The sequence below is a fragment of the Streptomyces sp. NPDC028928 genome, assembly GCF_055564915.1.
Map to the genome: position 1 here is coordinate 94,948 of NZ_JBVHVI010000008.1, position 56,649 is coordinate 151,596.

48 protein-coding genes and 3 tRNA genes (1 of these 51 only partly in view) are annotated in these 56,649 nt (G+C 72.4%); 26 read left to right on the plus strand and 25 right to left on the minus strand.

The window, feature by feature from the left end:
- Nucleotides 1–171: 171 nt before the first annotated feature.
- On the plus strand, nt 172–993 hold the full coding sequence (locus tag ACZ4U1_RS20260) for a YceI family protein (protein ID WP_467904851.1): 822 nt from the start codon (nt 172–174) through the stop codon (nt 991–993).
- Between the two features lie 49 nt (nt 994–1,042).
- Nucleotides 1,043–1,513: a PPOX class F420-dependent oxidoreductase gene (locus tag ACZ4U1_RS20265; RefSeq protein ID WP_467904852.1), complete on the plus strand. Its 471-nt coding sequence runs from the start codon at nt 1,043–1,045 to the stop codon at nt 1,511–1,513.
- Here ACZ4U1_RS20265 and ACZ4U1_RS20270 read toward each other — a convergent pair whose 3' ends face one another.
- From ACZ4U1_RS20270 to ACZ4U1_RS20310, 9 genes are all read right to left on the minus strand, one after another.
- Nucleotides 1,514–2,272: a TetR/AcrR family transcriptional regulator gene (locus tag ACZ4U1_RS20270; protein WP_467904854.1), complete on the minus strand. Its 759-nt coding sequence runs from the start codon at nt 2,270–2,272 to the stop codon at nt 1,514–1,516. It lies immediately after the preceding gene.
- Nucleotides 2,273–2,318: 46 nt separating this feature from the next.
- The gene (locus ACZ4U1_RS20275) at nt 2,319–3,710 is read right to left on the minus strand and encodes an MFS transporter (protein ID WP_467904856.1); all 1,392 of its coding nucleotides are present in this window, start codon (nt 3,708–3,710) and stop codon (nt 2,319–2,321) included.
- 49 nt (nt 3,711–3,759) lie between these two features.
- Nucleotides 3,760–5,943: an ArnT family glycosyltransferase gene (locus ACZ4U1_RS20280; RefSeq protein WP_467904857.1), complete on the minus strand. Its 2,184-nt coding sequence runs from the start codon at nt 5,941–5,943 to the stop codon at nt 3,760–3,762.
- On the minus strand, nt 5,940–7,442 hold the full coding sequence (locus ACZ4U1_RS20285; RefSeq protein ID WP_467904858.1) for a bifunctional glycosyltransferase family 2/GtrA family protein: 1,503 nt from the start codon (nt 7,440–7,442) through the stop codon (nt 5,940–5,942). The genes ACZ4U1_RS20280 and ACZ4U1_RS20285 overlap by 4 nt, the downstream gene beginning before the upstream one ends.
- 14 nt (nt 7,443–7,456) lie before the next feature.
- Complete coding sequence (locus tag ACZ4U1_RS20290) at nt 7,457–9,121, minus strand: sensor histidine kinase (protein ID WP_467904860.1); 1,665 nt, start codon at nt 9,119–9,121, stop codon at nt 7,457–7,459.
- The gene (locus ACZ4U1_RS20295; RefSeq protein ID WP_467904862.1) at nt 9,118–9,858 is read right to left on the minus strand and encodes a response regulator transcription factor; all 741 of its coding nucleotides are present in this window, start codon (nt 9,856–9,858) and stop codon (nt 9,118–9,120) included. The genes ACZ4U1_RS20290 and ACZ4U1_RS20295 overlap by 4 nt, the downstream gene beginning before the upstream one ends.
- A gap of 94 nt (nt 9,859–9,952) precedes the next feature.
- Nucleotides 9,953–10,828, minus strand: coding sequence for a DUF2797 domain-containing protein (locus ACZ4U1_RS20300; protein WP_467904863.1), 876 nt, complete (start codon nt 10,826–10,828; stop codon nt 9,953–9,955).
- A gap of 124 nt (nt 10,829–10,952) precedes the next feature.
- Nucleotides 10,953–11,981 carry a BRO-N domain-containing protein gene (locus ACZ4U1_RS20305; protein ID WP_467904864.1) on the minus strand — a complete coding sequence of 343 codons (1,029 nt, stop codon included), beginning with the start codon at nt 11,979–11,981 and terminating at the stop codon, nt 10,953–10,955.
- Between the two features lie 66 nt (nt 11,982–12,047).
- Nucleotides 12,048–12,413: an HGxxPAAW family protein gene (locus tag ACZ4U1_RS20310; protein ID WP_467904866.1), complete on the minus strand. Its 366-nt coding sequence runs from the start codon at nt 12,411–12,413 to the stop codon at nt 12,048–12,050.
- A gap of 88 nt (nt 12,414–12,501) precedes the next feature.
- On the opposite strand from ACZ4U1_RS20310, the gene ACZ4U1_RS20315 reads away from it, so the two are divergent.
- On the plus strand, nt 12,502–12,993 hold the full coding sequence (locus ACZ4U1_RS20315; protein ID WP_467904868.1) for a MarR family winged helix-turn-helix transcriptional regulator: 492 nt from the start codon (nt 12,502–12,504) through the stop codon (nt 12,991–12,993).
- Between the two features lie 54 nt (nt 12,994–13,047).
- Here ACZ4U1_RS20315 and ACZ4U1_RS20320 read toward each other — a convergent pair.
- Nucleotides 13,048–13,120: transfer RNA gene (locus tag ACZ4U1_RS20320), tRNA-Arg, on the minus strand.
- A 203-nt stretch (nt 13,121–13,323) separates the two neighbouring features.
- A tRNA-Ser gene (locus ACZ4U1_RS20325) sits at nt 13,324–13,414 on the minus strand.
- A 242-nt stretch (nt 13,415–13,656) separates the two neighbouring features.
- Between ACZ4U1_RS20325 and ACZ4U1_RS20330 the strand changes: the two genes are divergently transcribed.
- Together ACZ4U1_RS20330 and ACZ4U1_RS20335 are read left to right on the plus strand one after the other, a co-directional pair.
- Nucleotides 13,657–14,193 carry an SSI family serine proteinase inhibitor gene (locus ACZ4U1_RS20330; RefSeq protein ID WP_467904869.1) on the plus strand — a complete coding sequence of 179 codons (537 nt, stop codon included), beginning with the start codon at nt 13,657–13,659 and terminating at the stop codon, nt 14,191–14,193.
- A 195-nt stretch (nt 14,194–14,388) separates the two neighbouring features.
- Complete coding sequence (locus ACZ4U1_RS20335) at nt 14,389–19,194, plus strand: PAS domain-containing protein (RefSeq protein ID WP_467904870.1); 4,806 nt, start codon at nt 14,389–14,391, stop codon at nt 19,192–19,194.
- Here ACZ4U1_RS20335 and ACZ4U1_RS20340 read toward each other — a convergent pair.
- Nucleotides 19,191–19,775 carry a TetR family transcriptional regulator gene (locus tag ACZ4U1_RS20340; RefSeq protein ID WP_467904871.1) on the minus strand — a complete coding sequence of 195 codons (585 nt, stop codon included), beginning with the start codon at nt 19,773–19,775 and terminating at the stop codon, nt 19,191–19,193. The two genes, ACZ4U1_RS20335 and ACZ4U1_RS20340, sit on opposite strands and share 4 nt — an antisense overlap.
- 134 nt (nt 19,776–19,909) lie before the next feature.
- Here ACZ4U1_RS20340 and ACZ4U1_RS20345 point away from each other — a divergent pair, with 134 nt between their 5' ends.
- Nucleotides 19,910–21,121, plus strand: coding sequence for an MFS transporter (locus ACZ4U1_RS20345; protein WP_467904872.1), 1,212 nt, complete (start codon nt 19,910–19,912; stop codon nt 21,119–21,121).
- 12 nt (nt 21,122–21,133) lie between these two features.
- Here the strand turns inward: ACZ4U1_RS20345 and ACZ4U1_RS20350 are convergent, their stop codons facing one another.
- The 6 genes from ACZ4U1_RS20350 to ACZ4U1_RS20375 form a co-directional block, all read right to left on the minus strand.
- A complete protein-coding gene (locus tag ACZ4U1_RS20350; protein WP_467904873.1) occupies nt 21,134–22,789 on the minus strand; it encodes a long-chain fatty acid--CoA ligase in 1,656 nt (551 codons plus the stop codon).
- A gap of 125 nt (nt 22,790–22,914) precedes the next feature.
- Entirely contained in the window at nt 22,915–23,475 is a 561-nt protein-coding gene (locus tag ACZ4U1_RS20355; protein WP_467904874.1) for a SigE family RNA polymerase sigma factor, read from the minus strand.
- A 230-nt stretch (nt 23,476–23,705) separates the two neighbouring features.
- Nucleotides 23,706–24,872, minus strand: coding sequence for a lipid-transfer protein (locus ACZ4U1_RS20360; RefSeq protein ID WP_467904876.1), 1,167 nt, complete (start codon nt 24,870–24,872; stop codon nt 23,706–23,708).
- On the minus strand, nt 24,869–25,261 hold the full coding sequence (locus tag ACZ4U1_RS20365; protein WP_467904878.1) for a MaoC/PaaZ C-terminal domain-containing protein: 393 nt from the start codon (nt 25,259–25,261) through the stop codon (nt 24,869–24,871). Before ACZ4U1_RS20365 ends, ACZ4U1_RS20360 begins: the two co-directional genes overlap by 4 nt.
- A complete protein-coding gene (locus ACZ4U1_RS20370) occupies nt 25,258–26,163 on the minus strand; it encodes a bifunctional MaoC family dehydratase N-terminal/OB-fold nucleic acid binding domain-containing protein (protein WP_467904880.1) in 906 nt (301 codons plus the stop codon). The genes ACZ4U1_RS20365 and ACZ4U1_RS20370 overlap by 4 nt, the downstream gene beginning before the upstream one ends.
- A 193-nt stretch (nt 26,164–26,356) precedes the next feature.
- Nucleotides 26,357–26,668, minus strand: coding sequence for a hypothetical protein (locus tag ACZ4U1_RS20375; protein ID WP_467904881.1), 312 nt, complete (start codon nt 26,666–26,668; stop codon nt 26,357–26,359).
- A 368-nt stretch (nt 26,669–27,036) separates the two neighbouring features.
- Here ACZ4U1_RS20375 and ACZ4U1_RS20380 point away from each other — a divergent pair, with 368 nt between their 5' ends.
- A complete protein-coding gene (locus ACZ4U1_RS20380; RefSeq protein WP_467904883.1) occupies nt 27,037–27,909 on the plus strand; it encodes a bifunctional DNA primase/polymerase in 873 nt (290 codons plus the stop codon).
- Between the two features lie 59 nt (nt 27,910–27,968).
- Here ACZ4U1_RS20380 and ACZ4U1_RS20385 read toward each other — a convergent pair whose 3' ends face one another.
- Nucleotides 27,969–29,057: a hypothetical protein gene (locus tag ACZ4U1_RS20385; RefSeq protein WP_467904885.1), complete on the minus strand. Its 1,089-nt coding sequence runs from the start codon at nt 29,055–29,057 to the stop codon at nt 27,969–27,971.
- A 216-nt stretch (nt 29,058–29,273) separates the two neighbouring features.
- Nucleotides 29,274–29,358, minus strand: a tRNA-Ser gene (locus ACZ4U1_RS20390).
- Nucleotides 29,359–29,829: 471 nt separating this feature from the next.
- On the opposite strand from ACZ4U1_RS20390, the gene ACZ4U1_RS20395 reads away from it, so the two are divergent.
- The 4 genes from ACZ4U1_RS20395 to ACZ4U1_RS20410 all read left to right on the plus strand — a co-directional run bounded on the left by ACZ4U1_RS20395 (nt 29,830) and on the right by ACZ4U1_RS20410 (nt 33,743).
- Nucleotides 29,830–30,363, plus strand: a complete 534-nt coding sequence (locus ACZ4U1_RS20395) for a hypothetical protein (protein ID WP_467904886.1) — start codon at nt 29,830–29,832, stop codon at nt 30,361–30,363.
- A gap of 28 nt (nt 30,364–30,391) precedes the next feature.
- Complete coding sequence (locus tag ACZ4U1_RS20400; RefSeq protein WP_467904887.1) at nt 30,392–31,405, plus strand: hypothetical protein; 1,014 nt, start codon at nt 30,392–30,394, stop codon at nt 31,403–31,405.
- 20 nt (nt 31,406–31,425) lie between these two features.
- On the plus strand, nt 31,426–32,760 hold the full coding sequence (locus ACZ4U1_RS20405) for a Dyp-type peroxidase (RefSeq protein WP_467904889.1): 1,335 nt from the start codon (nt 31,426–31,428) through the stop codon (nt 32,758–32,760).
- Between the two features lie 80 nt (nt 32,761–32,840).
- The gene (locus tag ACZ4U1_RS20410) at nt 32,841–33,743 is read left to right on the plus strand and encodes a bile acid:sodium symporter family protein (RefSeq protein WP_467904890.1); all 903 of its coding nucleotides are present in this window, start codon (nt 32,841–32,843) and stop codon (nt 33,741–33,743) included.
- Nucleotides 33,744–33,771: 28 nt separating this feature from the next.
- On the opposite strand, the gene ACZ4U1_RS20415 is transcribed toward ACZ4U1_RS20410, so the two are convergent.
- Nucleotides 33,772–35,148, minus strand: a complete 1,377-nt coding sequence (locus ACZ4U1_RS20415; RefSeq protein WP_467904892.1) for a S1C family serine protease — start codon at nt 35,146–35,148, stop codon at nt 33,772–33,774.
- A 224-nt stretch (nt 35,149–35,372) separates the two neighbouring features.
- Between ACZ4U1_RS20415 and ACZ4U1_RS20420 the strand changes: the two genes are divergently transcribed.
- The 3 genes from ACZ4U1_RS20420 to ACZ4U1_RS20430 all read left to right on the plus strand — a co-directional run bounded on the left by ACZ4U1_RS20420 (nt 35,373) and on the right by ACZ4U1_RS20430 (nt 38,165).
- A complete protein-coding gene (locus tag ACZ4U1_RS20420; RefSeq protein WP_467904893.1) occupies nt 35,373–36,200 on the plus strand; it encodes a glycerophosphodiester phosphodiesterase in 828 nt (275 codons plus the stop codon).
- Between the two features lie 107 nt (nt 36,201–36,307).
- The gene (locus ACZ4U1_RS20425; RefSeq protein WP_467904894.1) at nt 36,308–37,033 is read left to right on the plus strand and encodes an ATP-binding protein; all 726 of its coding nucleotides are present in this window, start codon (nt 36,308–36,310) and stop codon (nt 37,031–37,033) included.
- A gap of 169 nt (nt 37,034–37,202) precedes the next feature.
- Nucleotides 37,203–38,165: a DUF5926 family protein gene (locus ACZ4U1_RS20430; RefSeq protein WP_467904896.1), complete on the plus strand. Its 963-nt coding sequence runs from the start codon at nt 37,203–37,205 to the stop codon at nt 38,163–38,165.
- A gap of 584 nt (nt 38,166–38,749) precedes the next feature.
- Here ACZ4U1_RS20430 and ACZ4U1_RS20435 read toward each other — a convergent pair.
- Together ACZ4U1_RS20435 and ACZ4U1_RS20440 are read right to left on the minus strand one after the other, a co-directional pair.
- Nucleotides 38,750–39,241 (minus strand): hypothetical protein, encoded by a 492-nt coding sequence (locus ACZ4U1_RS20435; RefSeq protein WP_467904898.1) that lies wholly within the window; start codon nt 39,239–39,241, stop codon nt 38,750–38,752.
- A gap of 196 nt (nt 39,242–39,437) precedes the next feature.
- The gene (locus ACZ4U1_RS20440; RefSeq protein ID WP_467904900.1) at nt 39,438–40,103 is read right to left on the minus strand and encodes a bifunctional DNA primase/polymerase; all 666 of its coding nucleotides are present in this window, start codon (nt 40,101–40,103) and stop codon (nt 39,438–39,440) included.
- A gap of 605 nt (nt 40,104–40,708) precedes the next feature.
- On the opposite strand from ACZ4U1_RS20440, the gene ACZ4U1_RS20445 reads away from it, so the two are divergent.
- From ACZ4U1_RS20445 to pdxR, 3 genes are all read left to right on the plus strand, one after another.
- A complete protein-coding gene (locus ACZ4U1_RS20445) occupies nt 40,709–42,088 on the plus strand; it encodes a PP2C family protein-serine/threonine phosphatase (RefSeq protein WP_467904902.1) in 1,380 nt (459 codons plus the stop codon).
- Between the two features lie 158 nt (nt 42,089–42,246).
- A complete protein-coding gene (locus ACZ4U1_RS20450) occupies nt 42,247–43,731 on the plus strand; it encodes an aminopeptidase P family protein (RefSeq protein WP_467904904.1) in 1,485 nt (494 codons plus the stop codon).
- 59 nt (nt 43,732–43,790) lie between these two features.
- Complete coding sequence (gene pdxR, locus ACZ4U1_RS20455; RefSeq protein WP_467904905.1) at nt 43,791–45,185, plus strand: MocR-like pyridoxine biosynthesis transcription factor PdxR; 1,395 nt, start codon at nt 43,791–43,793, stop codon at nt 45,183–45,185.
- Here the strand turns inward: pdxR and ACZ4U1_RS20460 are convergent.
- Nucleotides 45,175–45,618, minus strand: coding sequence for an ATP-binding protein (locus ACZ4U1_RS20460; RefSeq protein ID WP_467904907.1), 444 nt, complete (start codon nt 45,616–45,618; stop codon nt 45,175–45,177). The genes pdxR and ACZ4U1_RS20460 overlap by 11 nt on opposite strands.
- Before the next feature lie 199 nt (nt 45,619–45,817).
- Here ACZ4U1_RS20460 and ACZ4U1_RS20465 point away from each other — a divergent pair, with 199 nt between their 5' ends.
- The 9 genes from ACZ4U1_RS20465 to ACZ4U1_RS20505 all read left to right on the plus strand — a co-directional run bounded on the left by ACZ4U1_RS20465 (nt 45,818) and on the right by ACZ4U1_RS20505 (nt 55,611).
- Nucleotides 45,818–46,669, plus strand: a complete 852-nt coding sequence (locus tag ACZ4U1_RS20465) for a hypothetical protein (RefSeq protein ID WP_467904909.1) — start codon at nt 45,818–45,820, stop codon at nt 46,667–46,669.
- Between the two features lie 131 nt (nt 46,670–46,800).
- Nucleotides 46,801–47,517, plus strand: a complete 717-nt coding sequence (locus ACZ4U1_RS20470; RefSeq protein WP_467904911.1) for a YcnI family copper-binding membrane protein — start codon at nt 46,801–46,803, stop codon at nt 47,515–47,517.
- 104 nt (nt 47,518–47,621) lie between these two features.
- A complete protein-coding gene (locus tag ACZ4U1_RS20475; protein WP_467904913.1) occupies nt 47,622–48,275 on the plus strand; it encodes an SCO family protein in 654 nt (217 codons plus the stop codon).
- A complete protein-coding gene (locus ACZ4U1_RS20480) occupies nt 48,272–48,736 on the plus strand; it encodes a copper chaperone PCu(A)C (RefSeq protein ID WP_467904915.1) in 465 nt (154 codons plus the stop codon). The genes ACZ4U1_RS20475 and ACZ4U1_RS20480 overlap by 4 nt, the downstream gene beginning before the upstream one ends.
- Before the next feature lie 13 nt (nt 48,737–48,749).
- Nucleotides 48,750–50,663 (plus strand): copper resistance CopC/CopD family protein, encoded by a 1,914-nt coding sequence (locus ACZ4U1_RS20485; protein ID WP_467904917.1) that lies wholly within the window; start codon nt 48,750–48,752, stop codon nt 50,661–50,663.
- Nucleotides 50,664–50,671: 8 nt separating this feature from the next.
- Entirely contained in the window at nt 50,672–51,952 is a 1,281-nt protein-coding gene (gene efeB, locus ACZ4U1_RS20490) for an iron uptake transporter deferrochelatase/peroxidase subunit (RefSeq protein ID WP_467904919.1), read from the plus strand.
- A gap of 100 nt (nt 51,953–52,052) precedes the next feature.
- Complete coding sequence (gene pheA, locus ACZ4U1_RS20495; protein WP_467904921.1) at nt 52,053–52,985, plus strand: prephenate dehydratase; 933 nt, start codon at nt 52,053–52,055, stop codon at nt 52,983–52,985.
- Between the two features lie 554 nt (nt 52,986–53,539).
- Nucleotides 53,540–54,817, plus strand: a complete 1,278-nt coding sequence (serS, locus tag ACZ4U1_RS20500) for a serine--tRNA ligase (protein ID WP_467904923.1) — start codon at nt 53,540–53,542, stop codon at nt 54,815–54,817.
- Nucleotides 54,814–55,611, plus strand: a complete 798-nt coding sequence (locus ACZ4U1_RS20505; RefSeq protein WP_467904925.1) for an HAD family hydrolase — start codon at nt 54,814–54,816, stop codon at nt 55,609–55,611. The genes serS and ACZ4U1_RS20505 overlap by 4 nt, the downstream gene beginning before the upstream one ends.
- Before the next feature lie 41 nt (nt 55,612–55,652).
- Here ACZ4U1_RS20505 and ACZ4U1_RS20510 read toward each other — a convergent pair whose 3' ends face one another.
- Nucleotides 55,653–56,649: the 3' portion of a delta-60 repeat domain-containing protein gene (locus ACZ4U1_RS20510; protein WP_467904927.1), read on the minus strand. The gene runs 350 nt beyond the window's last position; the window shows 997 of its 1,347 coding nt (coding positions 351–1,347); its start codon lies off the right edge, out of view; it ends in the stop codon at nt 55,653–55,655.

Sequence of the window (56,649 nt, forward strand, 5' to 3'; positions counted from 1 at the left end):
GACCTACACCCACACCCCCCCCCCCTGTCCGCCCGCCTGTACGAGGCCCCTCCCCCCTCCCCCCCCCCCCCTCCCCCCCCCCCTTCCCCCCCCCCCCCCCCCCCCCCCCCCCCCCCCCCCCGGGCCGGTCTCATACGACCACTTTGTCAGACTTTGCAGGGAGAAAACGGGATGGGACTGACCGCGAAGATCCGTACGCGGGACGGGTGGGCCGTGTCGCACGCGGTCGTCACGGTGACCGACATGACCGGGACGCAGGTGCTGCGGGCCGAGGCGGACACCGAGGGAGCCGTACGGGACACCACCGCGCTGGCGCCGGGCGCGTACACCGTGATCGTGACCGCCGTCGGCTACGCGCCGGCCGCGTCCAGCGCCATCGTCACCGCGAGCGGCCGGGCCGAGGTCGGCACGGTGACGCTGGCCCGGCAGGGCGGCACCGAGCTGCCGCCGCCCGGGCCCTGGACCATCGACCCGGTGCACTCCTCCGTCGCCGCGGTCGCCCAGCACCTCGGGATCTCCAGCGTGCACGGCCGGTTCACGGAGTTCGGCGGCACGATCGAGATCGCACCGGACGACGTCACCAAGTCCCGGGTGGAGGCGGTGATCAAGGCCGCGTCCGTCGACACGGGCAACGGCATGCGCGACACGCACCTGAAGTCCGGGGACTTCCTCGACGTGGAGCGCCACCCGGAGATCACCTACCGCTCGACGGGCGTGACAGCGGCCGGCTCGGACCGCTGGACGGTCCACGGCGAGCTGTCCATGCACGGGGTCGTACGACCGGTGGACCTCGACCTGGCCTACCTCGGCACCGGCGCCGACCCCTGGGGCGGCACGCGCGCCGCGTTCCGGGCCACCGCCGAACTGCACCGCGAGGACTTCGCGATGAACTACAACCAGGTCCTCCAGGCGGGCATCGCGGCCATCGGCACCACGCTGAAGGTGGAGCTGGACATCCAGGCGGTCCAGGGCGACTCGCTCCCCCAGGCGTAGGCACAGCAGGGTCACCCACAGGGGCACCCGCTGCCCCTAGGGTGCTGCCATGGCACCGAACATCGCTACCAACACCCGTGTATCGCTGGACGAGCTGCTGGACTTCGTACGACCCCGCCACCGCGCCCTGCTGATCACCCGCCGGGCCGACGGCTCCCCGCAGGCGTCCCCGCTGACCTGCGGGGTGGACGACTCCGGCCGGATCGTCGTCTCCACCTACCCGGAGCGGGCCAAGACCCGCAACGCCAAGCGGGACCCCCGGGTCAGCCTGGTCGTCCTGAGCGACGACTGGAACGGCCCCTGGGTCCAGATCGACGGCACGGCCGAGGTCGTCGACCCACCCCACTCCGTGGAACCCCTGGTCGAGTACTACCGCAACATCGCCGGCGAACACCCCGACTGGGACGAGTACCGCCAGGCGATGCTGAAGCAGGGCAAGTCCATCATCCGGGTGACACCGCAGCGGTGGGGGCCGGTGGCCACCGGGGGGTTTCCGGCGCGGCTGGTCGCGGGGGAGTAGTCAGCCGCGGGCGACCATCGCCTCGATGCCGGCGATCAGCAGGTCCAGGGCGAACGTGAAGTCGCGGTCCAGCATCTCGGCCACCGTGTCGCCGCCGCGCGCCGCCATCAGGTCCTTGGACTCCTTCATGACGTCGGCGGTCCCGGGCACCTCGTCCACCACGGACATGGCCTGCTCGAAGTACTCGTCGGGGCTCAGCCCGGTGTCCGCGATCCGGGCGAAGAAGTGCCCCTCGATCGTCCCGAAGCCGTACACGAACTGGAAGACGGCCGAGATCGCCCCGGTCACCCCGTGCACCGGCAGCCCCGCCCGCCGGACGACCTGCTGGACCACCCGGGAGAACGCCAGCGCGTTCGGACCGACGTTGAGGAAGCGGCCGGCCAGCGGGGACAGCCAGGAGTGCCGGGCCAGCAGCTCCCGGTACGCCGTGGCCAGCGCCCGCAGCTGCTCCCGCCAGTCCTCGTCCGCGTTCTCCGGGTCGGGCAGCCGCAGCTCGGCGAAGGCCGCGTCCAGGGCGAGTTCGAGCAGGTCGTCCTTGGTGTCGACGTACCAGTACAGGGACATCGCGGTGACGTCCAGCTCCGCCGCCAGCCGCCGCATGGAGAACTTGGCGAGCCCCTCGGCGTCCAGCAGCCGCACGGACGCCTCGGTGATCCGCTCCCGGTCCAGCCCGGACGGCTGCCCACTGCGCCCGCCACGGCGGGGCCTGCCCTCCCGCCACACGCTGTCCCGCGCCGACCGCCCTGCCTGCTTCGTCACCGGCGCACCTTTCTCGATACCGGCCACTGTCCCCACCTTAGGGCCGTCAGGCGGACGCCCGTTCCGCCCGCCGCAACAGACCCGCTGCCACGAACCCGCCCAGCAGAACCGCGACGGCCCCTACCAACTGCCCGGTCCCCAGCCCATGGGCCAGCGACTGCCCGGACGCCAGGGAAGAGCTGAGCACAGCACCCAGAACGGCCACACCGAGCCCGTTGCCGAACTCGGCCAGTGTGCCGTTGATCCCGGCCCCCACGCCCGCCTTCTCCGGGGGAATCGCGCTCATGATGGCGTGCGCCATCGCCGGGTTCGCCACCGCGCACCCCGCGCCGATCAGCAGCAGCCCGAGCAGTGTCCCCGCATAGCCCCCGTTGTCCACCTCCGCGATGGACACCAGCCCACCGGCCATACAGACCATCCCCAGCGCGATCGACACCGGCGTGCCCAGCCGCGCCGACCACTTCGCCGACAGCCCGCTGAAGTTGAGCACGACCACCGTCAGCGCCAGCGGAGCGGTCCGCAGACCGGCCTCCAGCGGCTCGTAGCCGAGCACGAACTGCAGGTGCTGCGTCAGCAGGAACAGCGCGCCGCCCATGCCGAACACGATGAGCACGGCCCCGGCGACCGCACCCGTGAAGCGCCGGTCCCGGAAGAAGTGGATGTCGAGCATCGGCTCGTCGGCCCTGCTCTCCCACCAGGCGAAGGCGCCCAGCACCAGCACGGCCACGGCGGCCGTGCCCAGCACCCGCCCCGAGGTCCAGCCGTGCCCCGGCCCGGAGATGATCGCGTAGACGAGCGAGGCCATGCCGATGGTGGACAGCACCGCGCCCGGCAGGTCCGGCCGGTCGCCGCGCGGGTTCTTGGACTCGGGCACGAGGATGACCACCGCGACCAGGCCCAGCGCCGCGACCGGCAGGTTGATCAGGAAGATCGCACCCCACCAGAAGTGGTCGAGGACGAAACCGCCGATCAGCGGCCCGCCGGCGAAGCCGAGCGCGTTGACCGCGCTCCAGATGCCGATCGCCTTCGGCTGCTCCTCGGAGGCGAAGATCTGCATCGCCACGGCCAGCGTGGTGGTCATCAGCAGCGCGCCGCCGATGCCCATGCCGGCCCGCGCGGCGATCAGCTGGCCGGTGCTGCCGGCGAGTCCGGCCACGAGCGAACCGACGCCGAACAGGGCGAGCCCGGTGATCAGCATCTTCTTGCGGCCGTAGCGGTCGGCGGCGCTGCCCGCGGTGAGCAGCAGGCCGGACTGCACCAGGGAGTACGCGTTGATCATCCACTGGATGTCGGAGGTCTTCGCGTGCAGCTCGCGGGTGAGCGAGGGGATGGCCACGTTCAGGACGGTGTTGTCGAGCAGCACGGTGAGCTGCGCGAGACATATGACGCCGAGTATCAGCCAGCGCTGGGGATGGCCGTGGGAAGCGGGTGCGGACATGCCGTACACCGTATAGCTGTCGCTATACGGTGTACAACGCGTTTTCCGGTCAGGCCTTCCGCGTGAGGTCGTAGAAGGTCGCCGACCCCACCGTCACCTTCTTGAAGGTGCTCTGGACCCACGAGCTGATCTGGGAGGCGGTCCCGCTGTCGCCGCCGCCCATGCCGCCGCCGGCGATGAAGTAGTGGATCTTCCCTTCCTCGACGTACTTCTTGAACTGGGCCGGCGTCGGGGACGGGTCGGTGCCGTTGAAGCCGCCGATCGCCATGACCGGTTCACCCGTGGCGAGCTGGTAGCCGGCCGCGTTCTGGGAGCCGACGGACGCGGCGGCCCAGGTGTACTTCCCGGCGTCCTGCTCCAGCAGCTTCTTCGCCTCGGACGACACGCTCGCGCCGTTCAGCAGGCCGCCGACGCCACCGGCGCCACCGCCCATGGCGCCCTCGCCCGTACGACCGCCACCCGGGAAGCCGAAGCCGTTGCCGTTCTGCTGACCCTGCTGACCTTGCCGGCCCTGCTGGCCCTGCCCGCCGTTCTGCCCCGGCATCCCGCCACCGAAGCCACCGGCGCCCGGGAAACCGTTGCCCTGCTGAGTCTGCCCACCCTGCTGGTTCTGCTGCCCCTGCTGCCCGGGCATCCCGCCACCGAAGCCGCCCCGCATCGCGCCGGCGCCACCGCCGCCGGGACCTCCGCCCCGGCCGCCCATCATGCTCGCGCCCGCCGGGCCGGCCGTGACGATCGAGCCGGTGTGGCCCTCCTGGAGGGTGCTCAGGGTGTACGCCGTGGGTCCGGCCAGCGCGGCCACGAGACCGGCCGCCGCCGCCCCGAGGGCGAGCTGCCGGGAGAGCCGGCCGGCGAAGACCAAGCCGAGCGCGGCGGTCATGCCGCCGATCAGGACCAGCCACTTCAGCCAGGGCAGGTAGTCGGAGGTGCGGTTGAGCAGGACGTACCCCCAGGCCGCCGCCGCGACCACGGACGCGGCGAGCGTGATCGACGCCCACAGCTCCCGCCGCCTCTCCCACAGCAGTCCGGCCCCCATGCCGACGACGGCGGCGAGGTAGGGGGCGAGGGCCACGGTGTAGTACTGGTGGAAGATGCCCGCCATGTAGCTGAAGACCGCCATGGTCGTCAGCAGCGAGCCGCCCCAGACCAGGAACGAGGCGCGCGTGACGGACGTACGGCGGAGCCTCCGCGTGGCGACCAGGCCGGCGGCGAGCAGGATCAGGGCGGCGGGCAGCAGCCAGGAGATCTGGCCGCCGACCTCGGAGTCGAACATCCGGTCCCAGCCGGTCTCGCCCCACATGCCGGTGCCGCCCCCGCCACCGCCGCCGCCCACGCTGCCGGTCTCCTCGCCGTTGAGCCGGCCGAGTCCGTTGTAACCGAAGGTCAGCTCCAGGAAGCTGTTGTTCTGCGAGCCGCCGATGTACGGGCGGGACGAGGCCGGCCACAGCTCGACGACCGCCACCCACCAGCCACCGGAGACGACCAGCGCGAGCGTCGCCGCGGCCAGCTGCGCGAACCGCTTCTTCAGCGGCACCGGGGCGCACACCGCGTACACGACCGTCAGCGGCGGCAGGATCAGGAACGCCTGGAGCGTCTTGGCGAGGAACGCGAAACCGATCGCGACCCCGGCCCACACCAGCCACTTCGTACGGCCGTCCGCCACCGCCCGGACGACGAGGTAGCAGGCCACGGACATCAGCAGGGCCAGCATGGCGTCCGGGTTGTTGAACCGGAACATCAGCGCCGCCACGGGCGTGAGCGCGAGCACCGCGCCCGCGATCAGACCGGCCACCGGGCTGAACCGGCGGCGCACGGCCGCGTACACGACGGCGACGGTCGCCACGCCCATCAGCACCTCGGGCGCCAGGATCGACCAGGAGTGGAGGCCGAAGATCCGCACCGACAGCTCCATCGGCCACAGCGAGGCCGGGGGCTTGTCGACGGTGATGGCGTTGCCCGCGTCCAGCGAGCCGAAGAAGAACGCCTTCCAGGACGTGCTGCCCGCCTGGACGGCCGCCGAGTAGAAGGAGTTGGCGTAGCCGGAGGCGCTGAGGTTGTACAGGTAGAGCAGGAGGGTGACGGCCAGCAGGCCGAGGAGGGCCGGGCGGGCCCAGCGGGGGTCCTCGGGCCGGCCGCGCCACAGTCCGCGCACCAACGGCTGCCTGGGCTGATCGGCCCCGGGGGCCTGCGGTGGTGCGGCCGGGGGCGGTCCCCAGACGGTCGTACTGGTCATCGGGCGTCCTCCGGGTCGGTGTCGTGAGGGCGTACCGGCTGCAACCGCATGGTCGCGTCGCCGGCCCCCGGCCGGCTGCCGCTCTCGTACGCCTGCCGCTCGTACGACCGCGGGTACGGCTGCTGCTCGTACGACTGCTGGTACGGCACCGGGCGCTGCGGCAGCGGTGTGTACGGATCCGGTGTGCGGTACGCCGGCGCGGGCGGGGTGTGCGCGGCGACGACCGTGAACGGGGCGGGCGGTGCGGCGGGGCCGGTCTCGCCGCGGTCCGGGAAGACCCAGGCGCGGAAGAGCAGGAACCGCAGCACGGTCGCCGCGAGGTTGGCCGCGATGAGCACCGCCAGCTCGGTCGAGTGCGCCGGGCTGTCGGTGGCCGCGCCCAGGGCGGCGAGGGAGCCGCTGGTCAGCGCGAGGCCGATACCGAAGACGACCAGGCCCTGCGCCTGGTGCCGTACCGCGCCGCCCCGGCCGCGCACGCCGAAGGTGAGCCGGCGGTTGGCGGCCGTGTTGGCGACGGCGGAGACCAGCAGCGCGAGCGCGTTGGCGAGCTGCGAGCCGGAGAACTGCCGGAAGACGCTGTACAGCAGCAGGTAGAACAGCGTGGACAGCACGCCGACCACGCAGAAGCCGACCAGCTGGCGGGCCAGTCCCTTGGGCACGTCGGTCAGTTCGCGGTCGCGCGGGTCGTCGCCGAAGGGCCGGGTCAGCCGGTCCAGCGGCAGCGAACCGGTGGCCAGGGCCCTGCCGACCCGCCACACGCCCTTGAGGTCGTCGGTGGCCGTCTTCACGATGTGCACGGTGGAGTCCGGGTCGTCGACCCAGTCGACCGGCACCTCGTGGATCCGCAGGCCCGCCCGCTCGGCCAGCACCAGCATCTCGGTGTCGAAGAACCAGCCGGTGTCCTCGACCAGCGGCAGCAGCACCTGGGCCACATCGCGCCGGATCGCCTTGAAGCCGCACTGCGCGTCCGAGAAGCGGGCCTGGAGCGAACCGCGCAGGATCAGGTTGTAGGCCCGGCTGATGAACTCCCGCTTGGGGCCGCGTACGACCCGGGAGGAGCGGGCGAGCCGGGAGCCGATCGCCAGGTCGGAATGACCGGAGATCAGCGGCGCCACCAGCGGCAGCAGGGCGTTGAGGTCGGTGGACAGGTCGACGTCCATGTAGGCGAGGATCGGCGCCTCGGACGCGGACCACACGGTCCTCAGGGCCCGTCCCCGGCCCTTCTGCTCCAGGCGGAAGTTGGTGACCTCGGGGATCTCCGCCTCCAGCCGCGCCGCCACCAGCGGAGTGGTGTCCGTGGACGCGTTGTCCGCGATCGTGATGCGGAACGCGTACGGGAAGGTGCGCGCGAGGTGCTCGTGCAGTCTGCGGACGCACGGCTGGAGGTCCTTCTCCTCGTTGTAGACGGGGATCACTACGTCCAGGACAGGCGTACCGGCGTCTCCGGCCGGGAGGTGCTCCCGCGCCGGCAGGGTGCCGGGAGAAGAGTCGGTTCGCATGGGACCGACTCTCGTCAGGCGCCCTGTCGCACCCATGTGGTGGCACTGTGCTGTGCCTGTGAGTGCGATTGCCAGTTCATTTCGGGCTCCGGCCGGGGAACGGCCGGGCCGAGCGCGGGCAGGTGCACGGTGAACACCGTCCGCCCCGGCACGCTGTCCACGGTCACGGCACCGCCGTGCGCGGCGGCCACGGCCTGCACGATGGCGAGCCCGAGCCCCGTGGACCCGGTGGCCCGGGACCGCGCGGAGTCACCCCGGGCGAACCGCTCGAAGACGTGCGGCAGCAGCTCCGCCGGAATCCCCGGCCCGTTGTCCTCCACGTCGACGCACATCCACGTCCCGCGCCGCTGCACGCGCGCGGTGACCGTCGTACCGGGCGGTGTGTGGTTGCGGGCGTTGCCCAGCAGGTTGACCAGCACCTGCTGGAGGCGGGCCGCGTCCGCCGACACCAGGGCCGGTTCGTCGGGCAGGTCGAGCCGCCAGGTGTGGTCCATGCCGGCCGCGCGGGCGTCGCTGATGGTGTCCACGACGAGCGGGATGAGATCGGTCTGCTCGAACTGCAGCGGCCGCCCCGCGTCCAGCCGGGCGAGCAGCAGCAGATCCTCGACCAGCAGGGTCATCCGTCCCGCCTCGGACTCGATCCGGCCGAGCGCGTGCCGGGTGTCGGGCCCGACCTGCTCCCGTCCCCGCCGGGTGAGTTCCGCGTAGCCCCGGATGGAGGCGAGCGGTGTGCGCAGCTCGTGGCTGGCGTCGGCGACGAACTGCCGTACCCGTGTCTCGCTCTGCTGCCGGGCGTGCAGGGCGCCGTGGACGTGGTCCAGCATGCGGTTGAGCGCGGCGCCGACCCGGCCGACCTCGGTGTGCGGGTCGCACTCCGACTCCGGCACCCGCTCGCTGAGCTGCACCTCGCCGGTGTGCAGCGGCAGCTCGGAGACCCGGGTCGCGGTGGCGGCGACCCTGCGCAGCGGGCGGGTGGCGACGCCGACGAGCACGTACCCGGCGATACCGGCGGCGACGAGACCGGCGGCGGTGACACTGACCTCGACCAGGATCAGGGTGTTGATGTTGTCGTCGGTGTCCTTGGTGGGCAGGCCGACGTAGAAGGCGTCGCTGCTGTCCCGGCTCGCGATGTACTTGACGAGGTAGTTCCCGAGCCCGGGGATCTCCACGGTGTGCGCGCCGCCGTCCTTGGGCACCGTGTTGAGCGCCGTCTTCTGCGCGGTGTTCAGGCTGTCGGCACGGGACTGCTTGAAGAAGCCGTTGTCGTCGTTCTGCTGCCGGGCGACGGCCGCGCTGGTGATCGAGGAGTCCTGCACATAGCCGGCGATGGCACCGAACGGGGTCGGCCCCTTCGTCAGCAGGTTCTCCACCTTGCTGCTCGGGGTGGTGGTGAGCGGCACGCGGGGCGCATCCGGGTCGTCACCGCCGCCCGGCGCCTGCATGTGCCCGACCGCGCGCATGGCGACCTCGGTGACCTTGCCCTCCAACTGGTCGTAGAGATGCGTGCGCAGGGCGAGGGTGGTCACCGTGCCGATCACCGCGCAGACCACGGCGATCAGCGTCACGGACGCGACGACGAGCCGGGTCCGCAGGGTGCGCGGCTGTCCCGCGCGTCGCTTCTGCCGCTTCTGTCCTTGCTGCGGACGCCTCTGCGGACCCGGCCGTCGCCGCCCGCTCATGACGCGGCGGGCTTGATCAGGTAGCCGGCCCCACGCCGCGTGTGGATCATCGGCTCACGACCCGCGTCGATCTTCCGCCGCAGGTAGGAGATGTACAGCTCCACCACGTTGGCCTGCCCGCCGAAGTCGTACGACCACACCCGGTCCAGGATCTGCGCCTTGCTCAGCACCCGCCGGGGGTTGCGCATGAGAAAGCGCAGCAGCTCGAACTCGGTGGCGGTGAGGTGGATGGACTGCCCGGCCCGCGACACCTCGTGGCTGTCCTCGTCCAGGGTCAGGTCGCCGACGACGAGCACAGAGTCGGACCGCCGGTCGGCGGCCCCGGACCTGCGGATCAGCCCGCGCAGCCGCGCCACGACCTCCTCCAGGCTGAACGGCTTGGTGACGTAGTCGTCGCCACCCGCGGTGAGCCCGGCGATACGGTCCTCCACCGCGTCCTTGGCGGTGAGGAAGAGGACCGGCACGTCCGGCAGCTCGCGCCGCAGCCGGCCGAGGACGGTCAGCCCGTCCATGTCCGGCAGCATCATGTCGAGCACGACGGCGTCGGGCCGGAACTCACGGGCCGTCTGGATGGCTCCCTGCCCGTCCCCCGCACTCCTGATCTGCCAGCCCTCGTAACGAAGAGCCATGCTCAGCAGTTCGGTGATCGACAGCTCGTCGTCCACCACAAGCACTCGGACGGGGCTCCCGTCCGGCCTCAGCAGTTCGGTGCGCCCCTGGGGCGAGGTCGTGGTCATGGTGGACACCTTGTCGGGGCCCTCTGAGAAGACGCTTTCTGCAGTCTGTGATTTCCCTGAGAAACACACAGGCATCTCTCAGGCGACACCCACGTCAGAACAACCCGTCCGGCTCCCTCCTGAACTCCCGTACGGGAAAGGTGCATCCACCGGCCGCCGGCCCCGGCGCCACCAGCTCCCAGCCGGCCATCAGCCGGGTGTCCAGGACGACGGCCCCGCGCCCGCCGACCGCCAGATGGAGATCGGGCCCGGCGACGGCGAGCAGCTCACCACCGACACCCCCGCCCGGAACAAGCTCCACCACCTCACCGAACACCTCCAACCCCCCTCCGATCCCGAAATCCCCCACATGGTCGACGACTTGGCAGGGCTCGGGCCGCAGGGACTCCGGCCACCCGGGGAGGGCGACGGCCCGCCCGTGCAGCTCCCGCACCTCGGCGGCGCGCTCCTCCTCCGTCGCGGGCAGCGCCGACCGCACCGCCCGCTTCGCGGTGTACGGAATCCGGTCCGGCACCCGCAGCGCGGCCCGCAGCAGCTCCTCGGCGCGCCGCGCGGCCATCAGCGGACCGGTGCCGAGCCAGCTGAAACAGACGGCACCCTGCTCCAGCAGCCGGGCCGACCCGCGCTCCTCAGCGGTGATCCCGACCTTCACCATCCCCGGCCCGAACCACGCCAGATACACCCGGTACGGCCGTGGATCGTCGGCGAGCGTGTCGGCGGCCACGGAGTGCGCCCGGTCCAGCCGCGCGCACTCCTCGCACCGGGCCCCCGTACTCCGGCCCGGCACGACCGCCCGCACCGCACAGGCATGCCCCCGCGCCCCCACACACCTGCGCACGCCCCCCTCCGGCACGGCGAAGGCGACCCGCTTCCCCCGGGGCAGCGCACTACGCCGCCCACCGTCCCACTCCAGCACCGGACCGCCATCGGCCGACCAGCGCAGCCCGGAGCATTTCCACACCTGTGCCATCACTCGTGAGGGTAGAGGGTGGGTCTGACAACGGCCGGGGCGGCGGAGGCAGGGTACGGTGAGGGAAGGCCCGAAGCCGCAATTTCGGTTTGCGACTTCGGGCCTTCTTGCGGTCCTGCTGGGCCTACATCAGCACGAACACCGGCACGCCGCCCGCCCCGAGTCCCGTCTGCCGCATGCAGCCCCGCTTGATCAGCATGCGCACGCAGTCATGGACCCGGTCGAGCGTGAGCCCCGTGCGGTCCGCGACCTCCTCCATCCGGCAGTGCACCGGCCCGCGCACCAGCGCCGGGGCGAGGTAGGCGGCCACGGCGTGCACGTCGTCGGTGACGACGAGGTTCTTCGCCCGCCAGGTCGCGAGGAGTTGCCGGGGGGTCATCGTGGGTTGCGCGGTGCCCGGCGGCCGCAGCCGGTCGGCGATGAGATCGAGCGAGTCGGCGATCCGGCCGAGCACGTCGTGCACACCGCCGACGCGTTCGGTGAGGCTGCCGAGGCGGTCGTCGATCCGGCCGAGGCGGTCATTGGTCCGGCCCAGATGCTCGTTGGTCCGGCCCAGATGCTCGTTGGTCCGGCGCATCTGCTCGATGCGCTCGATCTGCGCGACCGCCAGTTCCTCGTCCGCCCGGATGTTCCGCTCCTCCAGCCGGACGATCGCGTCGGCGACCTGTCGGGGCATGAGGTAGGCGGTGGTGCCGTCCGGGGCGGGTTGTACGGGGGCGGGATCGAGGCTGTAGGAACCGTCGCGGTGGATGGTCTCGATGACCTCGCCGACCCAGGCCTTGAAGGGTGCGCACTCGGGCTTGGTGCAGGCGTTGACGAGTTGGATGAGCCCTTTCAGGTTCACCATCTTCATCGATCGTTGAAGCCTGTGACCTGCAAGTTTGCTCAAGGTGTCTGCTGTACAGACGCCTTGTGCAATCTCACGCAGGGTGCTCTGCCAGTTTGCAGAGACGTGCATACTCAGGGCCTGCCGCGTGTTTGCGTACCCCAGGTTGCTCGCCACGTCCGCCGCCGGAAACCAGTGCTCCCCGTCCGGCAGCGTCAGCCTCCGTACCCGCGCCCCCGTGGCCGCGAACACGAAGTCGTTGATGTCGATCGCGTCCTGCTTGCGTCCCGTCGGCTGTTCCGGCGGGGTGTCGTTCTGCTCGTTCATCGAGCATCACCTCCACGCCGGAAGCTAGGGTCAGCGGGGCGCAACTGCCGTTCGAAGAAAGCTCGTTCACTCGATAGGGGACAGAGGGATCGATTCGGCAGGAATCACCCCCGGCGTCGAGGCCGGCACCTCGGCCCGCCGCCCCCGCCCCGCGAGCCGGCAGCTGACGCATCCCGCGTGCCCCTCACGTGCCTGCGGGTCCCGGACGCGCATCCCCCACTGCCCGCGCGGCCGTACCCCGGGCGGCTTGCCCCAGCCGGACAGGTGCAGGGCCCAGGTGACCAGAACGCTCACGGCGGCAATGGCCAGTCCGCCGGCGACCAGCGGCAGCGAGGCCGCGCACACCCCCCATCCGACCACAGCACTGCCCACGGTCGCGATACCGAAGCCGGTCCAGCCGGCGATCGTGTGACCCTCGTCGTACAGACTCATGGAGCCGCCTCCAGGGACGAAACCAGTTCTCTCACAGGCTAAGAAATTTACGACCCCGAATATCTCACGAGCTAAGGGATTACGAAAGATGCACGGCACGCCGCGCCCGCCCGCCACCCCGGCCCAGGCGCTGTCGGCGATGGACCACCTCATCGCCGCCCACCTCATCGGACAGCAGGAGCTGGCCCGGCGGCTGGGACTGAACGTCACCGACCTGACCTGTTTCGGCTTCGTGCTGGAGGCCGGCGACGACCTGCTGACGGCGGGCGACCTCGCGGCCCGCGCCCACGTCACCACGGGGGCGGTGACCGGCATCCTCAACCGCCTCGAACGCGCCGGCTACGTCACCCGCCGCCCCGACCCCACGGACCGCCGCCGGGTCCGTGTGGCCGCCGTCCCGGACGCCGTCACCCGCGTCGAGGCGGTGTTCGCCGGCCACTACAAGCGCCTGACGGCCCTGTTCTCCGACTACTCCCCGGAGGAACTGGCGATCATCACCGACTGGTTCACCCGCGCCACGGCCCTGGCCCACGAATACCTGGAGAAGCTGAACCGGAACGACCCGGACGAGGAGTGCTGAGCCACTCCGGAAAACGCCGAAGGCCCCGGAGTGATCCGGGGCCTTCGTTCTGTGCGCACTCGGCAGGATTCGAACCTGCAACCTTCTGATCCGTAGTCAGATGCTCTATCCGTTAAGCTACGAGTGCTTGTTCTTTTGTTTCGCCCCCGCTCCCGGTCCTTTCGGCCCGCTCGCGGCGACAGGAAGAACATTACATGACTGCCGCCGTCATGTGAAATCCGATCCGCACACCCCTTGTGACCTGCGAAAACACCCAGAGCATCGAGGAGCGGGGGGGAGCCGGGGAACGCCGAAGCCCCGGTCCTGGGGACCGGGGCTTCGGGATCGGGGCGGAGGCGGAGGGATTTGAACCCTCGATGGGCTTTAAGGCCCAAACCGCATTAGCAGTGCGGCGCCATAGACCGGACTAGGCGACGCCTCCAGCACAACCGCTCACGCGAGCGCGCGAGTGGTGCGTGCAGATGATGACACAGTCGAGCACCGCGTCACCAATCGCCCCCCACGGTACTAGGCAGTCGGGCCACAGGGCAAAGGGCTTCGCCCGGCGGGGCGGAAGAGACGGGAGGGGAACGGGAGGGAGGGGAACGGGGGGCGACGAGAGGGGGAGGGGGCCGAGGGAGGGCATGGGCGCAACGTCTCTGCGGGATCGGCGTTGGACCGGGCATGGTCTCTGTGCTGCCGCGCGCCGGACGGCGCCTCCTGCTGGCGTCCCTGTCCGCCGTCGCGTCCCTCGCCCCGCTCACCGCCGTACCCGCCGCCGCGGCCGGTGCCCTGCCGCCGCCCGTGCGGCCCGAGGACCGGGGTGATCACCTCACCGTCGTGGTCCGGCACGCCGGAGCGGGCCGGGACGGGACGTACCAGGTGTACTGCCACCCCAGCTCCGGCCGGCACCCGGATGCCGACGGGGCCTGCCGGGCGCTCGACGCGAACACGCGGTGGGGCCGGGATCCCTTCGCGCCGGTGGCCCCCGGCACCGCCTGCACCATGCTCTACGGCGGCCCGGCCACCGCCCGGGTGACCGGGACCTGGGCCGGACGCCCGGTCGACGCCTCGTACGACCGCGGCAACGGGTGCGAGATCGGACGGTGGGACCGGATGGTGCCGCTGCTGCCGAAGATGGGCCCCTCGGCCGCGTCGGCCGCGTCGCCCGCGTCCGCTCAGGGCGCTGCGGGAACCTGGGCGGACGCATTGGTTCCGTAAAGGTCCCGGGGAGGTCTCGGGGATCCGGAGCATACGGTCATGCGTTCGCCGTCACTTCGTCGTGGGACCTCCCCCTCATCCGGCGCCGCGAGCACAACCCGTGCCCTTAGACTCCCTCGCGTGACACGTCGCGGGCCGGTTGGCAAGATGGCCCGAGCGGTCGGCAAGGTGCGGTAACAGGGAGGAAGGCGTCTCGTGAGCAGCAGGCCATCCCGAGGCGCTGCTCGCCTCGCAGCCATACTCGACGCGCTGCCGGACGCGTTGGTCCTGGTCAACGCCAACGGAACCGTCGTCAACGCCAACACCATCGCGCTGGAGGCCTTCGAGGCGCCTGGTACGGCTCTCGTGGGGCGCGGGCTGCTCGATCTGCTGCCCGAGTTCGACTCCCGGCTGATCCCCGGGTCCATGCGGCGGCCCGATCACATGGATCCCACGGGACGGACCAAGCCGACCCGGATGGTCGCCCGGCGGACCGACGGGAGCGAGTTCCCGGTCGAGGTCACCAGCGCGAACCTGGAGAACGGGCAGCAGGCGTACGACGGTTACGGCTACACCGGCGACGAGCTGCTGATGATCGTGGTCCGGGACCTGTCCGGGACCGTCGACACCGAGGCGGAGCTGGCCCGCTCGCAGCGGCAGACCGAGATGATCCTGCGGGCGGCAGCGGAAGGTGTCGTGGGCACCGACACCGACGGGCGGATCGTGCTCGTCAATCCGGCCGCCGCCCAGATACTGGGGTACCGGGCCGGTGAGCTGGGGGGCAAGGAGCTGCACACCCTGGTGCTGCACTCCCGCGCCGACGGCTCGCCCTTCCCGTACGAGGAGTCGCCGCTCGCCGACACCCTGCGCTCCGGACGCAAGCACCGGGTGCGCGGGCAGGTGCTGTGGTCCAAGGGCGACAAGAAGGTGCCGGTCGACCTGACCACCGCGCCGGTGCGCGACGGGGACCAGCTCGTCGGCGCCGTGATGACCTTCACCGACCGGCGGCCGTACGACGCCCTGGTCGAGGAGAAGGCCGCGCTGGAGCAGGCGCACGCCGACGAGCTGGAGCGGCTCTCCGAGGAGCACGCCTCCGACCTGACCGCGCTGCGCCAGCAGCACGTCACCGAGGTCGAGGAGCTGCGCGAGAAGCACGCGGAGGAGCTGGCGGCCGGCGAGGAGCGGTACGCCGCGCTGGCCGAGCGGGAGAAGGACCGGTACGAGGCCCTCGCCGGGCGGCACGAGCAGCTGCTCACGCTGCTCGGCCGGTCGCTGCGCGGGCCGCTGGACGAGCTGCGCCGCGAGCTGTCCGCCCTCGCCGCCGACGACGCGGGGCAGCTGTGGCCCGAGGCCAACCAGGTGCTCCACCACCTCTCGGCCGGCTACTCCCGCATCACGACCCTGATCGACAACGTCCTCGGGTACCAGCGGCTGGACGCGGGCAGCGAGGACATCACCCGTACGAAGGTGATGCTGGACGCCGTCGTCGCCGCCGGTGTGGACGGCGCCGTCGAGCTGGTCGGGCCGGGGCGCCTGCAGTTCGCCGTCCACGCGCCGCCCATCGAGGCCGAGGTCGACCCGCAGCGGCTGGCCACCGCGCTCGCACATCTCGTGGCCGACGTCGCCGGGGTCGACGCGACCGGCAACACGCCCGTGTCGGCGGGCGGTTACCTGGACAACACCGTCGTCGTGGCCGCGGCGCAGCGTGGTGAGGTCGCGCGCATCGAGGTGCGCGGGCCGTACGCCGGCGGCGACCCGGTGCACGAGCCGATCGTGCGCGGGATCGTCCGCGCCCACGGCGGTGTGCTGCAGACGCACGAGGTGCCGGGCATGAGCGGCAGCGCGTACGTCCTCGAAGTGCCGCTCGGCGGCGGGGCGGGCGCGGTCGCCGCCGGTGCCCCGGCCGGTGCCGCGGCGCAGGCTCCCGACTCCGGTGAGGCCGCCGCGGACGACTCCGGTACGGCCGGGCAGAGTGGCGGCCGACGGCGGAGCCGGCGGGCCTCGACGGACGCCTTCCTGGAGAGTGACGTGGCCGGCGCGGGTGACGCCGGTGAGGCGGAGGCGCCCGTACCGACCGGGCGGCGCCGTCGGCGTGCCGCGGCGCCCGCCGAGGAGGCCGCCGTGGCCGTGGCCGAGGCCGCGGAGACCGCGTCCGGCGGGACCGGACGGCGCCGCGGACGGCCCGCCGACGGCGCCGGTACGGGCGAGGGTGTGGCCGAGGGTGCCGTGGTGACCTCGGCCGAGCAGGGCGTGGCGGCCGCCGCCTCGAACACGGGGCTCGGTGGCACGGTGCCGCCGCAGGGCGTGCCCGCGCCGACCGGCCGGCGTGCCCGCCGCGACTCCGACGCCCCGCAGGCCGCCCTGCCACCGGCACGTCCGGCGGCCGGCGGGGAGCCGGCCGCGGGGGTGCAGGCCGTTCCGGGTGCGCAGGCCACACCCGCGATTGCCGGTGCGCAGGCCGTTCCGGCCGAGGGTGCCTCGGTGGTTCCCGCGCAGGGTGGCGAGGCGGCTCAGGGCGCCCAGCCGACCGGACGGCGCCGGCGGGCGCTGGCCGCCGCGGCCGAGCGGGCCGCGGCCCAGGAGGCGAGCGGCGCGCGTACGGTCTTCGCCCTGCCGCCGGCCGAGGCGGACCGGTCCCCGGACCCTACGGCTCCGCCGAACGGCGTGGCCCCCGCCATGGGTGCGGCCGTGCCGGTGCCGCCGGGTGCGGCCGTGCCGGTGCCGCCGGGTGCGAGTGCGCCCGTGGCGCCGGGTGCCGGGGCCCCCCTGGCGCCGGATGCCGGAGTCCCCCTGGCGCCGGATGCCGGGGCCCCCGTGGCTCCGGATGCCGGAAACCCGGCCGTTCCCAACGCCCAGCCTCAGGCAGGTGCCGCCCCGGTGCCCGCCCAGGTGCAGGTGCCCGCCCAGATGCCGGTGTCCGTGGAGGCCGTCCCGGGTGACGACGGCCGGCACGACGCCGTACCGCTCGACCAGGCCGAGGACCACACCCCGCCGCAGCCGCATCCGACCAGTGCCCCGACCGGCCGCCGGCGCCGGGCCGTGGCCCAGCCGGTGGCGCCGGGGACCGCGCCCGTGCAGACCCCGCCGCAGCCCCTTCCGGCACCGGCCGCTCCTGGCCAGGCCCCGCAGGCCACGGCCGTACCGCCGGCTCCCGCCCAGACGCCGCACGGCGTTCCGGCGCAGGGCACGGCCGGGCAGGGCGTCCCCGTCCAGGCCGCTCCCGTCCAGGCCGGTCCCGTACCGTCGGCGGGGCAGCCGTCCGCACCGGCCCAGCCGACGGTTCCCGGTGCCCGGCCCCGTGCCGCGGACCAGCAGGCCTCGGTGGCCCGTCCCGCCGTTCCCGCCCAGGCCGCACCCGCCCCGGTGGCGCCCTCCCCGGCCGCCCCTGCCCAGGGCACGCCCGCACAGACCACGCCCGCGCACGGCACGGTGGCGCAGCCCGCGCCCCCCGCGCCGGCCCAGCAGCCCTCGGCCGTACCCGCCCAGGCGTCGCAGCCCCCGGCCGCCGCCCAGCCGGGTACTCCGCCGACCGGTACTCCGCCGACCGGTACTCCGCTGCCGCCCCCCGGTGCGCTCCCGCTGCCGGCCGAGGCCGGAACCGGGCAGGTGCCCCCCGGCGGCGGTCCGGCGGCCGGTGTCCCGCAGCAGTGGCCCGGTGCCGGTGAGACCGCCGGTGCCGCGACGCCGACCCCGGCTGCCGGCACTCCCGCGCCCGGCACCCCGGCCCATGGCACTCCCGCGCCCGGCACCCCGCTGCGGGCCGCGCAGCCGTTGCCCGCGGAGGCCGCGGGCGGTGTGCCGGTCGACCCGGACTCGACGCAGGGGCGGGCGATCAGCGTCCGTACGCTCGGGCAGGGCGTGCCGTTCGCGCGGCAGGCCGCCCAGGTGCAGCAGCCGACGGCGACTCCGCCGCCGCACGCGCCGGGCGGTTCGGGTCGGCGGCGCAAGCTGGGCACGCCCCCCGACCCGGCCACCCGCCCGGAGCCGCAGCCGGACCAGGCGGCCCGGCCGCACCCGCCGGCCGAACCGGCGCCCGCGCAGCCGTCGCCCGCGGGACAGCCGTCCGTACCGCAGACCACCCCGGCACCCGGCCCGGCGCCCATGCCGCAGCCCTCGCTCGGCGGGCAGTCCTCGCTCGGCGGGCAGTCCCGGCCGGCCGCCGGTACCGAGGGGGCCGGGCGGTCGTACGCCATAGGCGCCCCGGAGCCCGACGCCGCCGAGGGGCCGGAGCCGCTGGACGGTCCGGGTGGGGCCGTCGAGGTGGCGGACACCCCGCGTCCGCAGCCGCTGGACGACGAGCTGCCCCCGGAGCCGCTGGACAACCCGCGCCGGCTGCTGGTGTGGCCCGCGCCGGACGTGACGACCCAGCAGGCGCTCAGCGACCGTGGCTACCGGCCGGTGATCGTGCACTCGCGTGAGGAGGTCGACGCGCAGATCGCGGCCTTCCCCGCCGCGCTGTTCGTGGACCCGCTGACCGGGCCGATCACGCGGACGGCACTGCAGTCGCTGCGCCAGGCCGCGGTGGCCGCCGAGGTGCCGGTGCTGGTCACGGCCGGGCTGGGGCAGGCGACGCGCGAGGCGGCGTACGGCGCCGATCCCGCCGTACTGCTGAAGGCGCTGGCTCCCCGGGACAGTGAGCAGCATCCGCCGCGGGTGCTGCTCATCGAGGAGCACGCGGAGATCGCGCTGGCGCTGACCTCGACGCTGGAGCGGCGCGGGATGCAGGTGGCGCGGGCCGCGAACGACAACGACGCGGTGACGCTGGCGGGGCAGTTCCGGCCGAACCTGGTGGTGATGGACCTGATGCAGGTGCACCGCCGACGGGCCGGCATCGTGGACTGGCTGCGCGCGAACGGGCAGCTCAACCGCACCCCGCTGGTCGTCTACACGGCCGCCGTCGACCAGGCCGACCTGCCGCGGCTGGCCTCGGGCGAGACGGTGCTGTTCCTCGCCGAGCGGTCCACCAGCGCCGAGGTGCAGAGCAGGATCGTGGATCTGCTGGCCAGGATCGGCACGAACTAGCGGGCGACCAGCCTGCGCGCCGCCTCCTTCACCGAGGCGCGCAGGCGGTCGCGGTCGGCGGGCTCCGCGCCCACCAGGATGCGCTTCATCTGCGGGAGGACCGCCGCCCAGTTGGCCACGGCGATCAGCAGGAACAGCAGGTCGCGGGCCGGGAGGGCGTCGGTGACGACACCGCGGTCCTGACCGTCCTGGAGGGTGGCGACCTTCCGGCGGTAGTGCTCCTGGCGTTCGGCCTCGTCGGGCAGCTCGGTGGTGGCGCCGTACTCCAGGCCCTCCCAGAAGAGCAGGCGCAGCACCTCGGGGTGGGCCTCGTGGTAGTCCATGAGGCGGTCGATCCAGCCCTCGATGTCGTCGGGGTCGACGGGGACGGCGGCGGCCAGGTCGAGCATGACCTTGCCCAGGACCTTGCCGAACAGCTCCGCCTTGTTGCCGAAGTACGCGTAGATCAGCTGCTTGTTGGCCTTGGCCGCGGCGGCGATGCGGTCGATGCGGGCGCCCGCGATGCCGTGCCGGGCGAACTCGGCGACCGCCGCCTCGAAGATGCGGGCCTTGGTGGCCTCGGGGTCCCTCACTGCTGCCATGGGGACAGGGTAGGGCGCGCGGGACCGGTAACCAACTGTTTGGTTGACGGGGAATGCGGCGGCGGTGCACGCTGTTGACCGCTTACAACCAACCAGTTAGTTGTGTGAGTCGGCTCTAAGGAGTACCTCCGCTCATGCCGTCAGCCACCACCACCCGCCAGGCACCCGGAGTCCGCGCCCCCGCCCCCGAGCGGTCCGCCTCCGGCTCCCTGTTCCTCCTGCTCATCGCCGTCTGCACCGCAGTCACGGCCGCCAACATCTATCTCGCGGCCCCGCTGCTGCCCCTGATCGCCCACGACTTCGGCACCGTCCCCTCGGCCGTGGCCTGGATCGCCTCGGTCGCCCAGCTCGGCTATGCGGCCGGCCTGCTCTTCTTCGCCCCGCTCGGCGACCGCGTCGACCGCCGCCGGCTCGTCGGCCGGCTCTCCGTGGCCACCGCGGCGGCGCTGCTCCTCGCGGCCGTCGCCCCGAACACCGCGGCCCTGGCCGCCGCCGTGTTCGCCGCCGCCGCGGCCACCGTCGTACCGCAGCTGCTCGTCCCGCTGGTCGCCGCGCGCGCCCCGGCCGACCGGCGCGCCCGGCATGTCGCGGCCGTCATCGCCGGGCTGTTCACCGGCATCGTCGCGGCCCGGGTCGTCGGCGGTCTCGCCGGGCAGGCCTTCGGCTGGCGCTGGGTGTTCGGCGGGTCCGCCGTGCTGACCCTCGCCCTGGGACTGGCCACCGCGCTGGCCCTGCCGGCCGAGCGGCGGGAGCGGCGCGGCGGGCTGTTCTCCGGCATGGCCGAGCTGCCGGGGCTGCTGCGCCGCTCGCCCGACCTGTGGCGGGCGTGCGTGCGGCAGGCGGGGATGTTCGGCGCGTGGAGCGCCCTGTGGACCTCCCTCGCGCTGCTGCTGACCGGACCGGGCTACGGCCTGTCCACCGCGACCGCCGGCCTCTTCGGCCTCTTCGGCCTGACCGCCAGCGCGGTGGCGCCGCTGGCGGGCGGGCTGGTGGACCGGTTCGGCGCGGCGAAGGTCGTCGGCGCCGCGTACCTGCTGGCCGCCGTCGCCGTACCGCTGTTCTGGCTCGGCGGGCAGGTGCTGCCGGCGCTGTTCGCCGCCGCGGTCGCGATCCACGCGGCCCTGGTCGCCTCCCATGTCGCCAACCAGACCCTGGCCCTGACCACGACGTCCACGCCGGCCACCGCCAACACGGCCTACGTCGTCTCCGGCTTCGCCGGCGGCGCCCTCGCCTCGGCCGTCGCGGGCCCCGCCTTCGGCCACTGGGGCTGGGGCGGGGTGTGCGCGGTGGCGGGGGTGTGGCTGGTGCTGGGGTGGACGACGACGGTGCGGGGCGGGCGGAGGTGACCGCGGGGGCGGTCAGAGACGGGTGACGTCCAGCCGGCCCTCCGCGTACTCCCGGCGCAGCACCTTCTTGTCGAACTTGCCCACGCTGGTCTTCGGCACCGACTCGATGACCGTCCAGCGCTCGGGCAGCTGCCACTTGGCGATGCGGCACTCCTCGGCGAGGAAGGCGCGCAGGGCCTCGAAGCCGGCGGTCGCGCCGGGCCGCAGGACGACCGTGGCCAGCGGGCGCTCGCCCCACTTCTCGTCCGGTACGGCGACCACGGCGGCCTCGGCGACGTCCGGGTGGGACATCAGCGCGTTCTCCAGCTCGACCGAGGAGATCCACTCGCCGCCGGACTTGATGACGTCCTTGGCGCGGTCGGTGAGGGTGAGGAAGCCCTCGGGGGAGATGGTGCCGACGTCACCGGTCCTCAGCCAGCCGTCCTCGCTGAACTTGTCGGCGGGGCGCAGCGGTTCGGCGTCCGGGCCGTTGTAGTAGGCGCCCGCGATCCACGGGCCGCGCACCTCCAGCTCGCCCGCCGACTCGCCGTCCCAGGGCAGGCGCTCCCCGTCCGGGCCGGCGAGCCGGGCCTCGACGGAGGCGGGGAAGCGGCCCTGGGTGACGCGGTAGGCGAACTCCTGGTCCGTGCCGACGGCGTGGGCCGGCGGGCGGGCCACCGTGCCCAGCGGGGAGGTCTCCGTCATGCCCCAGGCGTGACAGACCCGCATGCCCAGCTCGTCGAAGGCCGCCATCAGCGACGGCGGGCAGGCCGCGCCGCCGATGGTGACCTGGTTGAGGGAGGAGACGTCACGCGGCCTGGCCTGCAGCTCGCCGAGCAGCCCCTGCCAGATGGTCGGGACGGCCGCCGCGTGGGTGGGCCGCTCGCGCTCGATCATTTCGGCGAGCGGGGCCGGCTGCAGGAACCGGTCCGGCATCAGCATGTTGACGCCGGTCATGAAGGTGGCGTGCGGCAGCCCCCAGGCGTTGACGTGGAACTGCGGCACGACGACGAGCGAGGTGTCCTGGTCGGTCAGGCCCATCGACTGGGCCATGTTGACCTGCATCGAGTGCAGGTAGATGGAACGGTGGCTGTACACCACGCCCTTGGGATCGCCGGTCGTGCCGGAGGTGTAGCACATGGCGGCGGCCTGGCGTTCGTCCAGCTCCGGCCAGTCGTAGTGGGCGGGCCGGCCGGCGATCAGCTCCTCGTACTCGTGCACCTGGGCGGTGGCGCCCTGGAGCGGGGCGCGGTCGCCGGGCCCGGTGACGACGATGTGCTCGACCGTCGTCAGCTTCGGCAGCAGCGGTGCGAGCAGCGGGACGAGGGAGCCGTTGACGATGACGACCTTGTCGGCCGCGTGCTGGACGATCCACACCAGCTGCTCGGCGGGCAGCCGCAGGTTCAGCGTGTGCAGGACGGCGCCCATGGAGGGGATCGCGAAGTACGCCTCGACGTGCTCGGCGTTGTTCCACATGAGGGTGGCCACCCGGTCGTCGCCGGTCACCCCCAGCTCGTCCCGCAGCGCGTGCGCCAGCTGGGCGGCGCGGGCGCCGACCTCGGCGAAGGTGCGCCGGTGTGGTTCCGGATCCCCGGTCCAGGTGGTCACCTGCGACGAGCCGTGGACCGTCGACCCGTGGGTCAGGATCCTGGAGATCAGCAGCGGTACGTCCTGCATGGTGGCCAGCACGGCGTCCTCCCGGGCGACATTGCCTACGCGGTGGTCCTACACGGGGGTAGGGGTGCGCTGATTCTGCGCACATACCACGCGGTATGTCACTAGGGGGTACGTCACTGAGGTGACGGAAACCTCGGCTAGCGGGCCGGCACCAGCTCCGGATCCTCCCGCAGTTTGCCCAGCGCGCGCGACACGGCCGACTTCACCGTGCCCACCGACACGCCGAGCGCCTCGGCGGTCTGGGCCTCGCTGAGGTCCTCGTAGTACCGCAGGACGACCATCGCCCGCTGGCGCGCCGGCAGCCGCAGGACCGCCCGCCACATCGCGTCGTGCAGCGCCTGCCGCTCGGCCGGATCGTCGTGGCCGGGCACGGGCTCCGGCTCGGGCAGCTCGTCGCAGGCGAACTCGTCCACTCTGCGCTTGCGCCACTGTGAGGTCCGGGTGTTCAGCAGCGCCCGGCGCACATAGCCGTCGAGCGCCCCCTGGTCCTCGATGCGCTCCCAGGCCACATAGGTCTTGGCGAGCGCGGTCTGCAGCAGATCCTCGGCATCGCAGGGGTTCGCGGTCAGGGAGCGGGCGGTGCGCAGCAGGACCGGCCGGCGGGCCCGCACGTAGGACGCGAACGAGGGGTAGTGGGTGCGGGTCTGCCGCGCGGGTGCGGCGGCGGCCGAGGCGCTGGTGCAGACGGGTGTGGTCATGGCTCCACGCTAGGAGCGGGACCCACCCCCCGGGATCGGCCGCAGGTCCCGAAGCGGAGTCCCCCTCAGGTTGTAGGGGTGGGGCTGGCCGCACCTCCTGAAGGTGGAGCGCGGGCTCGTCCCGTCTGCGGGTACGACCCTGAGGTCCACGGGTACGACCCCGAAGGCCACGGGTACGACCCCGGGGGCTACCGGTACGACCGGGCCACGGGGCACTGCCTCTGCGGAGGTCAGCCGTCCGCCGTCAGGACCAGGCCCGACGTCGGCACCCCGGTGCCGGCCGTCACCAGGGTGCGGGCCGCGCCCGGGACCTGGTTCACGGCCGTGCCCCGCAGCTGGCGGACCGCCTCCGCTATGCCGTTCATGCCGTGCAGGTACGCCTCCCCGAGCTGGCCCCCGTGGGTGTTCAGCGGCAGCCGCCGCTCCGCCACGAAGTCCGCCGCCTCCCCCCGGCCGCAGAACCCGAACTCCTCCAGCTGCATCAGCACGAACGGGGTGAAGTGGTCGTAGAGGATCCCCACGTCGATGTCGTCCGGGCCGAGGCCGCAGGTGCGCCACAGCTGGCGGGCCACCGCGCTCATCTCCGGCAGGCCGGTCAGGTCGTCCCGGTGGAAGCTGGTCATCTGCTCCTGGGCCCGGCCCGCGCCCTGGGCCGCCGCCGCGATCACGGCGGGCGGGCGGGGCAGGTCCCGGGCCCGCTCCAGGGAGGTGACGACGACCGCCTGCCCCCCGTCGGTCTCCTGGCAGCAGTCCAGCAGCCGCAGCGGCTCGGCGATCCAGCGGGAGGCGGCATGCTCGGCGAGGGTGATCGGGCGGCCGTGGAACCAGGCGGCCGGGTTGGTCGCCGCGTACGCCCGGTCCACCACGGCCACGTGCCCGAACGCCTCCGGCGTCAGGCCGTGGGCGTGCAGATAGCGCTGGGCCGCCATCGCCACCCAGGAGGCCGGGGTGAGCAGCCCGAACGGCAGCACCCAGCCGAGCGCCGCGCCCTCCGCCGAGGGCTCCCGGTGCTGCACCCCCGCGCCGAACCTGCGGCCCGACCGCTCGTTGAACGCCCGGTAGCAGACCACCACCTCAGCCACGCCCGTCGCCACCGCGAGCGCCGCCTGCTGGACGGTGGCGCAGGCCGCCCCGCCGCCGTAGTGCACCCGGGAGAAGAAGGACAGCTCGCCCATCCCGCAGGCCTGGGCCACGGTGATCTCCGGGCTGGTGTCCATCGTGAACGTCACCAGACCGTCCACGTCGGCCGGAGTGAGCCCGGCGTCGTCGAGCGCGGCCCGTACCGCCTCCACCGCGAGGCGCAGCTCGCTGCGGCCGGAGTCCTTGGAGAACTCGGTGGCCCCGATGCCGGCGACCGCCGCGCGCCCGCCGAGGGTGTCGCGGCGGCGCAGGCTCATCGGGCGGCCTCCGGGACCGTGACCGTCACCGTGCCCGTCACATGGGTGCCGAGGCCGTTGGCCCCGACGACCCGGACCACGGCCGTGTCGCCGTCGACCTCCTCGACGCTGCCGGTCAGCACCATGGTGTCCCCCGGATGGTTGGGCGCCCCCAGCCTGATGGCGACCTTGCGGAGCACCGCCGTGGGGCCGAAGTGATCGGTGACGTACCGGCCGACCAGGCCGTTCGTCGTGAGGATGTTCATGAAGACGTCCGGCGCGCCCTTCTGCCGGGCCAGCTCGGGGTCGTGGTGCACGTCCTGGTAGTCCCGGGAGGCGATGGCGCCGGCCACGATCAGGGTGCGGGTCACCGGGATCTCCAGCGGCGGCAGCCGGTCCCCGGCCCTCACCGGTCCACCACCCGGAACACCGGCAGCGTCAGCTCCTCGTCGCACCGCTGGAACTCCAGCCGCACCGGCAGCCCGATGCGCACCTTGTCGTACGGCACCCCCACCACGTTGCTCACCATCCGCACCCCCTCGGCGAGTTCGATCAGGCCCACCGCGTAGGGAGGGTCGAACGCCGGGAAGGGCGGGTGGTGCATCACCACGTACGAGTGGACCGTGCCCTCGCCGCTCGCCTCCACCGTGTCCCACTCGGGGCTGCCGCAGGCGTTGCAGCCCGGAAGCCAGGGGTGGCGCGGTGTGCCGCAGTCCGTGCAGCGCTGGATGAGCAGCCGGCGCTCGGCCACGCCCTGCCAGAAGCCGGCGTTGTCCCGGTTGACCACGGGGCGGGGGCGGCGCGCCCGGGGTGTCCTGGGGGCGGGGGCGTACTTGAGGATGCGGAAGCGGTGGGTGCCGGCCGGCTCGCCGTCCACCCGGACGTCCGTCCGGGTCGTGACGAAGTAGCCCGTGCCGAGCTTCGTCGTCTTGCGGCCGGAGACCTCCTCGATGACCGTGTCGAACACGATCTCGTCGCCCGGCCGCAGCGGCCGCAGGTACTCCTGCTCGCAGTCGGTGGCCACCACGGCGGTGCAGCCCGCCGCGTCCAGCAGGCCGAGGAGTTCGTCGTACGCCCCGGTGCGGCCCTGGTGTCCGCTCAGGCCGCCCATCGTCCAGACCTGGAGCATGGTGGGCGGGGCGATGGCGTCCGGGCCGGTGTAGGCGGGATTGGTGTCGCCCAGCGCCTCGCACCAGTGCCGGATCATCGGGGCGTTCACCGGATCCTTGCCGGCACCGGAGGCGGCGGCCGGCCGCCCTTCGAACCCCTTGAGCCGCGCGCCCAGTTCGTCGTGCACCTGCTCGTCGCGCACCGCCACCCCCTGACCTCGGGAACAGTTCCTGACTGTCCGTCAGATTCTCGGGAGTGTCAAGGTCACCGCCGCCCCCCCGCCTCCGGTCCGGAAAACGCCGACGCGGCGGCACCGGAGCACCGCCGCGCAGACGTGTTGCGACCCTGAAGCACACCCCACGAGCACCCTCGTCAGGAGGGCCCTCGCCCGAGGCTCACCACAGGTGGGTGAAGTCGACGTGGACGTTGTGGTTGCCCTGCTGGATGGCCGTGAACGCGGAACCGTCGACCTGCGCGGTGTTGCTCTGGTTCGAGGCGCCGGAGCCGACCGCGTTCTGGTTCGTGGTCGACGAGTTGCCGGTGTTGACGCCGCCGACCCCGCTGCCGAGGACGGCCGCCACGCCCGCGTTCGATCCGTCGTCCGCGATGGCGCCGTTGTCCGCCGCCGCGACACCGGCGAAGAGGGCGGCTGCGAGCGGGAGAGCGGATGCGGCGGCGAGAACGCGGGCGGTACGGGTACGTGCCATGTGTTCCTCCAGAACCAAGCACTCAGCGGCCCGAAGGCCGGGAGTTCGTGAACTGTGGCTGGTGTCAGGGCGGTTGGCCGACCGCCTTGACTGTCGTGGACGACGTCGCGCAACCAGAGGTGCCCACCGAATCCCCGGCGAACCCCCACGGAAGCCGCGATTCGCACGCAAGCGTGATGACAAGTCGATAAACCCCTATCGCCATCTTTGATCACGTCCCTACCCCGAGCGGACCGATATGCGCGTCCGTCACTCAAGCAACACAAAAGGTGAATCGTTCCGGCACCTTTCCGGCCATTCCCGTCCACCCCGGCGCGTCACGCCGGACCACCCTTCCCTTTTTCGAACATGCGTACGAACATGAAGTCATGGCCACCACCGACCGGCAGGCCAGGACGCTGGCCCTCGCACATGCCCTGTCAGCCGCCGAACGCGGCCTGGCCGTCATCCCCCTGTCCCGGACGAAGCTCCCGGCCCTGCCCTCCCCCCACCGCACCGACCCGGCCCCGGCCGGACGCCCCTGCCACGGCGAGTGCGGCCGCTTCGGCCACGGCGTGTACGACGCCTCCACCGATCCGGCCCGCATCCGCGAACTCTTCGCCGCCGCGCCCTGGGCCACCGGCTACGGCATCGCCTGCGGGCTCCCGCCGTACCACCTGATCGGCGTCGACCTGGACACCAAGTCCGGCACGGACTCTTCGGCCGCCCTGCGCGAGCTGGCCCTGCGCCACCTGTTCACGATCCCGGAGACGGTCGTCGTCCTCACCCCGAGCGGAGGCCGGCACCTGTGGCTGACCGGCCCGCCGGACACCGTCGTACCGAACTCGGCCGGCCGGCTCGCCCCCGGCATCGACATCCGGGGCGCCGGCGGCTACCTCGTGGGCCCCGGCTCCCGCACCGACCACGGCGTCTACACCGCCGCGCCCGGCACCGCCCACCTGGCCCCGGCCCCCTGCCCGCCGTCCCTGCTCCGCCTGCTGCTGCCCCCGCCCCGGGCCCCGCATCCCGCCCATCCACCGACGGACGGCCACGGACAGGGGCTGGTCCAGTTCGTCCTCGCCGCGCACGAGGGTCAGCGCAACACCCGTCTGTTCTGGGCGGCTTGCCGCGCCTACGAGAACGGCATCGGGCCCGCCCTCGTCGCCCCGCTCGTGGCCGCCGCGTGCGACACGGGGCTGACCGAACGCGAGGCCCGCGCCACCATCGCCTCGGCGGCACGGCTGACCGGGCACCGGCCCTGAGCATGCCAGTGGGGTGAAGGCCCGGAAGGCCTTCACCCCAGAGGAAGCGGATTGGCGGATCACTCGCCGGCGTCGACAGCCCCGGCGTCGACGGAACCGGAGTCGACAGACCCGGCATCGACGGCACCGGCGTCCTCGGCCGGCTGCTCGGCGGGCACCTCGGCGGGCTCCTCCTGAACCTCCTCGGCGGGCTGCTCGGCCGGCTGCTCGGCGGGCACCTCGGCGGGCTGGTCCGCGTTCTCGTCGGCGGGCTGCTCGGCAGGCGCCTCCGCGTTCTCGTCGGCGGGCTGGTCCGCGTTCTCGTCGGCGGGCTGGTCCGCGTTCTCGTCGGCGGGCTGCTCGGCGTTCTCCTGGGCCGCGGCCTGCTCGTCCTGCGCCTTCTGCTCCTCCTCAGCCTTCTTCTGCTCTTCGTCGGCCTTCTTCTGCTCTTCGTCGGCCTTCTTCTGCTCCTCCTCCTGGGCCTTCTGCTCGTCCTCGGCCTTCTTCTGCTCCTCCTCCTGAGCCTTCTGCTCGTCCTCGGCCTTCTTCTGCTCCTCCTCCTGAGCCTTCTGCTCGTCCTCGGCCTTCTTCTGCTCCTCCTCCTGCTGCTTCTGCTCGTCAGCCTTCTTCTGGTCCTCCTCAGCCTTCTTCTGCTCGTCGGCCTTCTTCTGCTCCTCCTCCTTCTTCTTCTGTTCCTCCAGCTTCTCTATGCCCTTCTCGTCCTTGAACTGGTTGCCGTTGTTGATATTGATGCCACCGTTGATGGTGCCGTTGTTGGTGATGTTGTTGGTTTGGTTGTTCGTGATGTTGATGTTCTGGAAGAAATTGATGTTGTTGAGGCTCGGGGCGAGGAAGCGCGGCTTGTTGTCCTTCTCCACGAAGAACGCCTTGTGGTGCTTGTCCCAGAAGAACTGCTGATTCTTGTACCAGCAGGAGTACTTCGAGTCCTTGGAGTGCTTCTTGTGCCACTTCTTGTCCGTGCACAGGTGCTTGTGGCCGCCCTTGCCCGGTACGGAGCTGACCACCGCGGAATCCGGCATCGGAGCCGCTCCGGCCGCGCCGGCCGGGATCACGACGCCGCCGACAATGGCGGCCGAAGCGGTGATCGTCGCCAGACCCAGAACGCGGTTGCTGCGGACTCGGTTCTGCTTGCGGATGCTGCGGTTCATGGCTCTCCTAGTGAAGTGAACGACGCTTTTCACGCCCCGGTGCCTCGTGTTCCTCGGTGGTTTCCGGTGAGGCCCGCACTTCAAGTAGGCCGGAATCCGGCAGCAGGGTCACGCTCCGAGGATTCGGGACTTGACGGAGCGGAAAACGACGGGTAAAAGAACGGCGCAGCACAACGGCCCCTGACCGTCTCGCCTGGTCAGGGGCCGTTCTTCACGCGGTGGGTGTGGGATTTGAACCCACGGTGGCTCGCGCCACGACGGTTTTCAAGACCGTTCCCTTAGGCCGCTCGGGCAACCCACCTCCGCGCCCGCCCACCAGGGGCGGAGCGGGTACAGCGTACCGGGACCGGGCGACGGGCGGGGGCGGTGGTCCACACAAGGTCCACTGGGTGGTGATCACCAGCGTCTGTGTGCCGTCGTTGCCGTCAGGGTTGCCGTGCGTGGCAGTGCGGCGCGCAACGCACGTGACCACACCGGAACCACGGAGAGCCGGGCTCCCTCGCATGGGCGACCCGCGTGGACGGCCGGCTGTTCAAGGAGCGGATCACGGGCGGGTCCGTCGGGGCGAAGGAGATCCGCGGAGCGTGTACGCACGAGTGGCCCGTCATCTGATGCTCGGGCTGGTGGTCGTTGTCTTCAAGGTAGCCAGCAAGCGCTGACGCCGAAGTGGCCAGCGCCGCAGATCAGCGCACCTGCTCAGCAGGCGCGTCCCGGCGCCTGGTGTGACGCTGGAAGTGGTCCGTCCCGGCCTCCGGAACAGTGAGGAGCGGACATGGAGATCAAGCCGCAGGCGGCCGTCATCCCCAAGGAGACCGACCATCTGGAACAGGGAAAGTACGGCCCCGTTTTTCCGAGGACCCCGGCGTGCTACGGGTTCACGATCGTCGCGAAGGTCAAGCCGGGCAGGGCCGACACGATGCGGGAGTACGGGTACACCCTGGCCAAGGCGCTGGAACAGGACCCGTACCTGCTCGCGCCGCTGAAACTGCACTACCTGCGCTGGGTTCTCTTCGATGACGACACGCGCTTCATGTACCAGGGGATCTTCGACACCGACTTCGACAAGTACACCGAGGACGCCGTCGCGCTTTTCAGCAAGGCGGGCGTGAGCACGGCCTTCGAGAACCTCGAAGGGTTTCCCGAGGACTGGCGGACGAATCCCGAAGCATTCGTGCGCTTCGTACGCGAGCACCACTGTCCGAGCTTCATCGAGTACGGAGAGTATCCGTACGTGACGGCGGACGAGATCAAGAAGGCTCTGCGGATCAAGAGTGCCCTGTCGGAGATGCTCGACCAGATGCAGTGAGACGATCAGGTGCAGTGAGACGATCGACATGAGCGAGATCAGGACCGCGCGCACGTACAACCAGCGGCACATTCCGCGGAAGTACACCCCTGGCGGGCGGCGGGTGAGCATCTACGTGTCGTGGAGCTACCCGGCCGAGGCCGGTCGCAACGCAGCCGAGCTGGACAACCGGTTCTCCACGATGACCGAGGTCAGGCGGGTGGCGTGGCCCGCGTACGAGGACCCGAAGTGGTCGGACCCGTATCGGTTCCAGCAGGGCATCGCCGGGTCGCTGGAGCTGTTCTTCTGGGCCTGGGTGCCGTTCCAGGACTACGTCGAAGAGGTCACGGGGCATCCCGTCCCGGTCTACCAGCGCATCGACCAGGCGGGTTTCTTCACCCCGCTCGACGAGCGGGTGCTCGACGACACGGACGTGATGTTCGTGTTCGGGCTGGACCACGCGGTCACCGAGCAGGAGGCCCAGCCGGGCGAGATCGAGGCGCTGCGGGCGTTCCTCGCCCGGGAGGACGCCTGCCTCGTCCTGGGACCCCACCACGATGTCGGCTCCTCGGACGACCTGAAGGTCCGCGAGATGGAATACCGCCATCACGGTGATCCACTGGTGCCCCGGCAGCAGCGGTTCGCGACCTACGTGAGGGACCTGATGAAGGGTCTCGACGTGCCGGTCATGAACCGGTACGGGCTGCGTCCGGCGACGCTCGAGAACAGCCAGATCGCCCCGCTGTCCAGGGTCCGGGACCTGGACCCGAAGGGCTGGCTCGACGGGGTGACGAACTTCAACTTCCACATGCACCTGCCGCACTACGACGTGACGACCGACGACCCGGACGCCGTCCGTGTGCTGGCCAGGCAACCGATCGACATGTCCCGGCCGCATCCGTTCACCGAGGCCGGCAACGCGGAGTTCAACATGTTCCTGTGGATGCCGCCCAGCGGTGACCGGGCGGCCGATCTGCTGCTGGCGGACTCGACGATCTTCAGTTCCTTGTTCGGCGGCGACGACAGCCTGCGGAACTTCTGGCGGAACGTCGTCTCCAAGTAAGGCCGGCGCGGAGGTCAACCGTGAGCCTGCACACGGACATCGCTTTGCAACTCGACGACATCCAGCGCGGGGTTCTCAGTGCCCGGCCGACGCCTTACGCGGCGACCTACCTCGTCTTCCGCATCGACGACCAAGCGCACGGGCGGGAGTTGATGCGTCGCGCGAGTACGGCCGTGACCTCCGCGGCGGAGTCGGTCAGCCCTCTGGGGGAGACCTGGGTGAGTGTGGCCGTCACCTGTCGCGGCCTGGAGGTGCTGGGGGTGCCGCGCGCCTCGCTGGACACGTTCGCCTGGGAGTTCCGGCAGGGCATGGTGGCGCGTGCAAGGGCGCTGGGCGATGTGGGCGAGAGCAGCCCGGAGCACTGGGAAGCGCCGCTGGGCAGTCCCGATGCGCATGTGGTGATCACAGCCGTCGCACCCGACCCCGCCCGCCTTGAGGAGGCTGTCGACCGGGCCCGCCCGGCGTACGACCGGCTTTCCGGGGTGACGGCGACATGGCGGCAGGACTGCTACGCGCTGCCCACCGAGACCGAGCACTTCGGCTACCGCGACGGGGTCAGCCATCCGGCCGTCGAAGGCAGCGGCATACCGGGATCCAACCAGTTGGAGGTGCCGTTGAAGGCTGGTGAGTTCGTCCTCGGCTACCGGGACGAGATCGGCGGCATGCAGAGCCCCGAGCCAGCCGTCCTGGGTCGCAACGGCAGTTACGCGGTCTTCCGCAAGCTCCATCAGAAGGTCGCCGAGTTCCGCCGCTATCTGAAGGACAACTCGACCGGGCCCCAGGACGAGGAGCTGATCGCCGCGAAGATCATGGGGCGCTGGCGCAGCGGAGCTCCCCTGGCGCTGGCGCCGCAGCAGGACGATCCCGCCCTCGGTGCCGACCCGTTCCGCCGCAACACGTTCCTGTACGAGAGCGACGACCCGATGGGGTTCAAGACACCCGGCGGCTGCCACATCCGCCGGGCCAACCCCCGTGACGCCGCGGTGGCGGGAGAGGTGCGACTGCACCGCATGATCCGGCGCGGCGCCGTCTACGGTCCGCCGCTGCCCGAGGGGGTGCTTGAGGACGACGGGGTCGACCGCGGCCTGATGTTCGCGTTCATCGGCGCGCATCTGGGGCGGCAATTCGAGTTCGTCCAGTCCCAGTGGATGAACGACGGCGTCTTCTTCGGCGCGAACAACGCCCAGGACCCCGTGACCGGATCCCGCGCCGGATCCACCGACTTCACCATCCCCCGGCGGCCGCTGCGCCGGCGCCTTGCCTCACTGCCGCATTTCGTCGTCACCCGAGGAGGCGAGTACTGCTTCCTGCCGAGCCTGACCGCCCTGCGCTGGCTCGGCGACCTGCACGACTGACAGCGGGACGGCGAGCCGTCCCAGCGCCGTCCCCGCGCACCGCCGGCCGAGGGAAACCAGATGAACACGAGGGAAACCCGATGGAGACCCTGCACCTGGTGCTCAACGCCGTCACCGTCATCTTCATCGCCGCGACCATGTTCGCCGCCGGACTGGGCGCCACCGTGCCGGCACTGCGCGGGGTCTTCACCGACATCCCGCTCCTGCTGCTGGCACTGATCGCCAACTTGGTGGTCGTCCCCCTGCTCGGCTGGGGCATCGGCGCGCTGTTCAGCCTTCCCTCGGCCTCCTTCATCGCGCTCGTCCTGGTCGCCTCCTCCCCGGGAGGCCCCTTCGGGGCAAAACTCGCCATGGTGCAGAGCGGTGACGTCGTCAGCGGCGCGGCGATGCAGGTGCTGCTCGCCTCCATCGGCAGCATCACGTTCGCCCCCACCGTCAACGGCCTCCTCACCGCCGCCGATGCCGGCGCCAATGTCTCCCTCGACGTCGGGACGCTGGTCCGGACCGTGGCCCTGCTCCAGCTCGTACCGTTCGCCATCGGCCTGCTGATACGCCACTACGCCGAACCCACCGCAAGGTCATGGCATCCCCCGGCAGCGACCGTCTCCAACGTCACGTTCCTGATCGTGCTGGCAGGCATGCTGCTCGGAAACTGGCGGGGCGTCGTCGCACTCCTCGGCTCCCTCGCCCTCCTGGCCGGGTTCCTGCTCTCCGCCGCCGCCTTCGCCCTAGGAACGCTGCTGGCCACGGGTCCAGCCGTACGACGCACCACCATGGGCGGCGTCAGCTCGGTACGCAACGCCGGCCCCGCACTGGCTGCGATCGGCATCGCCTTCAACGACCAGCCCGCCGTCCTCGGCGCACTCGCCGCCATCCTGCTCAGCGGCCTGGCAGCAGCCCTGCCGATTGCCACACTGCTCAGCCGCCGACGAAGTGCTCCCACCGCAGTGGAGACGGAAACGCGTACGGAAGGCCGGTCCTGAGTGGTCGCCGGCTCGCGGACGGGGCGGGTCAGTTGTCGCCCTGGCGCGACCCCAGTGTGAGGTCCACCGTGTGCTCCTGGCCGCCCCGCTTGTAGGTGATCGTCACCTTGTCGCCCGGCTTGTGGGTCCAGATCTCGCCGATCAGGGTGGGACCGCTGTCGATCACGTGGTCGTCGAGCTTGATGATGACGTCGCCGGGCTTGAGGCCGGCCCTGTCCGCGGGGCCGCCCGACTCGACCGCGGCGGAGCCGCTCGTGCCCTGGTCGGTGATCTGGGCGCCGTCGGTGGACTCCTCCAGGGAGACGGACGCGCCGATCTTGGCGTACACCGGCTTGCCGGTCTTGATGAGCTGCTGGGCGACGTACTTGGCCTGGTTGATCGGGATGGCGAAGCCCAGGCCGATCGAGCCGGACTGGCCGGAGCCGAAGCCGCCGCTGCCGCTGGACTGGATCGCGGAGTTGATGCCGATGACCGCGCCGGAGGCGTCCAGCAGCGGGCCGCCGGAGTTGCCGGGGTTGATGGACGCGTCGGTCTGCAGCGCGCTCATGTACGACGCCTTGCTGGTGGAGCTGCCGTCGCTGGAGGCCACCGGGCGGTTCTTGGCGCTGATGATGCCCGTGGTCACCGTGTTGGACAGGCCGAAGGGGGCACCGATGGCGATGGTCTCGTCGCCGACGGCCACCTTGTCGGAGTCGCCGAGGGCGAGCGGCTTGAGGTCGGAGGGGGCGTTCTTGAGCTTGATGACCGCGACGTCGTAGCCCTGCGCGTGGCCGACGACCTCGGCGTCGTACTTCTTGCCGTCCGGGAACGTGGCCGTGAGCTTGCCGCCGTCCACGGCGTCGGCCACCACGTGGTTGTTGGTGACGATGTGGCCCTGGGTGTCGAAGACGAACCCGGTGCCCGTGCCGCCCTCGCCGTTGTTGCTCTCCGCCTCGATGGTCACCGTGCTGGGCAGCGCCCTGGCGGCCACGTTGGCGATGGTGCCGGGCGCGCGCTTGACCTGCGTGGCGCTGTCCGTGGCGGAGACCGTGGTGGAGCCGCGGTCGTCCCGGTCCTTGGCCAGGGTGTAACCGAGGCCGCCGCCCAGGCCGCCCGCGACCAGCGCGGCCACCAGGACCGCCGCCACCAGTCCGCCGCGTCCGCTGCGCGGCTTGGGGGCGGGCTGCTGGTACGAGGCACCCCATCCGGCGCCCGGGCCGCCGGCTCCGCCGTCGCCGTAGGCCGGGCCGGCCGGCGGCGGCGGCCAGGAGCCGTCGGGAGCCTCCGGGGGCACGGGCGGGAGCGGAGCCGTCGGTGCGTTCCCCTCGGGCGCGGAGCCTTGCGGGGAGGCGGCGGGAGAGGCCATCGGCACGGGAGGTGCGGACGGCGCCGGGGGTACCGCGTTGCCCTCGTTCTCGGTGCTCACAGGTCTTCTCCTCGGTCCACGCCTGTTGTCGTCGATAGCACTGGTCTGCAGTCAAGCACTGGTCTGCACTCAGCTTTTCCCACGAGCCGTCAGAGCACGATAAGCGGTTGCTGTGGGTCCGACGGTCTTCTTTATATCGGTTTATATAGGATCTTCCGAGCAAAGGTCTTAGGAACGAGCGCAGTGCCGTCCCGTGTACCCGGCGACGGTGGCACCATGACGCGGTGACCCACGCACGACAGCACGCCATCCAGGTCGTCGCCCACCGAGGCGCCTCGGAAGACGCACCCGAGCACACCCTCGCCGCCTACCGGAAGGCCATCGAGGACGGCGCGGACGCCCTGGAGTGCGACGTACGGCTGACCGCGGACGGACATCTGGTCTGCGTCCACGACCGGCGGGTGAACCGTACCTCCAACGGCCGCGGCGCGGTCTCCGCGCTGGAACTGGCCGATCTCGCCGCCCTGGACTTCGGCTCCTGGAAGACGCGCGAGGCCTGGCGCGGGCGGGACGAGGAGCCCGACTGGGAGCACCGGCCGGAGGACCGCGAGGAGACCTCCGTCCTCACCCTGGAGCGGCTGCTGGAGCTGGTCGCGGACGCCGGGCGGCGGGTGGAGCTGGCCATCGAGACCAAGCACCCCACGCGCTGGGCGGGCCAGGTCGAGGAGCGGCTGCTGATGCTGCTGAAGCGGTTCGGCCTGGACGCGCCGGCCTCCGCCGCCGAGTCGCCGGTCCGGATCATGAGCTTCTCGGCGCGTTCGCTGCACCGCGTGCGTGCCGCGGCGCCGACGCTGCCGACGGTCTATCTGATGCAGTTCGTCTCGCCCCGGCTGCGCGACGGCCGGCTGCCCGCGGGCGTGCGCGTGGCGGGCCCCTCGATCCGCATCGTGCGCAGCCACCCCGCCTATGTGGAGCGGCTGAAGAGGTCCGGCCACCAGGTCCACGTGTGGACCGTGAACGACCCCGAGGACGTCGATCTCTGCGTCGAACTGGGCGTCGACGCCATCATCACCAACCGCCCGCGCGCGGTGCTGCGGCAACTGGGCCGCTGAGCCGGGCAGTCCGCCACCCGTCACATTCCGGCCATACCGGCCACTGTCCGGCACCTTCCGTCACGGGGAGTGCTCCGGCGCGTTCGGCGCGTGTTCGTCCGTGTCGAATGCGTCACCGGAAGGGGATTGGCCGGTTTCCGGTACAGGCCAAGGGGGCATCCACACCGTGGCGTGGGGCGAAGGAGGTCTCGGGGGTGGCGTTGGTGGTGGCACAGGAGGTGCCCACGTCGTCGAGCATGGCCGTACCCCATGGCCCTGCGGGCGTGGGGAAGGCGCGGCACCGGATGCGAGCGCAGCTGCGCAGCGGTGGCGTATCGGAATCGGTCATCGACGACGCCGTACTGATCCTTTCCGAACTTTTGAGCAACGCCTGTAAACACGGGCGGCCCCTGGGGGACGCGCAGGCCGGGGACGGGGACGTCCGCGCCGCCTGGCGGGTCGACGCGCGCGGGCGGCTCATCGTGGAGGTCACGGACGGCGGCGGCCCGACCCGCCCGGCGCCGGCCACTCCGTCGGTGACCGCGCACGGCGGCCGGGGACTGAACATCATCACGGCGCTCGCCGACGACTGGGGCGTCCGGGACGACGTCCAGGGTGAGGTGACGGTCTGGGTGGTGGTCCACGCGGACGTCCACGATCCCGACGCGGGGTGCCACCGCGACGCTTTCGCTACGCGCGTCACGCGTCCCGCGCTTCCGGAGCTGACCGCTCCGGGCGTGCCCGGCCTGGCGGAACTGCCCGACCTGGCCGCCCTGCCGGACCTGCCCCACCTGCCCGACCTGTCCGACCTGTCCGGGCTGGACTTCGCGGACGCCTTCGACGACCTGGACTGAACCGGCTGGACCGGCCGGACCGGACTGGCCCCCGGCGCGGCCGGCGGGTCCCGGTGTTCACACCACCGGCGTCGAGCGCGCGTGCGTTGTCCACAGGTTCCCGTTGGTTGTGGCGTGAACGGCTAGGCTCCCGCCGTACGAGAAGCGCCGTAACCGGGAGACACCCACCATGGCCAAGAAGCGACCCCAGACGAAGGCCAAGCCGCAGCTGATCGACGGGGAGATCCCGGTTGTCGGCGCCCGCGAACCCTGCCCGTGCGGCAGCGGCCGACGCTACAAGGCCTGTCACGGCCGGGCCGCCGCGCACGCCGCGACCGAGCTGGTGCAGCGCCCGTTCGAGGGGCTGTCCGGCGAGTGCGACTGGGTGGCGCTGCGGGAGCTGGTCCCGGCGGCGACGGCCGAGCTGACCCTGAAGGACGGCCTGCCCGAGGGCGTCCCGTCGGTCACCCTGGCCACGGTGCTGCCGATGGCCTGGCCCGCGCTGCGCCGCGACGACGGCTCGGTCCTGATCGGCCTGCAGAACGACACGGCGTCCGGCGACATCAGCCGCGATCTCGCCGACACGCTGCAGCGGGCGCTGGAGGCCGAGCCCGGCACCCCGGTGCAGGGCCGCCGCGCCCCGGCCGAGGGGCCCCGGCTGCAGGACCTGCTCGACCCGGAGGCCGCCTTCGAGCCGGTCGTGCACAGCGGCTTCGAGTTCTGGGTGCCGGACGCGGAGAACGCCACCCCGGAGGTGGCCGCCTCCCTGGAGCGGGCCAACGCCGCCGCCATCCCGACCGTGAAGCTGGCCGGCGTCGACGCGGCCTACTGGTGCGAGACCCCGGACAAGAACCACCTGCGCTGGGTCATGCCGCACCCGGAGGAGCAGCTTCTGGACGCCCTCGCGCGGCTGCACGCGGCGGGCCGCTCCAGCCTCGGCGAGGGCACCCGGCTCGTGGGCTCCTTCCGTGCTCACGGCCTCACCGTGCCGGTCTGGGACCTGCCGAGCGGGGTCGGTGCCGAGGACGTGGAGAAGCCGGCCGCCGAGTTCGCCGAGCGCCTCGCCGCCGCCCTCGCCGTCCAGGAGCCGCTCACTCCGGAGGAGCGCCGGGCGCGCGGCGGGCTGACCAACCGGCAGGTCACGCTCAGCTGACGCCCCCGCGCGCGTGTCACGGCTGACCGGTCGGTCAGCCGTGGCACCGGGCCGCAGGGCAGGTGACTCCTGTCACAACTCCCGGTTCCGGCAGGGAAATCGGTGTCCGAATAGGCAACCCGGAATTTGCGAACCGCCGATCTCTTGTTACCGTTCCAGTAGCCCGGTTGCTGGTGCATCCCCCGTCGCCAGCAACCGGGTCTTTCCATGTCCGCGCCCGCCGCCCCGACAGCGGCCCGCGTCGACTCCCGACCGCCCCCGCGCGAAGCCCCCGCATCCCCGCGTGAAACCCCCGCTTCCCCGCGTGAAGGCCCCCGCATCCCGGCGCCACCTCACCCGACACACCGGCACCGGCTCCCCTGCCGCCCCCGCGTGCCGACCCCCGCATCCCCGCGTGAAGCCCCCCGCTTCCCGGCGCCACCTCACCCGACACACCGGCACCAACGCCCCGACCGCCCCGCGTCAACGTCCCCGACGGCCCGGCGCCGCCCCTCCCCGGCCCCCGGCCCCACAGCCCCCGACGCCACCGCGCTTCGCGCCCCGCACCCCGCACCCCGTGCCCAGCGTCAACTCACCTGAATCCCTCAGGAGTTGCTCCCCGACCGCAACAGCAGCGCCCCGTCCGCCCCGCGCTCCGCGAACTCGGTGACGGCCGTGTAGGCGTCCGGTCCGCCCCGCCTGCGCTCGCGGGGGGTCTCGCAGGTGGCGGGCTCGTCGTCGGCCCCGGTGACGCAGCGCATCTGCACGCTCCGGCCGCCCGGCCCCATCAGGCTCAGCACGGAGTCCAGCGACTCGCCGGTGGCGTTGCGGTAGTAGGTGCGCGCCCAGGTGTCCTCGCCCTGCGTCAGCACACAGGTCTGCGCCTCGATGCCGTCGGGCGAGGTCAGTTCGGGGCCGCAGCGCACGGCGGTGGCGAGCCCGACGCCGAGCAGGAAGGGGGAGCGGCGGGCGGTGTCCGGGCGGTCGTCGGCCGCACCGCGAGCGGTGGCCGGCGCGGCGGCCGGGCCTGCGTCGCCCACCTGCCCGGCGGACGCCACGGCCAGCGGCAGCCCGACCACACCCCCCACGACGCCCACGAGGGCGAGCAGACGAAGCCGTCGGGGGCCCCGCCCGCCCAGCGGCCGCGGGGCACGGTGGCCACCGGACCGACGCCCGGAATGACGCCTGGAACGACGCCTGGAACAGAGCCCGGCATGACGCCCGGAATGACGCAACATGTGCGGAAGATAACGAGCGGGCGGCGCTCTGCCGCCCCGCCCGCGCCCGACACCCCTACAACTCGGGCGCGCTCACACCCGTACGAGTGAGGGCGTCGACCACGGCGTCCACCACGGCCTCCACGTCGGGCACCCAGGGCGCGGCCGAGCCGGGCAGCGGTGCCCGCTCCCAGCGGACGGCGCCCTGGCCGGTCTCGGACGGGGGCAGCGCGAGATAGCCGCCCTCGCCGTGGAAGCGCAGGGAACCGGGGACGAAGTCCTTGGCGTACAGCAGCTCGCCGAGCTGCTCCATGGAGTACGGCTTCACGAGCAGCGCCCAGCGGGTGGGCGAGGCGATGACCGGGCCGAGCCGCATGCCGCGCCGGTCGAGCAGGGCGAGGGCGCGGGAGGCGGCGAGCGCCGGGAGACTGACCGCGCAGGGCGCATTGCCTCCGGTGGCCAGGATGATCGGGGCGGCCGGCCGGTTGGTCCACCACCAGCGCACCATGCGCGCGTCGGTGGTGGCCGCGAGCAGGCCGGGGTCGAAGGGGTGCGCACCGGGCACCGTGCAGTCGGGGTCGGGGCAGGCGCAGCGGGCTCGCCCCTGCGGGTCCGGTGCCACACCGGGCAGTACCGGCCACTGCCATTCCGTGGCGAAGGTCAGGGCCGCGCCGATCAGCTCAGGCCTCCCGTCGTTCCGCCTGGACAGAAGCCTGCGTCGCCTTCCGAGGATCTCGCGCATGAGCGCTCGTTCCTTTCCGTTGCACCGCTGGCAACACCGTGGGCCACATCACACCATGAGTCGATCACTTCACTGTGCGTACCTGTTGGCGCATCACACCCCTGCGCACGCATGGGGGACCCCAAGGGGTCGAGCGTCGGCCGCGTCCATAGTGCGTCTATCAAAAGCACGGCTGCGGCGCGGGGGTGGCGAAGTCTGGCGTTTTGCCGTCGCGCGTATTTCTCTCCGCCTCCGCCACGGGAGGATGGGGCTCGGCCGTCGGTGGCTATGACGCCCGGGTCCGTCGCCAGGTTCCGGGCGGCCCCCAACCACCCCTGGCCTTCACCGAGTACGTACCCATCACGACCGCTGTGACGCTCCGTCGAGCAAGGCCAGTCGACCGCAATGAGGCGATACCTGAGGCAGTTTTTAGCCAACTTGGCAGTAAGGCAAGGGGTTCGGAAAAAATCCTCTCCCGGCCCATGGACACCAGGAATCCCCGCAGGACAATGCTGGACATCCCCTCACGAGTGCGTGTACATGTGGAGACACTGCTAGCGGCGCAGAATGACATGGGGGTTCGCGATGCTTTTGCGCAATACGCACCGGTCTGAGAGCCGGACGCCATGAACGCCCCGCACCCTCCGAAAGTGGCCGGAATCGATCCTACGGTTCCCACCCCCGCCCACACTGTCGCGCCCGCTCCCCCCACCTCCGGCGCCGCCGTCCCCGCTCCCCCCGCCCCCGCCCCCGGCGCCCTCCTCCAGGACCGGCTGGCCGGCTGGGTCTCCGATCTCACGACCCTCCACGAACTCACCGAGCGCCTCTCCCGCACCCACGCCCTCGACCCCGCCCTGCACGAGCTGCTGCGCGCCGGAGCCACGCTGGTCGGAGCCCGCCGCGGCCTGGTCGTCCTGGAACCCGCCGACGGCCTCGGCCCCCGCACCATGCTCGGCCTGGGCCTCGGCCGCGCCGACCTCGGCCACATCGAGACCGTGCCGCCCGGCGCCCTGCCGTACGACACCGGCGCCGCCGCCGAGATCGTCCACCCCGACCTGTTCGCCGAGGACGGCCTGGACCCGCGCCACCGCGAGGTCGCCGCCCGCCTCGGCTACGCCGCCAGCTACGCCCTCCCGCTCGCCTCCGAGACCGCCGGCCGCCTCGGCGCCGCCGTCTGGCTCTACGACGAACCGGCCGAGCCGGACGAACGCCGGCGCCACCTCGCCGGGCTGTACGTCCGGCACGCCACCGAACACCTCGCCCGGCTGCTGGAGGTGGAGCACACGCGCGCGTGCGTGGCGACCATCACCGAGGAGCTGCTGCCCTCCCGGCTGCCCCGGGTGGGCGGCGTCCAGCTCGCCGCCCGGCACCGCACCGGCCCGCGCGGCGGCGGCGACTGGTACGACGCCCTGCCGCTGCCGGAGGCCGCGCTCGGCCTGTCCGTCGGCTCGGTCACCGGCTCCGGGCCCAGCGCGGTGGCCGCCATGGGCCGGCTGCGCGCCTCCCTGCGCGCGTACGCCGTGATGGAGGGCGAGGACCCGGTCGCCGTCCTGTCGGACCTGGAGCTGCTGCTGCGGCTGACCGAGCCCGCCCGCTCCGCCACCGCCCTGTTCGCCTACTGCGAGCCCGCCCTGCGCAAGATCACCCTGGCCGGGGCCGGGCACAGCCCGCCGCTGCTGACCGGCGAGCGGCGCACCGAGTTCGCCGAGACCTCCGTCTCCGCCCCGCTCGGCATGCTCGCCTGCTGGGAGGCGCCCAGCGCGGAGATCCAGGCGGAGGCCGGGGAGACGGTCCTGCTCTACACCGACGGGCTGCTGCACCGTACCGGCGACCCGATGGACCGGGCCTTCGCCCGGCTGCACGCCGCCGCGGCGGGCCTCCCGCGCGCGGTGCGGCACGATCCGGGAGCCGTCGCCGACCACGTCCTGCGCGCGGTCCTGCCGGACGGCCTGGACGCCGCCGACAGCGAGGAGGACGTGGTCCTGCTCGCGGCCCGCTTCGACTGATCCCCCGCCTTCGGGGCGGCTGGCATGACCGGGCATAACAGGTCATCCGCCCCCGCCCGCTCCCGGTACGACCGTACGATGATGGAGGTCCCCGCTCGGCCACAAGCAGGAGCGTCGCGGGCCCCGGGGGAGATCAATGGCGTATCGAGGAGGATCACGTGTCCGACGAGCTCAACCCGGCTGTGCCCGACTCCGCTACCGCGGAGGGCCCGGAGACCGAGTCCGAGGAGACCGTCAAGCAGCGGAAGAACGGCCTGTACCCGGGCGTCTCCGACGAGCTGGCCGAGAACATGAAGTCCGGCTGGGCCGACACGGAGCTGCGTGACCTGAAGCCGATCGAGCAGGCCGGACACACCGCGCGCCGCCGCGCCGCGCTCTCCGCCCGCTTCCCGGGCGAGCGCCTGGTGATCCCGGCGGGCAACCTGAAGACCCGCTCGAACGACACCGAGTACCCCTTCCGCGCCTCCGTCGAGTACGCGTACCTCACCGGCAACCAGACCGAGGACGGCGTCCTGGTCCTGGAGCCGAAGGGCGACGGCCACGAGGCGACGATCTACCTCCTGCCCCGCTCGGACCGCGAGAACGGCGAGTTCTGGCTCTCCGGCCAGGGCGAGCTGTGGGTCGGCCGCCGGCACTCCCTCACCGAGTCCGAGGCGCTCTACGGCATCCCGGCCGCCGACGTGCGCGAGCTGGCCGACACGCTCCGCGAGGCGACCGGCCCGGTCCGCGTGGTGCGCGGCTACGACGCCGGCATCGAGGCGGCCCTGACCGACAAGGTCACCGCCGAGCGCGACGAGGAGCTGCGCGTCTTCCTCTCCGAGATGCGGCTGGTCAAGGACGAGTTCGAGATCGGCGAACTGCAGAAGGCCGTCGACTCCACCGTGCGCGGCTTCGAGGACGTGGTGAAGGTCCTCGACAAGGCCGAGGCCACGTCCGAGCGCTACATCGAGGGCACGTTCTTCCTCCGCGCGCGCGTGGAGGGCAACGACGTGGGCTACGGCTCCATCTGCGCGGCCGGCCCGCACGCCTGCACCCTGCACTGGGTCCGCAACGACGGCCCGGTCCGCTCCGGCGACCTGCTCCTGCTGGACGCGGGCGTGGAGACCCACACCCTGTACACCGCCGACGTCACGCGCACGCTGCCCGTCAACGGCACGTACAGCGAGATCCAGAAGAAGATCTACGACGCCGTGTACGACGCCCAGGAGGCCGGTATCGCGGCCGTGAAGCCGGGCGCCAAGTACCGCGACTTCCACGACGCCGCGCAGCGCGTGCTGGCCGAGAGGCTCGTCGAGTGGGGCCTGGTCGAGGGCCCGGTCGAGCGCGTCCTGGAGCTGGGCCTGCAGCGCCGCTGGACCCTGCACGGCACGGGACACATGCTCGGCATGGACGTCCACGACTGCGCTGCCGCGCGGACCGAGACGTACGTGGACGGCACGCTGGAGCCGGGCATGGTCCTCACCGTCGAGCCCGGGCTGTACTTCCAGGCCGACGACCTGACCGTGCCGGAGGAGTACCGGGGTATCGGCGTCCGGATCGAGGACGACATCCTGGTGACGGAGGACGGCAACCGGAATCTCTCCGCCGGGCTGCCGCGTCGCTCCGACGAGGTAGAGGCGTGGATGGCTTCACTGACGAGCTGACGTCAGACTGAGTGGCCGGGTGCCGGTGGGCACCCGGCCATTTCACGTGTGGGGGGATCGTGAACGACTTCTGGTCCGGCTTCGGTGTCGACCTGCATCTCGAACCCGACTCGGCCGACGGGCGCCGGGTCGGGCTCGAGCGGGCCCTCAGGGACGCCGTACGCGACGGGCGGCTCGCGCCCGGTACGCGGTTGCCCGCCACCCGGCGGCTCGCGGCCGATCTCGGCATCTCGCGCGGCACCGCGAAGGCGGCGTACGACCAGCTGGTGGCCGAGGGGTATCTGACGGCCCGGCAGGGTTCCGGTACCCGGGTCGCCGAGCTGCCCGTCGTGGACGCCGAGGCGCCGCAGGCACACGCACGCGCGCGTGCCCCCCGTCACGATCTGCGCCCCGGCAGCCCGGACGTCGGCGCGTTCCCGGCGGCGGCCTGGCTGCGCGCGCTGCGCCGCGCCATAGCGACGGCCCCCTCGCTGGCGTACGACTACGGCGACCCGCGCGGCCGGATCGAGCTGCGCACCGCGCTCTCCGGCTACCTGGGCCGGGCGCGCGGCGTGCTCGCGCCGCCGGAGCGGATCGTCGTCACCTCCGGGTACGTGCAGGGGCTCGCGCTGCTCACGCGCGTGCTGGGCGGTGCCGCCGTCGCCATGGAGGACCCGGGGCTGCCCTTCCACCGGGAGGTGGTGCGGCACAACGGCGGAACGGTCCTGCCGGTCCCGGTCGACACGCGCGGGGTGCGCCCCGAGGAGCTGGGCGAGGCGGCGGCCGTGGTGGTCACACCGGCCCACCAGTACCCGACCGGGGTGACCCTCCACCCCGAGCGGCGCCGGGCGCTCACCGACTGGGCCCGCGCGCGGGGCGGGCTGATCGTCGAGGACGACTACGACGGGGAGTTCCGCTACGACCGGCAGCCGGTGGGCGCGGTGCAGGGCATGGCGCCCGGCCAGGTCGTCTACCTGGGCACCGCCTCCAAGACGCTCGGCCCCGCGCTCCGCCTCGGCTGGATGGTGCTGCCCCCGCACCTGGTCGACGCGGTCGCCGAGGCCAAGCTGCACAGCGACCACCACACCGAGACCATCGGCCAGCTGGCCCTCGCCGAGCTGATCGACAGCCACGCCTACGACCGCCACGTGCGCGCGTGCCGGCTGCGTTACCGGCGGCGCCGGGACCAGCTGCTGGACCGGCTGGGGGCGCGCAGGAGCGTGCGCGGGATCGCGGCGGGGCTGCACGCGCTGATCGAGGTGCCGGACGAGGCCGAGGTACTGGCCCGCGCGGAGGCGGAGGGCCTGGCGCTGGGCACCCTCGGCGAGCACTGGCACACCCCGGGCACCGGCCGGCCGCAGGGCCTGGTCGTGGGCTACGGCACCCCGCGCGAGCGGGCGTACCCGGAGGCCCTGGAGGCACTGGCGGCGGTGCTGGAGCAGCCCCGCCGAGCCACCGCCCCCGTCACGCCGTGAGCAGCGAAGGATCCTTCTTCCACTTGAGGATCTTGTCGAAGCTGACCACCGTCCCGCCCCGGCCGGGCCTGGCCCCGATGTGGACGTGGTCGGCGAGTTCGCGGATCAGGCAGAGGCCGCGGCCGTGCTCGGCGTCCGGGCGGACCGGCCGGAGGTCGAGGGGGCAGGCGAGGCCGGGACCGGAATCGGCCACCTCGATACGGCACTTCTCACCGTCGAGATACGCGGTCACCCGGTACGCCTCCGAGGCGCCGAGCGTGGCGTCGCCGCCGTGCTCGACGGCGTTCGCGCACGCCTCGCTCAGGGCGACGGACAGGTCGTAGGAGATCTCCGGATCGACGCCCGCCGTCTCCATCGTGCCGATCAGCAGCCGCCGGGCGAGCGGCACGCTGGCGGCCTCGCGCCGCAGATGGAGTGACCACCAGATGCTCATGCTCCAGCCTCCTGGCCGCGGCTCGACATACCGTTACGTATTGCCGCGTGTAGCTTTCCGTAAGCACTCCGTTGACGTGACTGAGCCCATACGGCCGATGCGCGTCGGGAGGAATCGGTGTATGAGGGGCGGTGCGCCGGGGCCGGCTCGGGCACCTGGCGTAGGCCTCCGGTAAGGGCAGTGCGATGATGAGGCCGCCATGACTGCCCCCCACCCGCGCACGGCGCGTCCCGGAGCCGGGCTCCGGATCCTGCGGGCCGCGGTGTTCGCCGCGGTCTGCGTCGCGCTGGCCGCGTGCGGGCACACCCTGGCCTCCTGCGCGGGCGTGCCGCTGTGGACGCTCTGCGCGGGCTTCCTCGGCTCGCTGCTGCTCGTGGCACCGCTCGCCGGGCGGGCCCGCTCGCTGCCGGGCATCGCCGCGCTCCTCGCCCTCGGCCAGACCGTGCTGCACACGCTGTTCGGGCTGGGCCAGCACGGGGCCGCGGTGGCCTCCGGCGGGATACCGACGGCGTCGATGACGGGCGGCGGGACGACGGGCGTGCTGAGCGACAGCGCGCTGGTCGAGCGGGCCGCCCAACTGCTGTGCGGGTCGGCTCCGGCGTCGCTCACCCCGGGGCATGCCTTCCGGCTGCTGCTCGACGCGCGGCTCATCGACCGCGCCGGCCGGCCGACGGCAGCCCTGGGCACCATGGAGCACGCGCACGACGCGACCGGCGCCTCGGCCGGCCTGCTGCCCTCGCTGCCGATGCTGCTCGGCCATGTACTCGCGGCCCTCGCCGTGGGCTGGCTGCTGCGCCGCGGGGACCTGGCCGTGCTGCGGCTGATCGAGCTGTCGGCGCATGGAGTCGCAGAGGGGGCGCTCGTACGGTCCCTGCGCGCCGCTCTCGCGCTGGCGCGCGCCCTGTGCGCCGGGCTGCCGCCCGCCACCGGGCCCGGCCCCCGTGGCCCGCGCGCCGACCGGGACGAGGCACCTGCCCCGCACACCGCCGTACTCCAGCACACGGTGATCCGGCGCGGACCGCCCGCCGCCGCCTTCCTCCTCGCCGCCTGACGCGGCCACCGCTCCACTTCACGAACAGGGGCTCCGGTGCGCCGCCGTCGAGCGGCACGCGCGCGTGCGCGTATTCCTCTTGACCACCGGATCGACCACCGGACCTCACTCAGAGTGGAGTGCTTCCTTCCATGAAGACTTCTCGTATCGCCGCCGCCGCTGCCGTCGCGGGTACGGCCGTCCTCACGCTGTCCGCCCCCGCCTTCGCGCACGTCTCCGTGCAGCCGGAGGGCACCGCGGCCAAGGGCGGCTACGCGGTCGTCGACTTCAAGGTCCCGAACGAGCGCGACAACGCCTCGACCACCAAGGTCGAGGTCAGCCTCCCGGCCGACCACCCGATCGCCTCCGTGATGCCGCAGCCGGTCCCCGGCTGGAAGGCCGAGGTCACCAAGTCCAAGCTGGACAAGCCGCTGACCATGCACGGCGAGAAGATCGACGAGGCCGTCACCAAGGTCACCTGGACCGCCGACGGCAAGGGCATCGAACCCGGCTACTTCCAGAAGTTCCCGCTCTCCCTCGGCGCCCTGCCCGAGAACACCGACGAACTGGTCTTCAAGGCGATCCAGACGTACTCCAACAAGGAGGTCGTGCGCTGGATCGAGGTGCCGCAGGAGGGACAGGACGAGCCGGAGAACCCGGCCCCCGTCCTGGAGCTGTCCGCCGCCACCGACGACCACCACGGCTCGGCGACCGCCGAGAAGACCGCCGGGAAGACCGAGAAGACGGCCGCCGCCGACTCCGGCAGCGGCAGTGACACCACCGCACGCGTGCTCGGCGTGGTCGGCATCGTCATCGGTGTCGCCGGCGTGGCCTACGGCGTCCTCGCGGGCCGCCGCCGGACCGCCTGAGCCCTTCCTTCCGCAGCGCGTACCGGGCGTCGTGCGGGACCGTCCTCGTGACGCCCGCACGACCCCGGTGCGCGCCGGAGTTCACACATCTGGGACATTTCTCTATGCGCAAGAAGACGTTCACCGCGGCCGTCCTGCTCGCCGCCGCCACCCTGACCCTCTCCGCCTGCGGCTCCGGAGACGACGCCGGCTCGTCGGTCGCCGTGGTGGAGGGAGGGTCCGACGCGGGCAAGGCAGCCACCGTCCTCGACCAGCCGTTCGACAAGCCGGAGCTGGTCCTCACCGACACCCACGGCAAGACGTACGACCTCCGCAAGGAGACCAAGGGCCACCCGACCCTCGTCTACTTCGGCTACACCCACTGCCCCGACGTCTGCCCGACGACGATGAGCAACATCGCCGTCGCCAAGAAGGCCCTGCCCAAGGCCGAGCAGGACGACCTCCGGGTCGTGTTCGTCACCACCGACCCCGGCCGCGACACCCCCGCCGAGATGGGCAAGTGGCTCAAGGGAATCGACCCCCAGTTCATCGGCCTGACCGGCGACTTCGCCAAGATCCAGGCCGGCGCCAAGTCCGTCGGCATCGCCGTGGAGCCGACGAGCAAGGACAAGAACGGCAAGCTCGTCTCGGTGCACGGCACCCAGGTCATCGCCTTCTCCCCGAAGACCGACGCCGGCTACGTCCTCTACGGCGAGAGGGCCACGGTCGACGACTACACCAAGGACCTGCCCAAGCTCGTCAAGGGAGCCACCCCGTGAGGCGTCGTACCGCCGCGCTGACCGCGGGCGCGCTCACCGGTGCCCTCGCCCTCACCGGCTGCTCCGGTTCCGGCTCGGGGCCGGAGAAGGCCGAGCTGTCCGTCAGCGCCTCCTACATGCCCCAGCCCGTCTCCGCCGACATGGCCGCCGGCTTCCTGACCATCACCAACAAGGGCGGGTCCGGGGACGAGCTGACCTCGGTCACCAGTGACGCCGCCGGCCAGGTCACCATGCACAGCACGACCGGCGGCGCCATGGCGGAGCAGTCCTCCTTCGCCATACCGGCCCACGGGAAGCTCGTCTTCCGCAGCGGTGGCAACCATCTGATGTTCGAGAAGCTGAAGCACGCGCCGAAGCAGGGCCAGACGGTCACCGTGAAGCTCGGCTTCGCCAAGTCCGGGCCGCTCACCGTCGAGATGCCGGTGAAGTCCACCACGTACAACCCGTCGACCGGCCACTGAGGGAGGGACCACCGTGACCCGGACCATCACCCCCCGCCTGCGGATCCTGGTGCTGCTGTTCGTCGCCGTCACCGGCGCGCTGCTGGCCGGCGCCGGACCGGCCTCCGCGCACGCGGCACTGACCGGCAGCGACCCCGCGCAGGGGGTGGTGGCCGACAAGGCGCCCACCCAGGTGTCGCTCACCTTCTCCGAGAAGGTGGCGATGAACGACGACTCCCTGCGCGTCCTCGACCCCCGGGGCAAGCCGGTCCAGACGGGCAGCCCCGTGGGCGTGAGCGGCACGACGTACGCCGTGAAGCTCAAGAGCGGCCTGGCCAAGGGCACCTACACCGTCACCTACCAGGTGGTCTCGGCGGACAGCCACCCCGTCGCCGGCGCCTACACCTTCTCCATCGGGGCGCCCTCGCAGACCGTCGTCTCCGGCACCGGGCCGGCCGCGGGCGGCGGAGTCGTGGGCGGGCTCTACGCCTTCGGGCGGTACGTGTCCTACGCCGGCTTCCTCGTGCTCGCCGGCGGAGCGGCCTTCGTGCTCGCCTGCTGGCAGCGCGGCGCGGGCGTACGGCCCCTGCAGCGGCTGGTGGTCGGCGGCTGGGTCGCGCTGACCGCGGCCACCCTGTGGCTGCTGCTCCTGCGCGGCTCGTACACCGGCTCGGGGAAGTTCGCCGACGTCTTCGACCTCGATCTGCTCGGCCAGGTGCTCCAGACCAAGACCGGTGCCGCCCTGGTCTCCCGGCTGCTGCTGCTCGCCGCCGCCGCGCTGTTCGTCGCCGTCCTCTTCGGCGCGTACACCCGGCGGGAGGAGGGCCAGGAGAAGCGCGACCTGACCTTCGGGCTCGCCGTCGGCGGGGTCGTCGTCGCGGCCGGGCTCGCGGCCAGCTGGGCCATGGCCGAGCACGCCTCCACCGGGCTGCAGCCGGGCCTCGCCATGCCCGTCGACGTCGTCCACCTGCTGGCCGTCGCCGCCTGGCTCGGCGGCCTCACCGCCCTGCTGACCGCGCTGTACCGGGCGCCCGCCGAGACCCCGGTCGAGGCCACCGCCGTACACCGCTTCTCCCGGGTGGCCTTCGGGTCCGTCCTCGCGCTCGTCGCCACCGGCGTCTACCAGTCCTGGCGGCAGCTCGGCTCCTGGTCGGCGTTCACCGAGACCCGGTACGGGCAGCTGCTGCTGGTCAAGATCGGGCTGGTGGCGGTGCTCGTCGGCATCGCGGCCGTGTCCCGGAGGTGGACCGGCCGGCTCACGGACCCGGTCGCCCGGGGCGGGAAGGCGAAGAAGGCGCAGGCTCAGGTCGCCGTGTCGAAGGCATCCGGTGACGGCAAGGGCAGCGGCACCGGGTCCGCCGACTCCCAGCGTGCCGCCCAGCTCGCCCGGCAGCGCGCGGCCGTCGACGCCGCCCGGGAGAAGCGGCTGCGCGACGCCGACCCGAACCGCTTCGGCCTGCGCCGCTCGGTGCTCGCCGAGGCCGGCGTCGCCCTCGTGCTGCTCGCCGTCACCACCGCGCTGACCCAGACCGAGCCGGGCCGCACCGAGCAGGAGGCCAAGGCGGCCACCTCCGCGTCGGCCGGCTCCGGCACCTCGGCGGCGTCCGGCGCGCTCACCCTGGACATGCCGTTCGACACCGGCGGCACCGACGGCAAGGGCGTCGTCAGCATCGACCTCGACCCCGCGCGCGCGGGCGGCAACGAGATGCACGTGTACGTCCAGCGGCCCAACGGCCGGGCCTTCGACGTCCCCGAGGTGAAGGTCGCCTTCACCCTGGAGGCGAAGAGGATCGGCCCGCTCCCCGTGAACCCCGACCACATCGCCACCGGCCACTGGTCGGCGAAGGACGTGCAGATCCCCATGGCCGGCGACTGGAAGATCGCCGTCACGGTCCGCACCTCCGACATCGACCAGGTGACCGTCTCCAAGAACGCGCAGATCGGCTGAACCGCACCATGCCCGAGAAGTCCCTCCCCCAGGCCCGCAGGCCCGACGCGCCGGTGGCACAGCCCGTCTCCGGCGCGAGCGGCGTCTCCCGGCGCGCCCTGCTCGGCACCGCCGGCGCCACCGGCCTCGTGCTCGGCGCGGCCGGCGGTGCGGTGGGGTACGCCGCCGCACCCGCCGGGGCCGTCCCGCTGACCTCGGTGGGTTCCGACCGGGCGATGTTTCACGGGAAACATCAGCCCGGCATCACCGAGGGCCTCCAGGCGCGCGGCCATCTCGTCGCCTTCGACCTGGCGGCGGGCGCGGGCCGCAAGGAGGCGGCGGCCCTGCTGCGCCGCTGGTCGGCGACGGCCGAGCGGCTGATGGCGGGCGAGGCGGCCCCGCACGACGACACCGATGTGGCCCGGGACGCGGGCCCGTCCTCGCTGACCCTCACCTTCGGCTTCGGCCACAGCTTCTTCAGCCGGACCGGCCTGGAGAAGCAGCGGCCGACCGCCCTGGACCCGCTGCCGGACTTCTCCTCCGACCGGCTCGACAAGTCCCGCAGCGACGGCGACCTGTGGGTGCAGATCGGTGCGAACGACGCCCTGGTCGCCTTCCACGCCCTGCGCGCGATCCAGAAGGACGCCGGCTCGGCCGCGCGGGTGCGCTGGCAGATGAACGGCTTCAACCGCAGCCCGGGCGCCACCGCCCACCCCATGACGGCCCGCAACCTCATGGGCCAGCTCGACGGCACCCGCAACCCGAAGCCCGCCGACGCCGACTTCGACCGGCGGATCTTCGTGCCCGCCTCGGGCGAGCCCGCCTGGATGGCGAACGGCTCCTACGCCGTCGTGCGCCGGATCCGGATGCTCCTGGACGACTGGGAGAAACTGTCGCTGCCGGCCCAGGAGGCGGTCATCGGGCGCCGCAAGGCCGACGGGGCGCCGTTGTCCGGCGGCGGCGAGACGACGCCGATGGACCTGGAGAAGGCGGACGCCAAGGGCGACTACGTCGTCCCGCTGAACGCGCACGCGCGGATCACCCGGCCCGACCAGAACGGCGGCGCGGCCATGCTGCGGCGCCCCTTCTCCTATCACGACGGCATCGACGCGGACGGTACGCCGGACGCCGGTCTCCTCTTCATCTGCTGGCAGGCGGACCCGCTGCGCGGCTTCGTCCCGGTGCAGCGCAAGCTCGACCGGGGCGACGCGCTGTCGAAGTACATCCGGCACGAGTCGAGCGGTCTGTTCGCGGTGCCGGGCGGGGCGGCGGAGGGCGAGTACGTGGGGCAGCGGCTGCTGGAGGGCTGAACCCGGTTGCCGAAGGGTGAATCGGGTTCAAACCACCCGGTCGAGTGATTGCCGTGAGACGCCTCAGCCGACCGGGCCCGCGGCCATTAGGGTGAGGGACATGCCAGCGAGCTATGCCTATCTCGGCCCGGAGGGCACCTTCACGGAGGTCGCCCTGCGCACGCTTCCTGAGGCGGCCACCCGGGAGCTGATCCCGTACGTGTCGGTGCAGTCCGCGCTGGACGCGGTGCGGGCCGGCGAGGCCGAGGCCGCGTTCGTGCCGATCGAGAACTCCGTCGAGGGCGGCATCACCACCACCCTGGACGAGCTGGTCGCGGGCGAACCGCTGATGATCTACCGCGAGGTGCTGCTGTCGATCACCTTCGCGCTGCTGGTCCGCCCCGGCACCCAGCTCGCGGACATCAAGACGGTCTCCGCCCACCCGGCGGCCCAGCCGCAGGTGCGCAACTGGCTGCGCACCCACCTCCCGGACGCCATCTGGGAGTCGGCCGCCTCCAACGCGGACGCCGCCCGTCTGGTCCAGGAGGGCCGCTACGACGCCGCCTTCGCGGGCGAGTTCGCCGCCGCCCGGTACGGCCTCGAGGCGCTGGAGACCGGGATCCACGACGCGGAGAACGCGCAGACCAGGTTCGTGCTGGTCGGCCGCCCGGCCCGGCCGGCCGCGCCCACCGGTGCCGACAAGACCTCGGTGGTGCTGTGGCAGCGCGACGACCACCCCGGCGCCCTGCGCGACCTGCTCGGCGAGTTCGCCTCGCGCGGCATCAACCTCATGCTGCTGCAGTCCCGGCCGACCGGTGCCGGCATCGGCAACTACTGCTTCTGCATCGACGCCGAGGGCCATATCGCCGACCGGCGGATGGCGGAGGCGCTGATGGGGCTGCGGCGGATCTGCCTGCAGGTGCGCTTCCTCGGTTCCTATCCGCGCGCGGACATCGCACCGGGCGAGGCCCGTCCGGTGCTGCCGGGGACCTCGGACGAGGAGTTCATGGCGGCTGCGGACTGGGTGGCGCGCTGCCAGGACGGCCGCTTCTAGCCAGTCGTACCTGCATACGAACGTTATCCACAGAAGTTATCCACAGGTCCGCTTCTCGACCTGGGGACAAGTCGACAGGGCGGGGCGACAGCGTCGACAAATCGCCCTGGAGGCTCCGGTCCGGGCCCTCAGCACGTGGATCACCCTTCGTCCACCCGTTTCCTTCGGTTCATCTTTTGGGGCGACCGTTTTCCACCCGAACGTGGGTGTCGAGGACGTTTGACCCGGGAATTCTTTCGCCTGCGGACAGTTTCCGGAGTGATCAATTCCGACATCCACAGTCCATCCACACAGCCTGTGGATAACTTTGCGGACGGTGTGGATTCCTGTGGACAACCCGCCTGCGACCCGCCTCCCAAATCCCGTTGCCCACAAGGGAATCCGGTCAACCGGGTGCGCCCGGCACCCGCCCCGTCCCAGGGGGTGAGACACTTTTCCCTTGACGGACGGGAACATGATCCGCAATTACCGCACAACGGAACGTATGCCGCGAATCCGAACACCCCGGAATAGTGATTCGTGAGCCGCGACCCCGCACCGGTAGCCTTGGTCACGTGATTGACCTTCGCCTGCTCCGTGAGGACCCCGACCGTGTGCGCGCTTCCCAGCGCGCCCGTGGAGAGGACGTCGCGCTCGTCGACGCCCTCCTGTCTGCCGACGAGCGGCGCAGGTCCTCCGGCGTCCGCTTCGACGAGCTGCGCGCCGAACAGAAGCAGCTCGGCAAGCAGATCCCCAAGGCCACCGGCGACGAGAAGGCCGAACTGCTCAAGCGCGCCGAGCAGCTGAAGGCCGACGTCAAGGCCGCCGACGCCGAGCGCGACGCGGCCGACGCCGAGACCCAGGAGCTGCTCCTCAAGCTCGGCAACCTCGTCCACCCCGACGTGCCCGTCGGCGGCGAGGAGGACTTCGTCACCCTGGAGACGCACGGCACGATCCGCGACTTCGGTGCCGAGGGCTTCGAGCCCAAGGACCACCTGGAGCTGGGCCAGCTGCTCGGCGCCATCGACGTCGAGCGCGGCGCGAAGGTCTCCGGCTCCCGCTTCTACTTCCTCACCGGTGTCGGCGCCCTGCTGGAGCTGGCCCTGGTGAACGCGGCGATCGCCCAGGCCACCGCCGCCGGCTTCACGCCGATGCTCACCCCGGCGCTGGTCCGCCCGCAGTCCATGGCCGGCACCGGCTTCCTCGGCCAGGCCTCGCAGGACGTGTACCACCTCGACAAGGACGACCTGTACCTGGTCGGCACCTCCGAGGTCCCGCTGGCGGCCTACCACATGGACGAGATCATCGACGCCGACCGGCTGCCGCTGCGGTACGCGGGCTTCTCCCCGTGCTTCCGCCGCGAGGCCGGCTCGCACGGCAAGGACACGCGGGGGATCTTCCGCGTGCACCAGTTCGACAAGGTCGAGATGTTCTCGTACGTCGCCCCCGAGGACTCCCAGGCCGAGCACCAGCGCCTGCTGGAGTGGGAGAAGCAGTGGCTGACCTCGCTGGAGCTGCCGTTCCGCGTCATCGACGTCGCCTCCGGTGACCTCGGCGCCTCGGCCGCCCGCAAGTACGACTGCGAGGCGTGGATCCCGACCCAGGGCAAGTACCGCGAGCTGACCTCGACCTCGGACTGCACCGAGTTCCAGTCCCGCCGGCTGTCCATCCGGGTGCGTGACGGCAAGCAGGTCAAGCCGCTGGCCACCCTCAACGGCACGCTGTGCGCCGTACCGCGCACGATCGTGGCGATCCTGGAGAACCACCAGCAGGCCGACGGCTCCGTCCGGGTCCCCGAGGTGCTGCGCCCGTACCTGGGCGGCCGCGAGGTCCTGGAGCCGGTGTCCCGGTGAGCTTCCCCTACGGGCTCATCGCCACCGACCTGGACGGAACGCTGCTGCGCTCCGACGAGTCGATCTCGCAGCGCACCCGTGACGCGCTCGCCGCGGCCACCGCGGCGGGCGCCGCGCACATCGTCGTCACCGGCCGCGCGGTCCCCTGGACCCGGCACATCCTGGACGACCTCGGCTACGACGGCCTCGCCGTCTGCGGCCAGGGCGCCCAGGTCTACGACGCCGGGTCGCACCGCCTGCTGACCTCGGTCACCCTGGACCGGCAGCTGGCGGGCGTGGCCCTGGCCAAGATCGAGGCCGAGGTGGGGCCGCTGTACCTGGCGGCCAGCCGGGACGGCCTCGACGGCGAGGTGCTGGTGGGCCCGGGCTACGCGGTCACCGGCGCGCTGCCCGCGACCCCGTTCACGGACGCCTCCGACCTCTGGTCGGCCCCGCTGAACAAGATCTACATCCAGCATCCGACGCTCGGCGACGACGAGCTGGCGGAAGCGGCCCGGCAGACGGCCGGCGGATTCGTCACGGTGGCCCTGTCGGGTGCGGGCATCGTGGAGCTGCTGCCCCTCGGCCTGTCCAAGGCCACGGGTCTGTCCCTGGCCGCCCGCCGGCTGGGTCTGAAGGCCGCCGACACCATCGCCTTCGGCGACATGCCCAACGACATCCCGATGTTCGCCTGGGCGGCCCGGGGAGTGGCCATGGCCAACGCCCACGAGGAGCTGAAGGCCGTGGCCGACGAGGTGACCTCGTCCCACGAGGAGGACGGGATCGCGGTGGTGCTGGAGCGGCTGCTCGGCTAGCGGGCCGCCGCGTCCAGGGGTGCCGCGTCAGGGGTGCCGCGTCAGGGCAGGTAACGGGCCAGGGCCAGGTAGGTCTCGGCGTCCCCGGCGGCCACGATCCTGCCGTCGGACTGCACCGCGACGTCGCGCGCGTGGTCGGACACCCCGGGGGTGAAGTCGGTGACCACCTTGCCGTCGCCGGAGAACCCGGTGTCCAGGCTGCCGTCCGCGTTGTAGCGCGCCAGGGCCCAGTCACCACCACGGCTGCCGGCGGCGACCAGCTTGCCGTCGGACTGGAGTGCCAGGTCATGAGCGCGTGCGCTCGCCGCGAACGTCGTCGTCACCTTGCCGTCGCCGTCGAACCCGGTGTCCAGGGAGCCGTCGGAGTTGAGCCGGGCCAGCGCGAACCGGCTGCTGCCGCCGGAGGGAGTGACGTACCCGGCGACCGCCATGTCACCGCCCGGGATGAGCACCAGCCCGTACCCCTGGGCCTCTCCGCTGAAGCTGACGACCCGCTTGCCGTCACCGTCGAAACCGGTGTCCAGGCTGCCGTTCGTGTTGTAGCGGACCAGGGCGAAGCTCGGCCTGTAGCCGGGGTTGCCGAGTCCGACACCGCCGGCGACGACGATCCTGCCGTCGGACTGCAGCGCCACGTCCTGGGCGATGGAGATGTCGCCCCCGGAGAAGTGCGTGGTCAACTGGCCGTCCCCGCTGAAGGTGGGGTCAGGGCTGCCGCCGGAGTCGTACCGGGCCACCGCGATGTCACCGCCGGACTGGCCGACGGCGACGATCCGGCCGTCGGACTGCACGGTGACCGCGTAGGCGTCGGCGGCGCCGTCGTCGCCGAAGTCGGTGATCGTACGACCGCCGTCGCCGAAGCCGGTGTCCAGCTCCCCGTCGGGCTGGTAGCGGGCCACCGTGAACCAGCAGCAGCCCTCGGACCCGGGCCGTTGCGAGGTGCCCACGACGACGATCTTCCCGTCGGGTTGCAGCGCGACACCGCGGGACACTTCCTCGCCCTGCCCGAAGTCGGTGGTGACGACGCCCCCGTTCCCGAAG

What these genes read in the sequence shown, in the direction of transcription:
- ACZ4U1_RS20330 (WP_467904869.1), top strand. Translation starts at nt 13,657, where the DNA reads ATGGTCTCTGTGCTGCCGCGCGCCGGACGGCGCCTCCTGCTGGCGTCC.
- ACZ4U1_RS20425 (WP_467904894.1), top strand. Translation starts at nt 36,308, where the DNA reads ATGCGTCACCGGAAGGGGATTGGCCGGTTTCCGGTACAGGCCAAGGGG.
- ACZ4U1_RS20360 (WP_467904876.1), bottom strand. Translation starts at nt 24,872, where the DNA reads ATGAGCCTGCGCCGCCGCGACACCCTCGGCGGGCGCGCGGCGGTCGCC.
- ACZ4U1_RS20465 (WP_467904909.1), top strand. Translation starts at nt 45,818, where the DNA reads ATGACTGCCCCCCACCCGCGCACGGCGCGTCCCGGAGCCGGGCTCCGG.
- ACZ4U1_RS20305 (WP_467904864.1), bottom strand. Translation starts at nt 11,981, where the DNA reads ATGAACGAGCAGAACGACACCCCGCCGGAACAGCCGACGGGACGCAAG.
- ACZ4U1_RS20440 (WP_467904900.1), bottom strand. Translation starts at nt 40,103, where the DNA reads ATGCGCGAGATCCTCGGAAGGCGACGCAGGCTTCTGTCCAGGCGGAAC.
- ACZ4U1_RS20355 (WP_467904874.1), bottom strand. Translation starts at nt 23,475, where the DNA reads ATGACCACACCCGTCTGCACCAGCGCCTCGGCCGCCGCCGCACCCGCG.
- ACZ4U1_RS20345 (WP_467904872.1), top strand. Translation starts at nt 19,910, where the DNA reads ATGCCGTCAGCCACCACCACCCGCCAGGCACCCGGAGTCCGCGCCCCC.
- ACZ4U1_RS20445 (WP_467904902.1), top strand. Translation starts at nt 40,709, where the DNA reads ATGAACGCCCCGCACCCTCCGAAAGTGGCCGGAATCGATCCTACGGTT.
- ACZ4U1_RS20265 (WP_467904852.1), top strand. Translation starts at nt 1,043, where the DNA reads ATGGCACCGAACATCGCTACCAACACCCGTGTATCGCTGGACGAGCTG.
- ACZ4U1_RS20285 (WP_467904858.1), bottom strand. Translation starts at nt 7,442, where the DNA reads ATGCGAACCGACTCTTCTCCCGGCACCCTGCCGGCGCGGGAGCACCTC.
- ACZ4U1_RS20275 (WP_467904856.1), bottom strand. Translation starts at nt 3,710, where the DNA reads ATGTCCGCACCCGCTTCCCACGGCCATCCCCAGCGCTGGCTGATACTC.
- ACZ4U1_RS20295 (WP_467904862.1), bottom strand. Translation starts at nt 9,858, where the DNA reads ATGACCACGACCTCGCCCCAGGGGCGCACCGAACTGCTGAGGCCGGAC.
- ACZ4U1_RS20310 (WP_467904866.1), bottom strand. Translation starts at nt 12,413, where the DNA reads ATGAGTCTGTACGACGAGGGTCACACGATCGCCGGCTGGACCGGCTTC.
- ACZ4U1_RS20340 (WP_467904871.1), bottom strand. Translation starts at nt 19,775, where the DNA reads ATGGCAGCAGTGAGGGACCCCGAGGCCACCAAGGCCCGCATCTTCGAG.
- efeB (WP_467904919.1), top strand. Translation starts at nt 50,672, where the DNA reads ATGCCCGAGAAGTCCCTCCCCCAGGCCCGCAGGCCCGACGCGCCGGTG.
- ACZ4U1_RS20280 (WP_467904857.1), bottom strand. Translation starts at nt 5,943, where the DNA reads ATGACCAGTACGACCGTCTGGGGACCGCCCCCGGCCGCACCACCGCAG.
- ACZ4U1_RS20475 (WP_467904913.1), top strand. Translation starts at nt 47,622, where the DNA reads ATGCGCAAGAAGACGTTCACCGCGGCCGTCCTGCTCGCCGCCGCCACC.
- ACZ4U1_RS20300 (WP_467904863.1), bottom strand. Translation starts at nt 10,828, where the DNA reads ATGGCACAGGTGTGGAAATGCTCCGGGCTGCGCTGGTCGGCCGATGGC.
- ACZ4U1_RS20260 (WP_467904851.1), top strand. Translation starts at nt 172, where the DNA reads ATGGGACTGACCGCGAAGATCCGTACGCGGGACGGGTGGGCCGTGTCG.
- ACZ4U1_RS20400 (WP_467904887.1), top strand. Translation starts at nt 30,392, where the DNA reads ATGAGCGAGATCAGGACCGCGCGCACGTACAACCAGCGGCACATTCCG.
- ACZ4U1_RS20430 (WP_467904896.1), top strand. Translation starts at nt 37,203, where the DNA reads ATGGCCAAGAAGCGACCCCAGACGAAGGCCAAGCCGCAGCTGATCGAC.
- ACZ4U1_RS20385 (WP_467904885.1), bottom strand. Translation starts at nt 29,057, where the DNA reads ATGAACCGCAGCATCCGCAAGCAGAACCGAGTCCGCAGCAACCGCGTT.
- ACZ4U1_RS20375 (WP_467904881.1), bottom strand. Translation starts at nt 26,668, where the DNA reads ATGGCACGTACCCGTACCGCCCGCGTTCTCGCCGCCGCATCCGCTCTC.
- ACZ4U1_RS20470 (WP_467904911.1), top strand. Translation starts at nt 46,801, where the DNA reads ATGAAGACTTCTCGTATCGCCGCCGCCGCTGCCGTCGCGGGTACGGCC.
- ACZ4U1_RS20395 (WP_467904886.1), top strand. Translation starts at nt 29,830, where the DNA reads ATGGAGATCAAGCCGCAGGCGGCCGTCATCCCCAAGGAGACCGACCAT.
- ACZ4U1_RS20315 (WP_467904868.1), top strand. Translation starts at nt 12,502, where the DNA reads ATGCACGGCACGCCGCGCCCGCCCGCCACCCCGGCCCAGGCGCTGTCG.
- pheA (WP_467904921.1), top strand. Translation starts at nt 52,053, where the DNA reads ATGCCAGCGAGCTATGCCTATCTCGGCCCGGAGGGCACCTTCACGGAG.
- ACZ4U1_RS20380 (WP_467904883.1), top strand. Translation starts at nt 27,037, where the DNA reads ATGGCCACCACCGACCGGCAGGCCAGGACGCTGGCCCTCGCACATGCC.
- ACZ4U1_RS20290 (WP_467904860.1), bottom strand. Translation starts at nt 9,121, where the DNA reads ATGAGCGGGCGGCGACGGCCGGGTCCGCAGAGGCGTCCGCAGCAAGGA.
- ACZ4U1_RS20410 (WP_467904890.1), top strand. Translation starts at nt 32,841, where the DNA reads ATGGAGACCCTGCACCTGGTGCTCAACGCCGTCACCGTCATCTTCATC.
- ACZ4U1_RS20460 (WP_467904907.1), bottom strand. Translation starts at nt 45,618, where the DNA reads ATGAGCATCTGGTGGTCACTCCATCTGCGGCGCGAGGCCGCCAGCGTG.